The 56,801-nt window shown below is 58.5% G+C and carries 52 protein-coding genes, 1 tRNA gene and 3 pseudogenes (2 of these 56 cut by a window edge); 24 read left to right on the top strand and 32 right to left on the bottom strand.

Annotated elements, in window-relative coordinates; all coding sequences use genetic code 11:
* Together ACDZ94_RS06955 and ACDZ94_RS06960 are read left to right on the top strand one after the other, a co-directional pair.
* On the top strand, nt 1-83 hold the 3' portion of the coding sequence (locus ACDZ94_RS06955) for an ABC transporter permease (protein WP_026013808.1). The gene continues 607 nt to the left of window position 1, outside the view; the window shows 83 of its 690 coding nt (coding positions 608-690); the start codon falls outside the window, past its left edge; the stop codon is at nt 81-83.
* Entirely contained in the window at nt 64-1,251 is a 1,188-nt protein-coding gene (locus tag ACDZ94_RS06960; RefSeq protein WP_432751230.1) for a methyltransferase, read from the top strand. Before ACDZ94_RS06955 ends, ACDZ94_RS06960 begins: the two co-directional genes overlap by 20 nt.
* 241 nt (nt 1,252-1,492) lie before the next feature.
* Here the strand turns inward: ACDZ94_RS06960 and bcsQ are convergent, their stop codons facing one another.
* Together bcsQ and ACDZ94_RS06970 are read right to left on the bottom strand one after the other, a co-directional pair.
* Nucleotides 1,493-2,398, bottom strand: a complete 906-nt coding sequence (gene bcsQ / locus ACDZ94_RS06965; protein ID WP_064450229.1) for a cellulose biosynthesis protein BcsQ — start codon at nt 2,396-2,398, stop codon at nt 1,493-1,495.
* A gap of 169 nt (nt 2,399-2,567) precedes the next feature.
* On the bottom strand, nt 2,568-3,476 hold the full coding sequence (locus tag ACDZ94_RS06970; protein WP_432751231.1) for a cellulose synthase operon protein YhjQ/BcsQ: 909 nt from the start codon (nt 3,474-3,476) through the stop codon (nt 2,568-2,570).
* 662 nt (nt 3,477-4,138) lie between these two features.
* Here ACDZ94_RS06970 and ACDZ94_RS06975 point away from each other — a divergent pair.
* Nucleotides 4,139-4,214 (top strand) — tRNA-Thr (locus tag ACDZ94_RS06975).
* Between the two features lie 312 nt (nt 4,215-4,526).
* Here ACDZ94_RS06975 and ACDZ94_RS06980 read toward each other — a convergent pair.
* Complete coding sequence (locus tag ACDZ94_RS06980) at nt 4,527-4,727, bottom strand: hypothetical protein (RefSeq protein ID WP_102624492.1); 201 nt, start codon at nt 4,725-4,727, stop codon at nt 4,527-4,529.
* A 750-nt stretch (nt 4,728-5,477) separates the two neighbouring features.
* Nucleotides 5,478-5,702 (bottom strand): hypothetical protein, encoded by a 225-nt coding sequence (locus ACDZ94_RS06985; protein WP_248131910.1) that lies wholly within the window; start codon nt 5,700-5,702, stop codon nt 5,478-5,480.
* Between the two features lie 720 nt (nt 5,703-6,422).
* Here ACDZ94_RS06985 and ACDZ94_RS06990 point away from each other — a divergent pair.
* The 3 genes from ACDZ94_RS06990 to ACDZ94_RS07000 all read left to right on the top strand — a co-directional run bounded on the left by ACDZ94_RS06990 (nt 6,423) and on the right by ACDZ94_RS07000 (nt 11,798).
* The gene (locus ACDZ94_RS06990) at nt 6,423-7,427 is read left to right on the top strand and encodes a hypothetical protein (protein WP_432751232.1); all 1,005 of its coding nucleotides are present in this window, start codon (nt 6,423-6,425) and stop codon (nt 7,425-7,427) included.
* A 259-nt stretch (nt 7,428-7,686) separates the two neighbouring features.
* Complete coding sequence (locus ACDZ94_RS06995) at nt 7,687-8,211, top strand: hypothetical protein (protein ID WP_271043736.1); 525 nt, start codon at nt 7,687-7,689, stop codon at nt 8,209-8,211.
* Between the two features lie 605 nt (nt 8,212-8,816).
* Nucleotides 8,817-11,798: a metallophosphoesterase gene (locus tag ACDZ94_RS07000; RefSeq protein WP_432751233.1), complete on the top strand. Its 2,982-nt coding sequence runs from the start codon at nt 8,817-8,819 to the stop codon at nt 11,796-11,798.
* A 256-nt stretch (nt 11,799-12,054) separates the two neighbouring features.
* Here the strand turns inward: ACDZ94_RS07000 and ACDZ94_RS07005 are convergent, their stop codons facing one another.
* From ACDZ94_RS07005 to ACDZ94_RS07065, 13 genes are all read right to left on the bottom strand, one after another.
* A complete protein-coding gene (locus tag ACDZ94_RS07005; protein WP_218819898.1) occupies nt 12,055-12,489 on the bottom strand; it encodes a hypothetical protein in 435 nt (144 codons plus the stop codon).
* Between the two features lie 43 nt (nt 12,490-12,532).
* Nucleotides 12,533-13,111, bottom strand: coding sequence for a tail assembly protein (locus ACDZ94_RS07010; protein ID WP_432751234.1), 579 nt, complete (start codon nt 13,109-13,111; stop codon nt 12,533-12,535).
* 8 nt (nt 13,112-13,119) lie between these two features.
* Nucleotides 13,120-13,500 (bottom strand): hypothetical protein, encoded by a 381-nt coding sequence (locus tag ACDZ94_RS07015; RefSeq protein ID WP_432751235.1) that lies wholly within the window; start codon nt 13,498-13,500, stop codon nt 13,120-13,122.
* A 116-nt stretch (nt 13,501-13,616) separates the two neighbouring features.
* A complete protein-coding gene (locus tag ACDZ94_RS07020) occupies nt 13,617-14,225 on the bottom strand; it encodes a hypothetical protein (protein ID WP_218819895.1) in 609 nt (202 codons plus the stop codon).
* Nucleotides 14,226-14,532: 307 nt separating this feature from the next.
* Nucleotides 14,533-14,895: a hypothetical protein gene (locus tag ACDZ94_RS07025; protein ID WP_218819894.1), complete on the bottom strand. Its 363-nt coding sequence runs from the start codon at nt 14,893-14,895 to the stop codon at nt 14,533-14,535.
* On the bottom strand, nt 14,892-16,685 hold the full coding sequence (locus tag ACDZ94_RS07030; protein WP_432751236.1) for a DUF927 domain-containing protein: 1,794 nt from the start codon (nt 16,683-16,685) through the stop codon (nt 14,892-14,894). The genes ACDZ94_RS07025 and ACDZ94_RS07030 overlap by 4 nt, the downstream gene beginning before the upstream one ends.
* Entirely contained in the window at nt 16,672-17,553 is an 882-nt protein-coding gene (locus tag ACDZ94_RS07035) for a toprim domain-containing protein (protein WP_432751237.1), read from the bottom strand. Before ACDZ94_RS07035 ends, ACDZ94_RS07030 begins: the two co-directional genes overlap by 14 nt.
* Nucleotides 17,550-17,777, bottom strand: coding sequence for a hypothetical protein (locus ACDZ94_RS07040; protein ID WP_432751238.1), 228 nt, complete (start codon nt 17,775-17,777; stop codon nt 17,550-17,552). Before ACDZ94_RS07040 ends, ACDZ94_RS07035 begins: the two co-directional genes overlap by 4 nt.
* Nucleotides 17,770-18,057 carry a hypothetical protein gene (locus ACDZ94_RS07045; protein ID WP_432751239.1) on the bottom strand — a complete coding sequence of 96 codons (288 nt, stop codon included), beginning with the start codon at nt 18,055-18,057 and terminating at the stop codon, nt 17,770-17,772. The genes ACDZ94_RS07040 and ACDZ94_RS07045 overlap by 8 nt, the downstream gene beginning before the upstream one ends.
* 106 nt (nt 18,058-18,163) lie before the next feature.
* The gene (locus ACDZ94_RS07050) at nt 18,164-18,481 is read right to left on the bottom strand and encodes a hypothetical protein (protein WP_432751240.1); all 318 of its coding nucleotides are present in this window, start codon (nt 18,479-18,481) and stop codon (nt 18,164-18,166) included.
* A 472-nt stretch (nt 18,482-18,953) separates the two neighbouring features.
* A complete protein-coding gene (locus tag ACDZ94_RS07055) occupies nt 18,954-19,472 on the bottom strand; it encodes a Rha family transcriptional regulator (RefSeq protein ID WP_432751241.1) in 519 nt (172 codons plus the stop codon).
* Entirely contained in the window at nt 19,469-19,768 is a 300-nt protein-coding gene (locus ACDZ94_RS07060) for a helix-turn-helix domain-containing protein (protein ID WP_218819888.1), read from the bottom strand. The genes ACDZ94_RS07055 and ACDZ94_RS07060 overlap by 4 nt, the downstream gene beginning before the upstream one ends.
* Nucleotides 19,769-21,287: 1,519 nt before the next feature.
* Nucleotides 21,288-22,712, bottom strand: coding sequence for a tyrosine-type recombinase/integrase (locus ACDZ94_RS07065; RefSeq protein WP_432751242.1), 1,425 nt, complete (start codon nt 22,710-22,712; stop codon nt 21,288-21,290).
* A gap of 410 nt (nt 22,713-23,122) precedes the next feature.
* Here ACDZ94_RS07065 and ACDZ94_RS07070 point away from each other — a divergent pair.
* Nucleotides 23,123-23,329 (top strand): annotated as a pseudogene (locus tag ACDZ94_RS07070) (IS66 family transposase); the annotation flags it as partial.
* 101 nt (nt 23,330-23,430) lie between these two features.
* Here the strand turns inward: ACDZ94_RS07070 and ACDZ94_RS07075 are convergent.
* The 5 genes and pseudogenes from ACDZ94_RS07075 to ACDZ94_RS07095 all read right to left on the bottom strand — a co-directional run bounded on the left by ACDZ94_RS07075 (nt 23,431) and on the right by ACDZ94_RS07095 (nt 27,860).
* Entirely contained in the window at nt 23,431-24,120 is a 690-nt protein-coding gene (locus ACDZ94_RS07075; RefSeq protein WP_221293665.1) for a potassium channel family protein, read from the bottom strand.
* Entirely contained in the window at nt 24,110-25,438 is a 1,329-nt protein-coding gene (locus ACDZ94_RS07080) for a TrkH family potassium uptake protein (protein WP_407015944.1), read from the bottom strand. Before ACDZ94_RS07080 ends, ACDZ94_RS07075 begins: the two co-directional genes overlap by 11 nt.
* Before the next feature lie 204 nt (nt 25,439-25,642).
* Nucleotides 25,643-25,741 (bottom strand): annotated as a pseudogene (locus ACDZ94_RS07085) (IS5/IS1182 family transposase); the annotation flags it as partial.
* A 540-nt stretch (nt 25,742-26,281) separates the two neighbouring features.
* Nucleotides 26,282-26,368: pseudogene (locus tag ACDZ94_RS07090) on the bottom strand (4-oxalocrotonate tautomerase); the annotation flags it as partial.
* A 205-nt stretch (nt 26,369-26,573) separates the two neighbouring features.
* Entirely contained in the window at nt 26,574-27,860 is a 1,287-nt protein-coding gene (locus ACDZ94_RS07095) for an OprD family porin (protein WP_432751243.1), read from the bottom strand.
* A 409-nt stretch (nt 27,861-28,269) separates the two neighbouring features.
* Between ACDZ94_RS07095 and ACDZ94_RS07100 the strand changes: the two genes are divergently transcribed.
* Entirely contained in the window at nt 28,270-30,357 is a 2,088-nt protein-coding gene (locus tag ACDZ94_RS07100; protein WP_432751244.1) for a TonB-dependent receptor, read from the top strand.
* Nucleotides 30,358-30,478: 121 nt separating this feature from the next.
* Here ACDZ94_RS07100 and ACDZ94_RS07105 read toward each other — a convergent pair whose 3' ends face one another.
* The 3 genes from ACDZ94_RS07105 to ACDZ94_RS07115 all read right to left on the bottom strand — a co-directional run bounded on the left by ACDZ94_RS07105 (nt 30,479) and on the right by ACDZ94_RS07115 (nt 35,063).
* On the bottom strand, nt 30,479-30,691 hold the full coding sequence (locus ACDZ94_RS07105) for a hypothetical protein (protein ID WP_064450221.1): 213 nt from the start codon (nt 30,689-30,691) through the stop codon (nt 30,479-30,481).
* A 234-nt stretch (nt 30,692-30,925) separates the two neighbouring features.
* On the bottom strand, nt 30,926-32,032 hold the full coding sequence (aguA, locus tag ACDZ94_RS07110) for an agmatine deiminase (protein WP_262666786.1): 1,107 nt from the start codon (nt 32,030-32,032) through the stop codon (nt 30,926-30,928).
* Nucleotides 32,033-32,153: 121 nt separating this feature from the next.
* Nucleotides 32,154-35,063 (bottom strand): aminotransferase, encoded by a 2,910-nt coding sequence (locus ACDZ94_RS07115; RefSeq protein WP_432751245.1) that lies wholly within the window; start codon nt 35,061-35,063, stop codon nt 32,154-32,156.
* Between the two features lie 148 nt (nt 35,064-35,211).
* Between ACDZ94_RS07115 and rfbB the strand changes: the two genes are divergently transcribed.
* From rfbB to ACDZ94_RS07140, 5 genes are all read left to right on the top strand, one after another.
* Nucleotides 35,212-36,294, top strand: coding sequence for a dTDP-glucose 4,6-dehydratase (rfbB, locus tag ACDZ94_RS07120; protein WP_432751246.1), 1,083 nt, complete (start codon nt 35,212-35,214; stop codon nt 36,292-36,294).
* Nucleotides 36,295-36,337: 43 nt separating this feature from the next.
* A complete protein-coding gene (gene rfbC, locus ACDZ94_RS07125; RefSeq protein ID WP_221293660.1) occupies nt 36,338-36,883 on the top strand; it encodes a dTDP-4-dehydrorhamnose 3,5-epimerase in 546 nt (181 codons plus the stop codon).
* Between the two features lie 65 nt (nt 36,884-36,948).
* A complete protein-coding gene (locus ACDZ94_RS07130) occupies nt 36,949-38,757 on the top strand; it encodes a sensor histidine kinase (RefSeq protein ID WP_064450216.1) in 1,809 nt (602 codons plus the stop codon).
* Nucleotides 38,754-40,139, top strand: coding sequence for a sigma-54-dependent transcriptional regulator (locus ACDZ94_RS07135; RefSeq protein WP_064450215.1), 1,386 nt, complete (start codon nt 38,754-38,756; stop codon nt 40,137-40,139). Before ACDZ94_RS07130 ends, ACDZ94_RS07135 begins: the two co-directional genes overlap by 4 nt.
* A gap of 26 nt (nt 40,140-40,165) precedes the next feature.
* Entirely contained in the window at nt 40,166-40,621 is a 456-nt protein-coding gene (locus ACDZ94_RS07140; RefSeq protein WP_432751247.1) for a thioesterase domain-containing protein, read from the top strand.
* A gap of 127 nt (nt 40,622-40,748) precedes the next feature.
* Here ACDZ94_RS07140 and cysQ read toward each other — a convergent pair whose 3' ends face one another.
* Together cysQ and nudE are read right to left on the bottom strand one after the other, a co-directional pair.
* Complete coding sequence (gene cysQ / locus ACDZ94_RS07145) at nt 40,749-41,585, bottom strand: 3'(2'),5'-bisphosphate nucleotidase CysQ (RefSeq protein WP_432751248.1); 837 nt, start codon at nt 41,583-41,585, stop codon at nt 40,749-40,751.
* A complete protein-coding gene (gene nudE, locus ACDZ94_RS07150; RefSeq protein WP_064450212.1) occupies nt 41,582-42,148 on the bottom strand; it encodes an ADP compounds hydrolase NudE in 567 nt (188 codons plus the stop codon). The genes cysQ and nudE overlap by 4 nt, the downstream gene beginning before the upstream one ends.
* A gap of 87 nt (nt 42,149-42,235) precedes the next feature.
* On the opposite strand from nudE, the gene yrfG reads away from it, so the two are divergent.
* On the top strand, nt 42,236-42,898 hold the full coding sequence (gene yrfG / locus ACDZ94_RS07155; protein ID WP_064450211.1) for a GMP/IMP nucleotidase: 663 nt from the start codon (nt 42,236-42,238) through the stop codon (nt 42,896-42,898).
* A 92-nt stretch (nt 42,899-42,990) separates the two neighbouring features.
* Here yrfG and lysM read toward each other — a convergent pair whose 3' ends face one another.
* Nucleotides 42,991-43,431: a peptidoglycan-binding protein LysM gene (gene lysM, locus ACDZ94_RS07160; RefSeq protein ID WP_053253809.1), complete on the bottom strand. Its 441-nt coding sequence runs from the start codon at nt 43,429-43,431 to the stop codon at nt 42,991-42,993.
* Between the two features lie 128 nt (nt 43,432-43,559).
* Here lysM and ACDZ94_RS07165 point away from each other — a divergent pair, with 128 nt between their 5' ends.
* The 4 genes from ACDZ94_RS07165 to ACDZ94_RS07180 all read left to right on the top strand — a co-directional run bounded on the left by ACDZ94_RS07165 (nt 43,560) and on the right by ACDZ94_RS07180 (nt 48,483).
* Nucleotides 43,560-44,447: a LysR family transcriptional regulator gene (locus tag ACDZ94_RS07165; RefSeq protein WP_432751249.1), complete on the top strand. Its 888-nt coding sequence runs from the start codon at nt 43,560-43,562 to the stop codon at nt 44,445-44,447.
* A gap of 97 nt (nt 44,448-44,544) precedes the next feature.
* Entirely contained in the window at nt 44,545-45,384 is an 840-nt protein-coding gene (gene fdhD / locus ACDZ94_RS07170) for a formate dehydrogenase accessory sulfurtransferase FdhD (RefSeq protein WP_432751250.1), read from the top strand.
* A complete protein-coding gene (locus ACDZ94_RS07175; RefSeq protein WP_432751251.1) occupies nt 45,381-47,729 on the top strand; it encodes an FdhF/YdeP family oxidoreductase in 2,349 nt (782 codons plus the stop codon). The genes fdhD and ACDZ94_RS07175 overlap by 4 nt, the downstream gene beginning before the upstream one ends.
* A 274-nt stretch (nt 47,730-48,003) precedes the next feature.
* Nucleotides 48,004-48,483, top strand: coding sequence for a glycine zipper domain-containing protein (locus tag ACDZ94_RS07180; protein ID WP_064450207.1), 480 nt, complete (start codon nt 48,004-48,006; stop codon nt 48,481-48,483).
* 148 nt (nt 48,484-48,631) lie between these two features.
* On the opposite strand, the gene ACDZ94_RS07185 is transcribed toward ACDZ94_RS07180, so the two are convergent.
* The 3 genes from ACDZ94_RS07185 to ACDZ94_RS07195 all read right to left on the bottom strand — a co-directional run bounded on the left by ACDZ94_RS07185 (nt 48,632) and on the right by ACDZ94_RS07195 (nt 52,485).
* Nucleotides 48,632-49,063 carry an acyl-CoA thioesterase gene (locus ACDZ94_RS07185; protein WP_064450206.1) on the bottom strand — a complete coding sequence of 144 codons (432 nt, stop codon included), beginning with the start codon at nt 49,061-49,063 and terminating at the stop codon, nt 48,632-48,634.
* Between the two features lie 23 nt (nt 49,064-49,086).
* Nucleotides 49,087-51,024 (bottom strand): RecQ family ATP-dependent DNA helicase, encoded by a 1,938-nt coding sequence (locus ACDZ94_RS07190; RefSeq protein WP_407015948.1) that lies wholly within the window; start codon nt 51,022-51,024, stop codon nt 49,087-49,089.
* 285 nt (nt 51,025-51,309) lie between these two features.
* On the bottom strand, nt 51,310-52,485 hold the full coding sequence (locus ACDZ94_RS07195) for a tetratricopeptide repeat protein (RefSeq protein WP_432751252.1): 1,176 nt from the start codon (nt 52,483-52,485) through the stop codon (nt 51,310-51,312).
* A gap of 175 nt (nt 52,486-52,660) precedes the next feature.
* On the opposite strand from ACDZ94_RS07195, the gene ACDZ94_RS07200 reads away from it, so the two are divergent.
* The 6 genes from ACDZ94_RS07200 (at nt 52,661) to ACDZ94_RS07225 (ending at nt 56,410) form a co-directional block, all read left to right on the top strand.
* Nucleotides 52,661-52,831: a YhfG family protein gene (locus ACDZ94_RS07200; RefSeq protein ID WP_096236773.1), complete on the top strand. Its 171-nt coding sequence runs from the start codon at nt 52,661-52,663 to the stop codon at nt 52,829-52,831.
* Nucleotides 52,831-53,430: a putative adenosine monophosphate-protein transferase Fic gene (locus ACDZ94_RS07205; protein ID WP_432751253.1), complete on the top strand. Its 600-nt coding sequence runs from the start codon at nt 52,831-52,833 to the stop codon at nt 53,428-53,430. The genes ACDZ94_RS07200 and ACDZ94_RS07205 overlap by 1 nt, the downstream gene beginning before the upstream one ends.
* 300 nt (nt 53,431-53,730) lie before the next feature.
* Nucleotides 53,731-54,051, top strand: coding sequence for a hypothetical protein (locus ACDZ94_RS07210; RefSeq protein WP_064450202.1), 321 nt, complete (start codon nt 53,731-53,733; stop codon nt 54,049-54,051).
* 274 nt (nt 54,052-54,325) lie between these two features.
* On the top strand, nt 54,326-54,778 hold the full coding sequence (locus ACDZ94_RS07215; RefSeq protein WP_432751254.1) for a hypothetical protein: 453 nt from the start codon (nt 54,326-54,328) through the stop codon (nt 54,776-54,778).
* Nucleotides 54,779-55,045: 267 nt separating this feature from the next.
* Nucleotides 55,046-55,402, top strand: coding sequence for a DUF1493 family protein (locus ACDZ94_RS07220; protein ID WP_432751255.1), 357 nt, complete (start codon nt 55,046-55,048; stop codon nt 55,400-55,402).
* 144 nt (nt 55,403-55,546) lie between these two features.
* Entirely contained in the window at nt 55,547-56,410 is an 864-nt protein-coding gene (locus tag ACDZ94_RS07225) for an EamA family transporter (RefSeq protein ID WP_432751256.1), read from the top strand.
* A gap of 56 nt (nt 56,411-56,466) precedes the next feature.
* On the opposite strand, the gene ACDZ94_RS07230 is transcribed toward ACDZ94_RS07225, so the two are convergent.
* A protein-coding gene (locus tag ACDZ94_RS07230) for a phosphoenolpyruvate carboxykinase (protein WP_259763210.1) crosses the window boundary here: on the bottom strand, nt 56,467-56,801 show its 3' end. 1,207 nt of this gene lie beyond the right edge of the window; the window shows 335 of its 1,542 coding nt (coding positions 1,208-1,542); its start codon lies beyond the right edge, outside the window; the stop codon is at nt 56,467-56,469.

Genomic DNA, 56,801 nt, shown 5'->3' on the forward strand with positions numbered 1-56,801 from the left:
ATCTGCTGATGGCCTACATCCTGGTGCGCGGCTTCAAACTGCTCGAACGCTGGCTGCGCGTCGATGCCTGCCAGGGACGCTGAAGCGCGCTTTGAAGCGCTGGATGCGTTTCTGATCGAGCACCAAGGGCTGTGGCGACCACGGCCCTTTACGCACCTGCAGTTACCCTGGGAAACCCAACATCCCGAGCTGGCCCAGTGGCTGCGCCAGCGCTCGTTGGCCGAGGCTGAAAGCTGTCACAACCACCCCCATGACCTGCCGGCGCCCGCCCCCTTTGCACAATTGGCTGCGCAGGCGTTGCAACTCAGTGCTGTGGACAGGTTACCGACACACGCGCTTGCGCCCGCTCGCCATCGCCTGAACGTCGACGTACCTGGCCGCAAGTGGCAGCAAATTGAAGCCTTCGGCACCGCACTTAATTTCGCCGAAACACCCACCCATTGGCTGGACTGGTGCGCCGGCAAAGGCCACCTCGGCCGCCGCTTGCTGCAAGCCGGCCAACACCTGACCTGCCTCGAATACGACCCGGCCCTGATCGCCTCGGGCCAGGCCTTGAGCGACCATCACGGCCTGCCCGCTACCCATCGCCTGCAAGACGTGATGGCGCCTGTGTCAATCAGCGCTGACCACACCCCCGTCGCCCTGCATGCCTGCGGCGACCTGCACGTGCGCCTGCTGCAACTGGCCAGCGCAGCGGGCTGCAAGCAACTGGCGCTGGCGCCTTGCTGTTACAACCGCATCAGCGCTGACCACTATCAAGCGTTATCGAGGGTTGGGCGCGAGTCACGGCTGCAACTATCGGTCGATGATCTGGGGCTGCCGCTGAGCGAAACCGTCACCGCCGGCAACCGTGTACGCCAGCAACGCGACACCTCCATGGCCCGGCGCCTGGGCTTTGATCAGTTGCAAAGGCAGTTACGCGGCCGTGACGAATACCTGGCCACGCCCTCCCTGCCCGCCCACTGGCTGGACAAACCCTTTGCCGACTATTGCCGGGAGCTGGCAGGCCTCAAGGGTTTTGCCACAGGCGAACAGGATTGGGTAACGCTTGAGGCGCACGGCTGGCGCCGCTTGGCGCAAGTGCGAAACCTGGAGTTGGTACGGGCGCTGTTTCGGCGGCCCCTGGAAATGTGGCTGGTGCTGGACCGGGCACTTTTCCTGGCGGACCAAGGCTATAAAGTCGAGGTAGGCAGCTTCTGCGAACCCACACTGACCCCGCGCAACTTGATGGTGCTGGCTGAGCGCGATTAGGGAGCAATTTTTCCTGCACGCGCCCTGTGGATAACTCTGTTGATAGTTTATTCACAGAGGCTGTAGCTATCAGTGCTACAGACCAAAAGCCACCCTGGTCATTTTTTGTTCACAAAATAAAACGCACACAAAACAGGCAGTTGCAGCGCATTGAGAACAGCGCCACAAAATCGCTGTTTCGTGGCAGCAGCAACCAACCGATTGTGCATAAGCATTTAGCGTCAAGCGAATAAACAGCACTTTAGGCCGTTTTTTTCGGGGCCTTCAACAACCGGCAAATCTCATTCAGATCGTCAGTGAACAGCCTTTTTGCCACGGTATCCAACGGGTCAGTTGCAAACGCCAAGGCTTCATTGATGGCCATGTCGCGATGAATCTCCAGCGGCGCTTTCCCCAACCGCTGCTTGAACGCTTCAACCATATCCAGACTGAATGCACTGCTCTCATCCACTTGGTTGACCACCACATGCACAACTGGCGGGCGCTCACCCTCAAGGTGCGGCGCGAGCAGTACGTCGAAATGGTCGAGCGTACCGAGGCATGCGGCGTCGGCTTGCGTGATCACCAACACCACATCGGCAACGTTCAGCGCTTGATGGAAGTAGACGTTATTGCCGGCGGGCGTATCGATAATCACCGTCTGCCGCTCGCTCAGGCCCAGCGACGCGAGCCGCTGCGCCAGCCAGGCAGGCTCGTGCTTGAGCCAACGTTCGAGGTTTTCCTGCTGCTCAATGTCGATATCGCCAAAGGTAATCACCTGGCAACCGGCGAAGCCAATCTGCTGTAACGGGCGCCATTGCCCATGCTCCAGGCTGGTGCGGCCGATACCGGGCAATGTGGCACTGACGCCGAAGTGATGGTGCAAGGCGTTTTGCGGGTCAAGATCAAGCGCCACCACCGACTCGCCGTGGCGCTGTAAACCACTGCTCAAGGCCGTGGCCAGGGTGCTACGGCCGACACCGCCATTCATCGACACCAACGCCACCACTTTGGGGCGCAGCGCTGCGATATCAGTCAATTGGGATTGGGCAGGGGTGGTTTCATTAGCAGGCACGCTGCCAAAAAAGTGCATGCGCGCATTAATGCCTTGGGCATCATGGGTCACGTTTTTGCCGAACAATGCCAACAGTTCTTCGCTAAGGCTCATAGCCTGCTCCTCACGACGCAGCTTAAAGACGTGAAAGGTCGGCAAGCAGCACTTACCGCAGGTCTTCTTGTAGGCGTCCCAGTTGTCGCATTCTGTGACAGGAGCAACAAAGTGTCATTATTTTGATGTTTTCACTGATTGTTTTTTAGACAGACGGTAAATAGTCAATTTAATGGCCGGCACTTGCTAACTGCATGCGCGCACTCAAGGCACGGCACAACGCATTTACATCCTGGCAACCGACGCTGTTGATCGCAGGGTCGAGCGGGTCTCGCCCATAGGCCTGCGCCTCACTGAACGCTAAGTCACGCCGCACGGTTCCCAACACGGCGTCATCCAGGTGTAACGTGAAGACACCTGCCATGTCCTGGCTGAAAGCATGGCCGCAATCGACCTGGTTGATCACGTAAAACCGTTGAGGTGACGATGCGTTCGCAAGATACGGCGCGAGCACCTCGTCCATCCTGGCCAAACCACGAAACGAAACCGCATCCGGCTGAACCACCACCAGCACCGTATCCGCCACGGACATCGCCTGGGTCAGATACACCGTGTTGCCAGCAGGGACGTCGATGACCACCGTGTCCTCGCCATTCAGCCCAAGCCCAGCCAGGCGCTTGCCAAGAAATTCGAGGTCCTGCCCCAGCCAGCGGTTCAGGCTCTGTTGCTGCACAGCATTGGTCTTCCCGAAGGTCACCAGACGGCACCCGGCAAAACCTCGTTTGGGCAAGGCTTGCCAGGTCTGGTTAAGCAGGCTGGTTGCGCCAAGGCCCGGCAGATCAAACCCTGGGCACAAGTGATGAAGCAGCGCGTTCTGCGGGTCCAGATCCAACGCCAGCGCCGGGTGCCCCTGGCGTTGCAGACCATTGGCAAGTGCAGCAGCCAGCGTGCTGCGGCCCACGCCGCCTGTAGCAGAAACCACCACCACCACCTTCGGCGCAGACCCATCTGAATAAACAGCGGCAGGTGAACCGTCCAACACCTCAGGCGGGTGAAGAGACTCTGCTCCTCCTCGGTTCAAGTGATCCAGCAAACGCTGCAGGGGCTCAGCCACCCGCGGCTCGCGCAAATCGGGCACAGCGGGCGCGGTGTATGGTTTTGATAGGTGATCTGCACGCCCCACTGACTGCTCCCCTTTTGAACTGCTGATCAAACAAGGGCGGCATTGTGTGATATCACAATGATAGTGTCAGTGTTTTGGTGCTTGTATCAGAATCCTTTCAGATAAGCGGCATGGCGTCATTTTTATGGCTTGTCGTTTTTTTTGAATATTCACTTCTACAACAATGCGCTAGCCGACTCATAAGCCTTTTTTAGACAAACCTTGCTGATTTTTTCGTGATTGAGAGACAGGTGGGTATCGCTCAAACCGACTTCGTATCAGCACACACATATATCTACACGCCTACACAACAAGCCAAAACACCCAGCTCACGACACAAACCCTGCGGGCGTAAGCCACAAGCCGGATACGCAACGCGTATTCTCCAACCCTGTGGACCCCGCCGGGATGCGGCGTGGTGAATGCGCCGTGACGTATCCGGACTCGAAAGGCCCGACGCAGGCGTTGGGGTACATGGAATTTGCCGACCGTTACGGGGGGGGGGAATTGAAGCTGATTTGCAGCTCCAGAGACGACGAAAACGCAGCCATCGCAAAAAAACCTTGGTTTCTGCAAAAATAGTCAGAATTCAGGGGTTTACAGAAGCTTGCCAATCGCTATAATCGTCGCCCTAACACGCCGGTATAGCTCAGTTGGTAGAGCAACTGACTTGTAATCAGTAGGTCCCGGGTTCGACTCCTGGTGCCGGCACCATATAGAACAACGACTTAGGCTCACCTTGCGGTGGGCCTTTTTCGTTTTGGGCTTCTTCTAGTAGAAATTTTCCCCGTTCGTTCCCCGTTTCTTTAAAAGACTGGTGATTCCACCCTCATCAGTCATCCGTGCAGCAAGCCATCTCAATTACCTATGCCTCCTACCATCACCACCCCGGATCAGGGTAGTGGTCATTCATGGGGTATTTCGCGATTGGGTGTTGTCCGGGATTCTCCCTAATTAGCCTGGGTTCCCATTCCGGTATGGCAGGTACTGGAAAAACTACCGAGGCCCCGGCAGTTCTTTTTCGGCCTACAAGCGCATTTCCCTGATTACGCGCCTTGGCTCAGTTCCCCGCGAAAGGGCGCGCCGGGCGTCCTTTGTGAGCTGGTCGAGAGCTTGCTCCTCGAATGCCGCCGCCATTGCGCTGGCCTTCCTGACGATCAGCAGCGCCAGCTCCGGCGGAAACACCACCTTGTCGGCGGGTAGGTAATCACAGTCAATAACGGACACGGCTCTATCCTCTGCGCGGGTGATGCTGGCGCCGGAATGAAGCGGGGCCAACAGATGACCTGCAGATGTTACCAGCGGAACGAGAGCAGCTACCTGGAATCCGGGGGTTGGCCAAGCTGGCAAGCAGAAGGTTTCCGCTCCAGGGTGAACGACTCGTTCACCACCTGCTCCGACCTGCTGTCAGTTCGCTGGAAGCCACGGCAAATACTTGACGAGCATCAAGCACCAGCACGCCACCTTTAACGCTGGAAGCTTTGCATTGCTTGGGCTGCGGACAATTTCCCCGTGGTCTGTCGGCGAAAATCCGTCTAGAGCCTGTCTAGTATTGCCTGGCGCGCTAAGGATTTGTCTGGCCCGATATTTCACCACCCCATCCGGCCGGCGTGGGTCTAGATATTGGTCGGGCAGTTACCTTGACGGGCACTTCTAGAATTCTTGACGAGGCTGGTGCTGGCCAACCTAAGCGAATGGCCACAAAGCATGGTCCTGCGTGGCTTTCAGCGTTCCTGCCGCTGGTGGCGCCGGAGAAATCCGTCAAGACCTGTCTAAAATCTCGTCAAGGTTCCGTCAAGGCTGGTCAAGGATTTCCTGTCAGTGAATGTCGCGGCTCGCCCCTGTTTCTGGACGAGGTAGCTATCCGGCCGCACGCCCGATCTGCCATCAGCCCTAGCTGGCTTTGGCCTGCGGGCCGGGCCGGAAGAACTGCGGCCTCTCCAGCCGTCCAGAGTCTGTCCAGAATCCTATCCCGCGTCAGGACTGCCCCAGACTGCCCACGACGGTTAGCTCTGCAATGCCCTGGCGAATGAACACTAGGTTCTCGTCGAGCGTTTCCAGTGCGCCGCGCACGTTGTTGGCAATGTCTGCCGATCCGCGCTGTTCGACCCAGTTGGAAAGCTCCTCCACTGCGGCGCCCAGTGCGAGCTGGTTTTGATTGAGGCGGTCGAACAGGCTGGCGATCAGTTTGGTTTCCGTCATGGTGGCTCTCCGTGTTTCGAGAGAGCGTAGCACCGGCGCCGTGAATGCTTGGAATCACCTTTACGTGGTTTGCGTCTGCCGGCGGCAAAGTGGCCTGGTGATGTGATACGGGATTTCCCCGAATCTAATGCGTGAGCCCCGCCCGCATTGGCCGCTGCGCGTTCTCAGGCGTCGAATCCGTCTCATGCCTGTCTCACATTTGCCAGCGATTCGGTAAAGGCCGGGTAAAAGTAGGTGGGCCGAATGCGCCGTATCCGTCTGGGGTCTGTCAGGGGTATCAGCGGCCGCGGTGCGCTTGTTTGACGGGCTGGCCACGCGAACAGTCTCAGACGCCCACCCGGCGTGGTTTTTGTCTGATGCCTGTCTCGCATTCCGTCAAAGTGTGGTCAAAGTAAATGCTGGCGCCAGCGTGTTGCGATCTACACGGTGAGTTGAATTCAACGCTCAATGCTGGCGCGGATCGTGCGCGCCGGCCAGTCGACCCCGCGCCGTGGGTTTGGTCTGGGCCCGGCCAGGTTGCCAGTGGAAACCACTGCAAAACCCTGGAAACCACAGTGGAAACCAGCGCCTGGCAACTTAACAACCCTAAGAGTGTAATTACCGTCAGATAGCTACAGAAAGCAACATTACGAGCCGGCAGTGCGCTCTGGGCATGATCTGGATGCGCACCAACGTCTCTCGCATGAACTAGAGTCTGAGCACATTGAGCGAGGACAAAGCATGGATCAGACGATAGACATTGAGGCTCGCATGATCAGTTTCCTGGAGACACAGGATCATGTGCGTCCATTGGATGGGCACGTCGACCAGCCGATGAATGTGAAAATGGCTGATTACCTATTCTTTAACGGTCGAGCTGTAACTGAGCTGAAGACACTCAAGATTGACCCAAAAGATAAGATTTTCAGCCACGCTAAAGCAGCGATGGATTCAGACGACTTTCCGCTTATCTTTGGCGACTACGATCTGGAAGCTGCTATCAAGGCAATGCCTGAAGGCCAAGCGACCATAGATAGGATTTTCGCTAAGGCCACAACGGTAGTTGAAGGCGTTTGTCGCAAAGCACGAGATCAGATCGAGTCAACAAAGAAGCATCTTGGTCTGAACCCAGAGACGCCAGGCATTTTACTCGTGCTGAACGACACAGTTGAAAGCATTCCGGTCGCCCAGCTAGTAGATCGCTTTAACTTCTGGCTCGAAGGGGGCAGCGAGAAACGATCGGACCGGTTTTCGCACATCGATTTCGTTGTGCTCATCCAGACGACTTATCGAGTCAAGAATCTCAAAGACCGAATGGTTCCCGCATTCATTATTTACAATGAGTGCAATGCCCATCGCCATCATCTAGTAGAAAAAGACATACACGAGTTTCTTGAATCGTGGGCTCAGTCGCAGGGGCACCGGTATGCCACAGCACAAAATATCCATTCCCTAAAGTTCGAGCCTGACCAGCCTTCAGCGCCTCCCCCGAAAACTAGGCAAGAGCATATTGAGCAACGGTACCAGCAGAACCGGTACCTTGAAGTGCTGCCGGAGGAGGAGTTTATAAAGTACGGCTGTGAAGTCATGAGCCGGATGATGTCGGTCGTTCTGAAGGCTGGCCCCAGACCGTCAGATGCAACAGCAATGTCGTACATGGATCAGTTCGCGGAGTTTCTCGAAGAGTGCCGAATAAGGAGTTTCGATCTAAAGAAGGTCACGAACCGGATGCGGACAGGCCCTTAAGCTGGCAGCCATTACTAAGGTGCTAGGTTCGCGCCTTGATGGTTGCGAACCAGAAGTGCGAACCTCAGTGCGAACCTGCTGCAGGTACGCACCCGAATGCGTACCAACCGTGCGTACCGAGCTGCGTACTTGCTGTGCGCAATTTGCGCAGTTACTGCGCATTCCGTTGGCGAGCCGTCGCTGGTGCGGGGTAGCCTACATGCCAGCCTGGGCATCACTCCCATTGTAAGAACAAGCCAGCTCATACGAGAGCAGACCTATGCATAGTTTTGATGAGCTTGCCGACCGTTGCGCAGCCTTTACCCTGGAGGCGTTGCGGAGCGCAAACGAAAGAACGGTTGAAGCTCTACAAACGAGTGCGGCTACCCCTCTGGTGAAAGCTCTCCAGATGATACAGCTGCAGAAAGTGATCTTTTCGGTTGGGATGTTCTCGATCTTCGAGGCCAGCTTACAAGACCGTCTGAATTGCAGGGATGGATTCCGAGAAGCGGAAGCCATATTGGACCAGCAAGGCGAAGCTGAACTGAAGGATCGTTTTCAGGACCTAGTAGCAGCCATCAATGTGCTTAAACACGGAAGAGGTCGCAGCTATGACGCGCTTGTTGCCAAAGCGCAGTGCCTACCATTCCGGATGAAACTCCCGGATGAAGCGTTTTTCTTTGAAGGTGACGTTTCTGAGGTAGCGACACTTGTCGAAGTGGACGATGCGTTCGTACAGCTTTGCGGTCACGTAATCCGTGAGGTGTCTGAAGTGCTGCGCAAGGTACGGCAGGACTTTATTTAACGTTCGTCTACCTACCGTATGCCCGAAAGAGAAAGACGATTTTTTGCCATTTGTGGTGTGGATACCGCCCGATCGAGTCAGCGCCAGCGACTTAACAAAACTTAACCTTTTTTCAGGGCAAGAACCTGTCAAAACCTGTCATCGAGCGCGCACCAGAACCTGACAAAACCTGACATTGGATCGAGTGCGGGGCCAGGCTCGATGTTGACAAATGTTGACATCAGATCGGCCTGGAGCCGATGGCAACGCTCGCGGCCTGTTAGCAAAGGTTAGTCCCTAGGGAGGTTGGCAATCCCGTCACTTAGGCCACCGTTGGCGAGGTTTAGGTGGTGTTTGACAAGACCGCCATGGAATCTGTGTCAGCCGAAAAATGATATGGGAACTGCTTATGTCTTAGCTGCTTCGCAGAAGATCCTGAAAGCTTGATTTCGATCAACACCTTGAGAATAAACTCGGGATGCTTTGGAGACAAAGGGCCACAATCGTAGGTTGTTTGCGGTGGGAGCGGCGGCGACGATGACTTTCATCGATGCTTCATATTAGATATGGGGATATCCTCCCCGCTAGCACTAACTTCGTAAAATACATCAAGGAAGACCTAAACAATGACCCCCACACTGGGCTGGCTTCACATCTCTGATCTGCACTTCCTTGACGAGCATGCTTGGCGGGACGACCGGCCGCTTAAAAAGCTGATAGAGGACTTGGAAACCTTGATGAGAAGCGGATTACGAGTCGATCTGGTGCTCTGCACCGGCGATATCGGCTTCGGAGAAACCAAGGCTGAGCCTTTGGTCAAGCAATATTTAGAAGCTAAGGCATTCTTCGATAAGGTGCTAGCGACCTGCAACCTAGAGAGTGACCGGCTATTCTTGGTACCGGGAAATCATGATATTGACCGAAGCAAAGTACGCCGATCTCAAACTGAGTGGTTCCGCTCAAGCGAGCGCAATCTGACCCAAATAAACCAAGACTTTCGGAATAGCGACGCCGAAATTAGGCAGTCCATGGAGCGTCTTGCCGCTTACCGACAGTTTGTTGTAGATCACTATCCCCATATCAGCCTTGATCACAACGCCACCTTCGGCGCCAAGGTCGAGATTGATGGAATTACCGTATCTCTCTCTGGACTGAACTCCGCATGGACCTGCGTAGATAATTACGACAAAGATCGTATCTGGCTTGCAGGAGACGCCCAACTGCATGCCTGTAGCAAAGCCATTGACACCGTAGGCAGTTCTGTCCCCCATCTGCGTCTTGCATTGATTCACCATCCGCAGGATTGGCTTCAGCCAGCAGAAGTCCTGCAACTACGCGGACGGCTGGAACAGGATTTCGATTTTTTACTCCATGGACACGCCCACGATCAATGGGTGAGGGAGATCACGACACCTCAACACGTTGTTATCGCCGCCGGAGCTACTACCGGGGAAAGCCAGAAGGAATTTGGCTACAACCTGGTTCAATTCGCGCCCGGTAAGACCGAGGTGCATTTGCGTAGTTACGATTCGAAGGGTGGGGGTGGGTGGATAGAGGAAAACGTCAGTGGCCGTACCAAGCATGGGATCTGGCCTTTGACGGCCCATGCTAATCTGCCCGCCCTGCCCGCCACAGCCACAGCATCCACCCCCGTTCCCTCCGCCCCTTTGGAGGCCTCGCCAACCAGTCGCGGCCACTACGGCTTAGATACCGCAATGGTGGACTGCGCCACCCATCTGAAAAGGGACCGGCTGCTGGTCATATTCGGCATGGCCGGAGTTGGTAAGAGCACCCTGGTGGAGGAGCTACGCCTGCGGTCGGAGTGGAAGAATCTTCGTCTAGTGCAAGTTACGGCGCGGGAGGAAGGTGGCATGCCAGATTTCTTCGGCCAGATCGCCCCCTTGTTGGGCATTCACGACGAGCGGCCTCGCCCCCCGGTAGGAGAGACAGTCGCGAAAATTGCTGAAGGTTTGAATCTGTTGGCGTCGAATGCACAACCCTTCTTCCTCCATGTCCAGCGAGCTCATCTTTGGTTGCGCAATGGAATTTGGCGGGATGCAAATCTTGGTCTACTGCTGGAAGGCTTATCTCGCGCTTATCCTGAAAGTACAATTGTCTTGGAGGCCCGGGAAAAGCCTGATGTCGGCCTGAACAGCTACGAGGTCACCGGACTGCCCAAACAAGCTCTGGCTGATTATCTTTCCCACCCGCCCGGCCTGAGCAAGGGCTGGGCGTTAAGCGGCGACCAACGCAGCTACGTTTTTTCCCGCCTGGGCGGTGGTCACGGACGCGGCGCACACGCTTACGGCTTGAGCCTGCTTGTGCGCCTTGCAGAAGATAAGGGAGGCTCGCCCTACGATATTCTGAGGCAATACCCAGAAGACTACGCCCAAACGCTATACGACAAACTGTTTCGCGATCTATACGAGAATGTCTTGACGAGAGGAGAGCGACGCCTGTTGTTTGTCTGCTCCCTATACCGTGACGGCGTACATTACAGCCATCTGTCTCTTCTGGAGGAGATCGCATCCGCCCAAGAGGCTGGTGGCGCGTTGATACGACGCCGTTTACTCGCGGAGAACGGCGACTGGCTCTACCTACACGACCTAGCAGCAGAGCAGGCCCGTAATCTGGAGACCGACAAAAACCATACTCAAAAAATGCACGAATTCATTGCTGGACTTTGGCTGGATGAGTTAAAGGGTCAAAGAGCCTTGATGGAGGCCAACATCCGCCGTGCTTTGGAGGCGATTTACCACTTAGAACAAGGCGGCCAGTATGAGCGGGTGGCGGAGATAGCCCCTAATTTGTTTGGCCGTAGCCAGGAAATGATCGTACAAGCCTTATGGCGTATGGAAGAAAAACTAATTGCTCAAAGGCAAGATAAAAAAGTTCTCATCGTTTTGGAGTATTTGCTGAAGGTTAGCCCTAATGACCACCAATGCATGCGCTTTCTGGGCGAGTGCAGAAGAAGGCTCTTCGGCACCGAAGACCGTGAAGCGTTGGAGCTGTTTCGGCAGGCCACCCTAGTAGACCCAGGCTTTTTCCGGTACTGGGCCAATTATGGCCATGCTGTTATAGCCAGTAAAGATGAAGAACTGATCGAAACGTTTCTGACTGAAGTGGCAGAGGCGCCGGAAAGAGCGAGAGATGATTATGTTGTAGCCATTCAGGCAAATGCTCTGGAGGCAGTCAAACGCGACGGTGATGCCGCAGACCTGCGCAAAGAAAAGATTGCCGCTGGCAGCACATGTTCAGTGTTCTACAGTAACCATGCGCAATGGCTGCTGGACAAAAAAGCCGATCCCAAAGCAGCGATAGAAGTATTGGAACTTGCCCGGACTGGTGGATTTGCCGACGACATTGCCGAAGCCATCTACGCCTCTGCTCTGGAGGCGGATGGGCGCGATGGCGATGCGGCAGCTCTGCGCGAGGAAAAGATCGCCGCAGGCAGTACAAATGGGGCTTTCTACGCGGATCACGCAATTTGGCTATTAGACAAGAAGGGCGATCCTAGCAGCGCATTGGAAGTGCTGAAACTCGCTCCATCGGCATCTGGGGAGGTCATATCGACGATTCGCTCCCGTGTCATTGCCTTTTCAAAATGACTGCTGATAGCTGATAGCTGCAGTTCAAACCGCGCCTATTGATTCGTTGAGGTCATGGCGATCGCTTGAAATCTCTTGAATGTGATGTTCGAGAGATTTAGGACGCTTTGTGATGGAGATGTCCCTGATGGTGGTAGCCGCTCTTAACTGATTACTCTTGCTGTTACCGGAGTCGTTACCAGCGGCTAGGCAAAGCGATCAGCGAGACAGACGATTTGGTCTGAGTGAGACCATATCGTCTGTTTCGATTAGTCAGTTAAATAGAGCTTGGGCGTATGTCCGTTCCATTCTGAGTACCCGAAATCCTGAATTTTTGGGTTTCTCCTGAGCTGACCTCGGCTGCCGTTTCCTTCACGGGCTGACCGATCTGCATTGCACAGAGGCCGCTGCCTTCGTCATCGCCGGCAATGCCAACGATATGCCGACCTGGCTTGACCTTGAATTTCACAATTTCGCCGGTGTCGATGCGGGCGACCTTTTTTCCGTCGATGAGCACGGTGGCCATGCAGCCGCCAGACGCCCAAAAGCCGTTGTCTCGACTAACTGCCAGTGTCGCACCACCAGGAATGTCTGACTGATAGGCGTAGACCCTGTCGGAGGGCACCCGCTTTGCAGAGCCAGGCGCTACTGGTGTGCTTGAACATCCAGCCAGTAGTGCGAAGGTGACGGTGGCGAGCAAAATCCTGTGCATATTTCTTCCTCCGGGGTTGATGGATCACTTTACACCAGCACCCCTACATCTGGTCTTCGGCGTAAATAGCAGCGCTGATGATCGCGCCACCCCAGCGGCGATGGCCGATGCAAAGAGGTACGGGCAAGCCTGATGCAACGGTGTTTTTTGCACTACCAAAGGCATAGCCAGGAGTGTTCTCGGGCGCGGCGCTAGACTTCAAGCCCTGTGCTTGCGGGCTCAACATCTGAATTACGCCGCCGGCGGCCAGTGCGATACCGGGCGCAAGTGTTGCGCCATTTGTGAAAGGGCTCATAACGATCAGTACGGCCCCTATGATCGTTTGCAAGATACCTGCCCGCTTACTGCCGACGATCACGGGGGCGATAATGATGTCGCCATGGCCTTGATAATTGAGCTCACCCTCCCCGATATTTTTCTTTCCACGGAAAACAGCAAACACAAGTCCGCGCGACCTGGCGTTTGAGATGAATCGCTCAAGGCCTGGAATCTGCACGCACAGAGCTTTCAAGGCTTCCGCTGGCGTGCGCACGGCAAGGTCGTATGACCTGCCGAACTGCCGGAGTTGTCCGTAGAGTTTGATGGTGGTCATAGGGGAGTTATCGAATGCGGTAGCGGCCATGTGGCCTCCTATACGGTGATCGAAGAGGCAGGTAGCCCAAGGCGAATGGCGAGCACTGCGCGCGACATATGCGCATGGGCGATGGTCAGTTGTTCCTGGCGTTGGTCGTAGTTCCACACCCGGTTGTAGATCGTTTCGCTTGCCCTGGCGCCGCGGAATGTTCCCCGCATCAGGTCCGCAGAGACCCGGGCTTCTTCCTCGGTGAAGTAGGGGCCGTCGATGGTCACTTGCTGGCCATTGCGGACGTGCTGGACCTCCCACACCAAGTAGCCTGCGTCCGGCCCCTGAATCAGTTCGTAGGGTTTGAATTTAAGTGTGTTGCATGCGTCGGTGAATCGCTCCTGATAGGTGGGCGTGTGGCTCGCGGTGTTGCTGTCTTGGTCTGTCATGGTCTGTCATGGTTTCCTCTGTGCGCCGCTGGCGCTGGTCGTGGGCTGGTGCTCGGTGGTGTTGCTCGGTGTCGCGCCACGTTTTCGTGATTCGCAAAACGTGGCGCGGAAAATGGTCATTTGCCGACGATGCTCAGGGCGGGCGGTAGCTTTGGGCCGAACGGCGCGCCAGGGGCGAATGGGTCGGGCAACTGGTCTTCTGGGCATTCCCGGATGAACCGGATCATGGCGGCGTGGCAGGCTTGATAAAGCGGGCCACCGGCGCCCCATTCGTCGCTCTTGCGGTCGGCGCTGTCCTCCAGTCGGGATAGGTAGGCCATTCCGCGAAGGCTGGTGTCACCGTCTGCGCTGGCCTGCTGGCGATGTACTGGGTTGACGCCCAGCAGATCGCACATCTGGTCGAAGCCCAGCGCCTGCGCCAACCCCTCATGGTCGAACATCAGGGATTGGCCAAACCCAGCAAGTGCGCTCCACGCTCCACTGCGGGTGGCCTCTTGGTGTTCCTGGGCTCGCTCCTCCAATTCAGCAATGGCCTGCCGGGTGAAGGGGAGGAATGCTTTCAACTTGCCCGCCTGCCGGAGAAGGGCTCGCCGCTCACTGCGGATAACGTCGAGCTGGTCAGCAATGGCGCGACAGATTCGCCGGGTAGTGATGAGCTGCGTGGCGGCGCTGATGCCGGGTTTCATACCGATGTTGCACAGGCGGGTGATAAGGCTGGGCGTCATTGGTGCGCCTCCATAGGTGTGTTGTCGTAGCTGGTGCGCAGGTGAGCACCAGCCGCGCAATGGCGGCTGGTGGGCGCGTAGCAGCTCCGACAAACCATGATGTGGTTGAGGTACTGGTCACGGGCGTGTCGCCATTCGGTCGTGGCAGTGGCGGCGCTTGCGTGTGGGCTGGTACTGGGGCGGGGAGCACGCTCTAGGGGGATGGCCAACACCGGTCGCGGGCGGGGTTCAGGCCGTCTCCTCAATTCTGAGGAGTCGGTACCGGTAATGGCTGGCGACATGTGATCAAGCAGGCTGGAAAGGAGACTCAAACCGTCACCTCAACCGGATCACTGCTAATCCAATGTTCCTGTGAGTTCAAAAACACCGGCAACAGCGGCAACAATGGCAACAGCCCCGTAAACCGTGGCCTCCAGGTGTTGCCGATGCTGCCAAACTGTTGCCACCGTTTTTTCACCGGCAACAGTGATAACCAAATGAAAGGAGAGAGCGGATCTCTTATGTTGGAAATGAGGTGTGCGTTGCCAGTTGTTGCCACTTTTTTTATAGGGTGGCAACGGCTGTATGCCACGCCACACAAGGCCGTTGCCGGTGTTGCCACTGTTGCCAGTGATTCTAGGTTCCTGTGAACTTGGGCAATCTGGATTGCTGGTCTTTGAGTGACGTTCATGCGCCACCGCCTTCACGATCCATGATGTCTGGGTCGATCACATAGAGACGCGCCTGGCCACCACCAGGGAGTCGGTAGTTTTTGGTTTTACGCTCGTTGTCACGGCGTGCGAGGACGTTAGCGCTCTCCAGAGCCTTGATGATGCGAGACAGGCCATAGCCGTGCGCCGCCTCGATGAGCGCCGGCTTGTTGAACAGGTACAGGCGATTGGTGCCCACCAGCTCCCAGTAACCGGCTCGGTTGAACACCTTGGTGTCAGGCGTTTGATCGTAGACATCTGAAAAGCGGCTGCTACCGTGGCGGTCGATAAAGTCCAGGATGCCAGCCAGGATCTGTCGGTCTTCTGCGTTGCCGCTGCCCACCCTGCTGAGCCATTCGCCGTACAGCAAGCGGCAGTCAGCTAGGGCGGTACCCGGCACCCATGGCAGCAGGCCGTAGGCGATGGCCATCTCGCCGGCAAGCGCGATCACGGCGAACCGATCAGCCACCCTGCCTGCCTGGGCGTTGTCTTCCACAAAGCTGGCGCGTACCCCGGCGAAGTCTTCCAGTAGGCCGGCCCGGTCGTCGCTCTCGAGCAGCTTCTCGACAAAGGCTGGTCCAAGGTGGCCGTGGTGGGCGCCGACCGCTACGGTGAGCTGCCGGTGAAAGTCCGCTCCCTCAAGCCCGTGCAATTCGTCGAAGGCCCGGTGTGTGCGGGTACCGGCGTTCACGTCGACCATGCGCAACTCGGCGCCAGCGTGGGCGGCATTGCCGGATATGGCCGCGTGTTCAGAGAGTGAGCGCTCGCCGCTGGAGAGTGTCAGCAGGCGCCAGCTCAATTTAGCGCGGCCTTCGCGCTCACGGGTCATGGTGCCCTTACCCTGGCCGTTGGCGAGGGAGTACGCCATTTCCTGTACGCGCTTGGGGTCGGCGCGCTTTATCTCATCCAAGGGCAGGATGGTGTCATTGCGGCTCGATGCTTCGATCTCCAGGCCGCCCTTGGTCATGTCCCAACTGGCGGCGAACACGCCCGGGTCGCCCCATACCGACGAGCCGATCAACTGCGCCAGCGACTTTCCGCTTGAGCTATCGCCCACCAGGTGAACACCACCGCCCAGCACGCCCACCAAACTCAGCAATGGGCCAGCTAGTGAGCAGCCGATCGCCAGCGTCAGCACCGGGTTGCCCGCGCACTTGGCGGCCACCTCCGATTGCCACAGCGCCAGCTCGCCGCGCCGGCTGAAAAGTACCTGAGCCTTGTTGCTGGCCTGGTACCGCACATTGGCGCTGCCGATGGTTCGCCCAGGCAGCACGAATGCGCCCGATTCATGCCAACCCGGCCGGCTGGTGGTGGCAAACACTTCTGCAGGATGCTGGTCGAGCAGGTACTCCATGAACGTGCCGCGCTTCTTGAGGGCAATGATGACGCCCATTCCGAACAATGCGCGCCGGGCGTCCTCGCCGCTGCCGCCGAACACCTCCATGGCGATGATCCATTCTTTGATACCGCCCTCTGTGACCAGGCGCAGCAACCGGCCTTCGCTGCCATCGTCGCTGTTGGTGGTGCGGGCGACGACGGTGACGGGGCTGGAGATCCACTCATCAGTGATAGGCCGGTCGCCGGTATCGCCCTCGGCGTCGTCCTGGTCAGCGGCTGCGCGCTTGAAGCTATGCCAGTAAACGCCCGGGCGCAGCTTTCGGCCCTTCTCGTTGATTACCCAATGCTCATACACAGCCCAGCAGGGGCGATCTGGCGCAACGGTCGCAGCGTCCGGCCGAAGGTTGATCACGTTGGTGTCAGGCTTGGACATGGGCGAGTTTCCAGTTGGCGAGGTCGTTGAAGTCGGTGAGGTCATCGGGGGCGCCTTCGGGCCACTCGGGGAAAGCCACTTGGCCACCCACGGCCGCCGCCGCTGCGTTTGCCGCTGCGCGCCCCGGGTTGCCATCGGTGAGCCGGTCGTCGTCGCCGGCGATGACGATTGGTTGGCCCGGGTATCGAGCGCGAAGTGCCATCGCCGCCGGGATCAAGTTGCCCGCGTTCATGGCAGCGGCAACGACATAGCCGCCGTGCTGGTGGAGGCTGGCGGCCGTCGCCCACCCTTCGCAGATGCAAAGCACAGAACCTGGCTCGATGATGCCAAGCGGTGAATAGGTGCCCTTGATCCGGCCGCCATAGAGGAAGCGCTTGTCGCCGTCCGGGGCAATTCGTTGCAGATTGACCAAGCGCCCATCCAGGTACAGGGGGATCAGCAGGTCAGTGCCACGCTGGCGCAGGCCGTAGGAGCGAACCGCCTTGGCGACCAGATACGCGTGGTCGGGTGAGGCGCGGCGCGCATTGCGCCACCAGTGGTTGGCCTTCTCGGCGGCCTGCTGCTGGCGCTGGTGTTGCTCGGCTTCGCGCTGGCGCCGGGCTAGATCAACCCGCTCGCGGACTTGCGCGGCTTCGCGGGCGTCCACCGGCTCTCGACTACACCAGGTGCTGGCGCCACCGGCTTTCCAACTGCCGAAAGCGCCGGATGCAATGCCGTCCAGGTACAGCACATACCAGCCGTTGAGCGAGCCAGGCTTATCCTCCGGCACACGGAACCGGTGAATTGCACCGTCGGGCTCTGGTACCCAGTCGAGAGGGCCATAGACGGCCTGGAGCGCATCACGGAATAGGATCGTTGCGTCAGTCATGCTGCCCCCTTCGGTGGGGTAAACCGCTTGGCCAAGTTCTCCAGTTTCTGAGTCAGGCGCTCCAGCTCATTGCAGTGCCGGCCTTGGTCGCCTTCCGCGATGCGCAGCTCTAGGAAGCCGATCAGAGTTTCCACCAGTAGCGCATAGCTGGTGCTGTCGATGTGGGCGCCCGTGGTGGGCGGCACGCTGCTGCCCTTGCGCTTGATTGGGGTCACGTTACCCATGGTCGACCTCCCGGTGATCCGCACGAGCAAAGGCTCGGCAGACGTGGCCGTTGTTCACGCCGTGCCAGCGGGTAATGTCGTCGATTGAATCAACCAGGCAGGCCGTCACCTGGGCGTCAGCACTACGCATGACAACGCGCCCGCACTCGGCGTCGGCCTCGCTCAAGAACGGCCCTAGCAAAGCCTTGGGCACCTTCGGGTGGGTGACGAACCAAAGCTCTGTGGCTTTTTTCGGGCAAGCCGATCCCGTCGACGCAGATGCGCCGTTTTGAATTTTCATGCTTAACCTCTTAGGTCAGGGCGTCGGCGCTGCGCGTCAGTACACGGCTGCTGAAAGCAAAAAGTGAGGCTGATAAATAGGATCGAGGATGAGCGCGCTGGCTGGTTCATAGGGCTACCCCGCGGTACGGCTGATCGCCGCCCAGGTCGTCCGATCCGAACAGGGCTTGATTGACGGCTTTCCGCCTCTCAAGCATGCGGTCATGTTCCTGATGCGTGCCGATCTCCGCCGCCACCCAATCAGGAAGCTCCTTGCGCCGGCGCATTTCGTTGAGGTGCGTCCACCAGCGAGTTGCGTGACGTCGCTCAGCGGCGATGAACTCGGCCAGCGAGGCGCTTTGTTCGTCCAGCAGGTAATGGGGCAACGGCAGCGGAGAAGTTGATGCCGGGCTGCTCGTGTTGTGGGCCTCGCTGACGTTGATCATTCCGCACCTCCGGAATGCTCCAGCTTGCGAACGATGGTCATGTGGGCGTTGTAGCGAGCAAGGCGAACTGAAAGTGATGAGTTTGCGCGGAGGGCGCTCAGGGCCATACGGCGGTGAGCAAAGGCGCGAATTGCGGGCGGAATGAGGGCGTGCATAGGTGGAGCTCCCGTATCAATTAGAGAGCTGCCACGTTCGCGACCAAACGAATGGGTGGCAGCCGTGCGCAGGTTGGTCGACCGGAGATACAGAAATCCGGCACGCCCGAAGGCGTCCTGCGCACAGCCGCCATAAAACGAAACTGCGGGCGTAAAAAAAGCGCCTGCAATCGTAATAGGGGCGCTGTTGCGCCTGTATCTACTCGGGCGACCAAACCCGGTCGCTGAATATGCAGCGACGGGCAAACCATACCGACGACCACGACTGCTTGCAACAAAAGTTATCGACCGTTTATCGCTGATCATGAGCATAGCTGTCATGGGCGGAAGTCCTCAGAATCGATTGGCAGCTTCAGTTGCTCCCTCAAATGAGCAACGTGCGCGTACACACCCGGCTTGTCATAGCGCCAGTGAGCCAGCCGGCGACCACTGTTGCTGGCTTCCTTCTTGCGGTCCTCCAATGTGTGGCAGGCGTGCCCATACCGTGCTTCGCGGAACGCCATGATTAGGCTCGCTTTCAGCTCCACAACGCGGTCGGTATTGCGGGACAACGACAGCAGGAAGAACGCTTGATCTTCGTTCAGCAGGGCGAAGCGCTCCGGCCTACCACCAGCGGTTCCGGCCAAGGGTTTCTCCGTTTGAAACGGAACAACCCCGAACTCTTCGAACTTCGCCAGGTAGCGCTCGATCAGCGCCATTGGGTTTTTGTGCTTGGTTCCCAGCTGCTTCGCGAGCTGGCGGCTATCCACGCGAGGTTCGCCCTGGTAATCAGTCACGGCAATGTGAGGATCTCCCGGATCACCCTCACCCATCGGCTCAATGATCTTGGTTGTCATGAGGCCACCTTCTGCACTGGGCCAGTACTCAGGTAGTAGGTCGCAACCTTCTGGTGATCGCGGCCTTGATCATCCTTCAGCGTACCCAGGTGGGTAACGATGCCGTGCCCCTGCGCACGCAGCTCAGATATTCGCGCACCAGGGCGCAGGATGTTCAGAAACATGATGGCTTGGAAGGTGTTGATCGAACCATGCAGATGCAGGTAAGCCAAAAGGCGCATGCGCTGGGCACTACCACTGGTGTCGCTAATGCTTTGCGCCGAGCAACTCTTCTCGGAATGCAGGATCTTTTCCATGTCAGGCCACCCCACTATCAGAGTCAGCTTCGGGATGGACGAATTGATGGCGGCAAACTAAACGACGATTAAGCACCAAAGCGTTTAAGGGTACAGGAAGGGGTAAAGCCGCTTTTTTCAGACAAAGCGATCCTGTCCCCGCATCAGCGCAGAGTTGATTGGTCATCATTGGTTATGCCTCCTGACTGATCAGGAAGGATTCCACAGACTCGGGCTCCCAACGGACGGAACGACCGAAGCGAATAGGAGCGGGAAAGCCGGGAGTCTTGGACCAGCGCCACCAAGTAGCGCGGCTTACTTGGTACTTGGCGCAGAGCTGCGCGGCGGTAGCGCGCGTGCCAGGGATCGGCAGGTTGGGTACATCGGTAATGCGGGTGGCGGTTTGTGCCATTTGCGGTATCTCCAAAGACTGGAAAAACCGAGAGGATCGATCTGTAGACCACCAGTACCTGCGAACAGGTCAGAAGATGGCAAGTCATCGGAAACAGTACCACTGGTTAAGAAACCAGTAGCGTATTATTCCCTCCGGTACTACAGTCCGCCCGAGCTTTACCTTTTACGGTAAACCGTAAAATGGTAGAGCCATTGAAGCCGTCTCAAACGCTTCTCCCCTCGGGGTTGTGTGCTGGCCTAGCTGGTATGCAGAGGACGCTGGAACGTCCTTTCTCGAGCAGCCCCTGGAGGTCGAAGACCAGGGGCTTTTCTTTGTCTGCAAATTCAACTTTCAGCAATTCTGTCAGCAAACACCAGCCAATCAACTATCAAGGTGTTTCATACATCGACAGAACGCTGTAGACGTGTTCGCATGGTAACGGCGCTTTTCAAAAAAAAGAACCTGTTTTTTTTGGATCTTCTTTGCATACTTTGCATAACTTGCTATCCCCGGACATTTTCTCGTCGAAACTTACTGTACCACTGCGTCCCACCAGCACTCATGAGAACCCATGAGCACTCATGAGAAGGCAAGCACTGACCTGCATACCGTTCGTCGGAATAGGGCGTAACGCCCTAATGGCGGGGCTCTCAGGGACACCAATGAGGCCCTCTTCAGCCCCTAACACGAATCGTCTGTCGTTCGTAGCTGAGAATTTTCAAACATAGATTTGCTAACGTTAAGCCATGTCGCGCCACGTTTTGCGAATCACGAAAACGTGGCGCGGATTTGATTAGTGTGACGTGAGGCAGTGACAAATGGACTTCCACTTAAAGTGTAAATCCATCCACTTAAAGAGTTGTTAAACACCGTTAAGCACTGTTATTAACAGTTGTTCTATTTATTTGCCCTTATTCGCTGTTATTCCCACTTATTCGTGGTTTCAAGGTGTTTTCAGCAAGGTTTGCGGAACTGGAATAGGCTGCAAGCCACGCTATTCGGGGGTTCTGCAACGGACTGGCGGTGGTGCCCTGCGAGCACCCGTCCGTAGCCAGATTGGAGCATGGGGATTTTGAGCCGGAATCTTTCCTTCTTTGGCAGCGACCAAACGACTGGCCGATAAAGCAGTAATCAGCCAAGAAGAGACTAGGATATGGAGCTGTTAACTTTTTTCCGTCGGGAGATCAGTAGCACATTGCCAGTTTCAGTGGCCTTCCCCAATGCCTTAGCCAAAGCTCCGTCAAATAGCTCGATAGCTCGACGTTTCTCTGGCAGCGCAGCTTCAGGATTGTTTCGGTAGTGCCGAGAAACGACACCTGTCTGGCCATGAGCCTGAAGGAGATCGGATAAACGGTCATCAACTCCGTGCTTCTGCATAAGCTGCGTGCAGGTCCGGCGCAGATCTCTCGGGGAGAACGTAGGGATCTTCAGGCCAGCGATTAAAGCGTGCTTGGAATCCAGCCAGTCTGCAACGGCATGGGTCGGACTACTGATCACAAAAGGCTGTTTACCGTGTGTAGTCCAGGGCCAAGGATGATCACCATTGATTTCCCGCACTTGCCGCATTATGGCAATGGCCCGATCAGAGAGAGGTACTAGGTGCGGCCGGCTCAGGGTCTGGCCTCCTCTACCTTTACGGTGGATCAATAGCACCGTACCCGCGTCCAGATCGTAGTCCGCCCAAGTGGTTTCGATTAGGTTCTTGATCCGCTGGCCGCCCGTTGATATGACGAACTTGAATAACAGTGCCATAACCGGACCGATACCGTCAGTATCCTCAACCGTCTCCCAGAATTGCTTCAGTTCTGCATCAGACAAGGCTCGTTCGACAGGGGCAGAGACTTTATCAACCTTCACCATTGCTGCAGGGTTAATCTCAAGGCTATAGGTCTTCGCATTGGAGCGGCCGACCACACTCTCAGCCGTGAGCCCATGGTTGAATGCCGCCACCAGAAACGAACGCATACGATCCGCCTGCACTTTGGAGCCGCGCGCCCAGATCGGATTGAGAATGGTGAGGATGTGGTCAGCCCTAATATCTCGGGCCTTCATCCTCATTACCTCTGGATGGGGCTCTTGCATGTTCGTCTTGAGCAGCCGTTCCAACTCCTTCACGACGCCTGGTGTCGCCTTCACGCGGCGAGACTCAATGTAATCCAGGAACAAATCGTGAAAGCTTCCGCGGGACGCTTCAATTTCGGCGAGGCGGAAACGTTCTAGCCGTTCCGCTTCTTCCAATGCGGCTGTGGCTGCACGACTAGCCGCGGCCGCTACTTGTTGCACCGAGATGAGCTCCAAGTACTTGGCAATACCGCCAGCGGCAGCGGCCTCAACTGAAATTCGCAAAGCCTCACCACGGATACCATCCAAGCTCTGCTCGTCTGTACCCACACGCGGCTTCTTCGCAAGCGTCCCGAGAGGCAGCCGCTTGTCGCTGTCCGATGTGCGTTCCCGGTAGTAGGCCTGAATAGCTCCGGAAGCTTTACGTTCGAGCAGCAAAGTCCCCTTTCCGCGAGAGCCGACCGGCTCCGACTGACGAGTCTTTACCGCATAGGCTTCCATCTCGGTCATTCGCGTACGCTTAGCCATTCTTTCCCCGTTTTCCCCATCCGTTCCCCGTTTCTCATGCAAAGGTACGCTAACAGGTGAAACATAGAAAGACACCGAATTGACTACAGACCAAGTAAAACCTGGGCCAAGCAAAACAGGTGATACTCGATGAAGCGGGGTGAAGCCTCAGAGCAAACGGCTTGTAATCAGTAGCTCCCGGGTTCGACTCCTGGTGCCGGCACCATATAAGACGAAGCCCTCACAGCAATGTGAGGGCTTTGTTGTTTCTGGGCGCCTGTAATCTTCTGCAGCGCTTCGACACATCCCTCCCGCGTCCCCTATCCGCTATTGACCCCTCTCCCTCTGGAGCCTGACGGCTGCAGATCTTGTACACAGCGTATACCGTGGAAATAGTGGTATGAGCCCGATTTCATTCTCATAACTTCCCGCAAGGCTGGAAAGGTAAGTTGGTCTGCGACGATTTTAGCGGTTACAAGGCCAGCTTCGAACTCGGCGCGACCGAGCTTGGCTGCCTGGCCCAGGCACGGCGCAAATTCTTCGAATTGCACGCTACTAATAAGAGCCAGCTCGCCGAGCAGGCCCTGCGCTGCATCCAGTGGCTGTACGAAATTGAGAGTGTTGGGGGCAGTTTTCAATCAGCGCCAACAGCCTGAACCCAAGCCCACTGAGAATCCGACTTTTTCAGCAGAATCGGCCAATTGTTGCTCACTGGCTATGTCTAGCCTCCCGCAAATTTCTGGATCAGATGGGTCGGCCCGGACACGATTAGCAGATCACCAGGCCGGATCAGGGTGCTAGGGGTGGCATGCTGGAAGTCTTGATTGGTGCGCTTCAACCCCACGACGGTCACCCCGAATTTTTCGCGGATTTGCCCGTCGGCCAGCGTGCTGTTGTGGCACGACAGTGGAGAATGAATCTTGGCGATGGCAAAACCGTCGTCGAACTCAATAAAATCAATCATCCGCCCGGTTATGAGGTGAGCGACACGTTCGCCCATTTCCTTCTCCGGATAGACGACGTGATGGGCGCCGATGCGCTGGGCTATCTGCCCGTGCTCGCCTGTCCGGGCCTTTATCCAGATATCCGGGATCCCCAGTTCGGTCAGCGTCATGATCGTCAGCAAACTCGCGGCCAAGTCGGTGCCGATTCCCACAATGGCGTGGGCGAAGTCAGCAACTCCCAATTGGCGCAACACCTGCAGGTTCGTGGAATCTGCCTGCACCGCATGAGTCAGGAGGTCGGCCCACTCATGGACAGGTGCGGCGTCACGGTCGATGCCCATCACGTCGTGGCCCAACCGCATCAGCGATTGGGCCACCGAGCCGCCGAAGCGACCCAGGCCGATCACCACCACGCTGTCGCCCTTGGCAAATGAAAACTTCTCTGAAAATAGAAAATTAGCCAACAATTGGATGTTCCTCCGGGTAACGATAAGGCATGCGGTGCTCGCCCAAGGCCAGTGAAGCCGCCAACGTGATAGTGCCCACCCGTCCGGCGTACATCAGCAGCGTCAACACCAGTTGGCCCGATGTGGGCAAGTCGGCGGTGATACCGGTGGACAGGCCAACGGTGCCGAACGCCGAGATGACTTCGAATATGACCTTGTCGGTGGGCAACGTTGTTTCACGCAGGATAAAGAGAGTCGCCAGTACGATCATGGCGCTGCTCAGAACGAGCACGGTGATGGCTTGACGCTGGGCCGGGGCGCCGACTCGCCGGCCAAATGCCTCGCAGTCACTGTGCCCACGAATTTCGGCAATCACCAGTAAGGCGAGGATCGCGACAGTACCGACTTTAACCCCGCCCGCAGTGCCTGCACTGCCGCCGCCGACGAACATCAGAAAGTAATGCACAGCCCAGCTTTCGGGGGTCAGAGCCCCAATATCGATCGAATTGAACCCGGCGGTACGCGCGGAAACTGAAGCAAATGCCGCCGACAAGACTTTATCGGTCATGGCCATTGGGCCGAGTGTGGTGGAATTGTCCCACTCGAACAGCAGCAGCGTGAAAAAACCGACCACTAACAGGATCGCCGTACCAGACAACGTAAGCTTGGTATGCAGCGACCAACGACGGGGATGGTTGAACCTGCTGCGTAGGTCATACAGAACGGGGAAGCCAATGCCACCGATAATGATCGCAGCCATGATGGGCGACAGAATCCAGGCATCCGTGGCGAAGTGCATCAGGCTGTCGGGATAAATCGAGAAACCTGCGTTATTGAATGCCGATACAGCATGAAATAGACCACTCCACGCAGCATCGGCCCAGGGCTGGCCATAGGCGCCATGCAATCTGAGGGTGAGCCACAAGGCGATGATGAGCTCCAGGGTAAACGTCACCACCAGCACCAACTTGGCCACGCTGGCAATGTCACCTACTCCCAATGAGCGCGACTCCAACTGTGCAGCCATTTTGGTACGCAGGCGCAATCGACTGTTAACCATCAAGCCGAGCAAGGTCGCCACCGTCATGATGCCGAAGCCGCCGAGCTGGAACAGAAGCAGAATCACCGACTGGCCGAAGGTCGACCAGTACGTGCCGGTATCCACCACCACCAATCCGGTCACGCAGACGGCCGATACCGCCGTAAAGAAGGCCGTCACCCAAGGGGCGGCGACCCCCTCGGCCTGGGAGATCGGCTGCATCAGAATGAAGGTTCCGGCGAATATCGCTGCTAGGAACACCAGGGCGACAGCTCTGGCGGGATGAAGCAGTAATTTCATTTGGCATCAAAGCTCATATTGTAAAACGGAAATTCACAGCACTCGGGAAACACGCCAGAGGTTTTTCGACTCTAGCGACGGGATATTTTCAATGCTGCCGTAACCGAATAGATAGGGTAGCCAGGGTTGCTTTTCTTGTCTCGCCATAGCTTTGAAGCAAAGAGTAGAGGCCGCTTCAATACTAGGCTCTGTACGCAATGAATGTCGCAAATACAGCATGACACAGGCCAATAAGACCATCGCCGCAAAACTTTTCTCGAGCTTGTCGAAGCGCGTAACGATACGGCGGTTTTCCTTCAGCCACCTGCGCTCATGAAATGCCCGCAGACACCGGCGTCGGCACCTGCAAGATAACGAATGGCACAGCTCTGAAAATGAAGTTTGAATAACACGTATCGCTTGAGAAAGTGGTTACTGATTCCAGTCGAAGGATACGTCCCCACCCCATCCCGCGATCTTTCGACTGAGCACAAAGCAAATCCCCGAAAGCGTATGTGCCCAGGCATTACTCCTTGCATGATTAGGCCGGTTGCCACCTATGCGGCAGAATCTGCTCGAAGATCCCCCGATTGCGCCAATCACGAAACCGCGGATAGGTGACTTCGCTGGACGGTTACTGTGCACCCACGTCACCTTATGAAATAGACGGCAGCAGCCCCCTCAGCTGACTCCTTCCACCAGCACCTCAGCTTTTATGCAAAATTATGGCTGGCCAATAATTATGGCGCGTCCATAAAAATAATAATTTCAACAGCAGCCTATCTGTACCGCTTGATCGGGCTAAAAAACAACCAATCCATTTTCCTGACTCCTCCCCTCGGGACGTTTGTTGAGGACCCGTTAGAGGGTTTCGGTGAATTCGGCGATGACCTGAGCTTTTTGTTCCGGGGTAACGCCGTCACGGGTGATGCGCAGGCTGACAAAGGGCATGGCAGTGGCTCCAGTGGTCGGCCATCGGGATGATGGGCTGGCGAGTGGGGCTAATTTAGGCGTGCGACTGAAGGAGATAGAGGTGGCACGGAGTAATTCATTAATACTGCGATGTCACACGTTAGAGGCCTGCAGGCGCGCATAAAAAAACCCCGAACCAGTCGGGGTTTTTTATCGCCTGGCATCAGGCGCGACGTGCGATCAATTAGAAAACGTTGATCGGGTAGTCGGCGAACAGACGGATTTCGTTACCGCCTACGTTGTAGTTGCTGGCGTTGCTGGAGACGCGCAACCAGGACGCACGAGCGCGCAGGCTCAGGTCTTTGGCCGGGCCGCTCTGAACGACGTATTTGAACTGGTTGAAGATCTCACGCTCGGTGCCACTGCCGCGGTTGGAACCGTCGTCAATGTTGGTGCCGCGCACGTAAGCGATGTTGTAGGTCAGACCCGGTACGCCGAAGGCACTGAAGTCCAGGCCGTAACCTGCTTGCCAGGAGCGCTCGTCCTTACCGTTGAAGTCGGACCAGTAGGAGTTGGCCAGCAGGATGGTGTTGCCGCCGTCGCCAATGCCGCCAGCGTTGCGGTAGCCGCCGTACAGGTAGCCGGTGTCGCCGGTGCTGCGCTGGTGAGCGACGGTGAAGCTGTGCGGGCCAACAGCCCAGATAGCGCCCAGGCTCCAGATTTTGTTGTCGCGAGCGTCCGCGTCACCTTGGTTTTCCAGGGCGAAGCTGCGGTCCAGCTTGGTTTTGTAGCCGTTGAAGTCAAAGGTCAACGATTGCTTCTCTGGCAGGGCCAGCACGTAGTTAACGTTGACGTATTGCTTCTTCAGCACGTCTTGCATGTCGGACGCATACAGCGCGGCGGACAGGCTTTCGGTGAATTTGTAGCTACCACCGATGTAGTCGATGCTTTTCAGGCGGCCGCTGTCGCCGCCTTCGGCGCTCTTGCGAGCTTCCTTGGTGAAGTGACCCGCGTCCAGTTGCAGACCGGCAATTTCTTTGGACACGATCGAGGTGCCCTCGAAGGTTTCCGACAGCAAACGCGAGTTGTCGTATTCCAGGACCGGAACAGCTGGCATCTGCTGACCGTATTTGATCACGGTGTTGGAGATGCGCGCCTTGACGGCTGCGCCGCCCTTGGCCAGGTCGTTGGCGGCTTCGCCGCTGTCACCTTGCTTGAAGAAGTCGATACCGCCCGCGCCGCTGCGGCCTTTGCCACCGTCCAGGCGCAGCGCGTATTGGCCGATCACGTCCACACCCACACCGACAGTGCCTTGGGTGAAGCCGGACTCGAACTTGCCGATGAAGCCCTGGCCCCATTCGGCTTTGTCTTGCTTGCCGTTTTTGTAGTCACGGCTGATGTAAGCATTGCGTACTGCGATGTTCAGGTGGCTGTCGTCTACAAAACCCTTGGATTGCTCCTGGTCGTTAGCCATTGCCTGAGATGCGCTCAAAATCCCCAGAGCGATCAGACCCATCCGTTGCTTCAACATTTCTTATATTCCTTATTACTGGTTGAGTACGCGCTGAGACACCAGGCTCCGTGTTGCTTTTCTGGTGTCGACTTTCTCCAGAAAAAAGAAGGCCCGCGGACGACTGAACTGCCGCGGGCCTTTTTTTATTGGATGAGTTATGGCGGTTAGCCACAGGCGTTGGGCGCAATCGTATGCGCGCGTTGAACTATGTGTCAATTTCGTGAATCGTCTGTATTTAGGCGAAAAAAGTCTAAGCGGCGCATTCCAGAGCCTTCACCCAAGCCCGAAAAACCATCCAATTCGTCAACAAAACATATCATGTAACACTTTTAGCAGCCTGAATCTTTGGGAATACATAACGCGCGCAAATGCAAAGCATTACCATTTGCGCACATTTTTCTCCCGCCCTTTTTGGATGCATTTCTCCATGCCTGCCTCTCGCCTGACGCCCATCACCCTTGGGCTCTCTGTCCTGCTGTCTGCCGGTTTTGCCTGTGCTGCCACCGTCTTGCCCGAAACTTCGGTCAGCGCCGAAGCTGACGAAGACGACCCACGCGTCAAGGAAACCAACACCGCTACCCGCACCGCCACCTCGGTGCGCTACGTGCCCCAGGCAATCGATTCGGTCAAAACCGAAAGCCTGCGCGCCTACGGCACCAACGACCTGGGCCAGGCATTGAGCGGCATTCCCAACGTGAGCAGCGGTGCCGACACACGGTTCGACAGCCTGCGTATCCGCGGTTTCGACGCGAGCAATGACTTCTACCTGGACGGCATACTCGACGACAGCCAGTACGTGCGCGACCTGCATAACATCGAGCGCATCGAAGTGCTCAAAGGCCCGGCAGCCGTGCTTTATGGGCGAGGCGGCCAGGGCGGGATCGTCAACCGCGTGAGCAAACTGCCCCAAGCCGGGCAGAAGTCCAGCATCGAAGCTCAAGGCGGCAGCCATGATTTGCGCAGCCTGTACGCCGACCTCAGCACCGACCCTAGCGACGACATCAGCCTGCGCCTGAACATGGGCAACCAGGACAACAACAGCTTCCGCGACGGCGTGAGTGGCAACCGCCAGCTGTTTGCGCCGTCCATGAGCTGGCAACTGACGCCTGACTTGAATTGGTTGGTGCAATACGAATACAGCCGCTACAACCGTACGCCGGATCGCGGCATTCCAGGGGTTGGCGGTCGCCCGGCGCAGGTGAGCCGCAGCACCACTTACTTTGACAGCCGCGACTACATCGACGACAAATCCCAGTCCCTGCGCTCCAAGCTGGCCTACGAACTCAACAGCAACTGGCAACTGCGCCATACCCTCGGCGTGTTCAAGCTCGACAGCGATTTCGACAACACCTACCAGACCGGCTATGACGCCAAGACCAACAAAGTCACGCGCCAGCGCTGGCAGCAGGACCTGACCACCCGCAACGTTTTCAATAACCTTGAGCTGGAAGGCGGTTTCGACACCTTCGGCCTGGAACATCGCCTGCTCACCGGCCTTGAACTGGGCAGCCAGCGCCGCGACCCGAAGTTGTACAGCGCCACTGCCGTCAACCGCGGCGGCCAGGCCGTACCCAGCCTGGACCTCAACCAGCCCGACCGCCACCTCAGCCACACCGGGCGGATGAGTCTTTCAAGTAACAACCACACCGAAGTCGAAAGTCGCGCGCTCTACGTGCAGGATCAACTGCGCCTCAACGATCAATGGCAAGTGCTGGCCGGCCTGCGTTACGACTACTTCGAAGTGGACACTACCAATAAGCTGCTCAACATCCGGCAAGACGTCGAGAGCCACAGCACCAGCCCGCGAATCGGTCTGGTGTGGACGCCACTGGAACATCACTCGTTCTACGCCTCGTGGAGCAAGACCTTCTCGCCGGCGGGTGGCGGCTTGATCGGCATCACCCCGAATGCCGCAGGCAGCGTCAACGACCTGAGCCCCGAGCTGACCAAGCAAAAGGAAATCGGCGTAAAAAGCGACTGGCTCGACGACCGCCTGAGCACCACTCTGGCCCTGTACGAACTGGAGCTCTACAACCGCCGTACCAGCGACCCGCTGGACCGCACTATCACCCTGCTCTCCGGCGAGCAACGTTCACGCGGCGTGGAGTTGACGGCCACCGGCAAGGTCGTCGGCAATTGGTATGTGCGCGGTGGCGTGGGCTTGCAGGACGCCAAGGTCGAGAAGGACAACAACGGCTTTGAAGGCAAGCGCATCAGCGATGTGGCCAAGCGCAATGCCAGCCTGTTTATCACCTGGAAACCGGAAATGGGCTGGTACGCAGAAACCGGTCTGACCCTCGTAGGCGACCGTTATGCCGACAACCTCAACACCGTGGTGCTGCCCGGCTATGGCCGGTGGGACGCGTTGGCCGGGTTCCGTCAGAAGGAATGGGATGTGCGGGCGGCGCTGAACAACATTGCCGACAAAAACTACTACGCCTCGGCCACCAGTGCGGCGCAGATTCAACCGGGCGAGCCGCGTAGCCTGGTAGTAACAGGCACCTATAACTTCTAAGGTTCATGCGGTCATTGTGGGAGCTGGCTTGCCTGCGAAAGCGGGTTCTCTGCTGGAAAATAATGCACTGAAAGACTGCAATCGCAGGCAAGCCAGCTCCCACAATTGATCTCTGTTTTCTTCAGTTTTGCATCAGCTCGCATAACGCGCGCACTTCATCCTCACTGAACAACCCCACCGGGTAACGTTCACTCATCACGCTGCGCAAGTCAGGTTGCCTCACCTGTCGCGAGCCGTTTGCCTTCAACCAGAGCGCCAACGCATGGATCGCCTTACCGTCGACCCGCGTGGGGTGGAACGGGCGCGTGTAGATCAGGTTCATATCGGCATTCATTTCAGCGCTCTCTCCTACTGCGTGAGCGGCTAACTTACTCAAGGTTTATGACAGAACTGTGCAGTCATCACCTTGGTTCACTGTGGCAACACCGATACAAGAGCTATGCCAATGTCCCGTGTTTATAGGCATTCGGAAACAAAAAAGCCCGCGACCTAACGGGGCCGCGGGCTTGCTGTGAGCGCTTTAAACAGGTAGCGCCGTGTTATCACTCAGACACTGTTACAACTGCACTCAGTTTTTGTGCGGCGCTGGCTGTTGTTGGGTCAGGCAATGAATATTTCCGCCGCCCAGTAACAGTTCGCGGCCCGGCACCATCACCACTTCGTGCTGCGGGAACAGGTTTTGCAGAATGTCCTTGGCCTGGCTGTCCAGCGGGTCGTCGAAGCTCGGCGCGATGATGCCGCCGTTGACGATCAGGAAGTTCACGTAGGAACCTGCCAACCGCACGGTCGGATTTCGTTCCTGGCTGCCGTCCACCGGGTCCACACCCGCGCATTCTTCCTCGGTGGCATACAGCGGCCCCGGAATCGGCATTTTATGCACTGTGAACGCGCGGCCCTGGGCGTCGGTGCTGCTTTGCAGCACGTCCATCGCTGCGTGGCAGCGCGCGTAGTTCGGGTCTTGCGGGTCATCGGTCCAGGCCAGCAGCACTTCGCCCGGGCGTACGTAGCAGCAGAAGTTATCCACATGGCCGTCGGTTTCGTCGTTGAACAGGCCGTCCGGCAACCAGATGATCTTATCCACAGCCAGGTTGTCGCTGAGCACCGCTTCGATCGCCGCACGATCCAAGTGTGGGTTGCGATTGCGGTTCAACAGGCATTCTTCGGTGGTGATCAGCGTGCCTTCACCGTCGACATGGATCGAACCACCTTCCAGCACGAAACCTTCGGTGCGGTAACGCGGCGCGCGCTCGATCTCGAGGATCTTGCCGCCCACCTGCGCGTCGCGATTCCACGGCGCATACAGGCCGCCGTCGAAGCCGCCCCAAGCATTGAAATCCCAATTCACACCGCGCACTTCGCCGCTGTGGTTGATGACGAACGTAGGGCCGGTGTCGCGTACCCACGCATCGTCGTTGGACATTTCCACCACGCGGATATTGGGCACATCCAAGCGCGCACGAGCGTTTTCATACTGGTCGGCAGAAACGGCGACCGTCACCGGCTCAAAGCGCGCGATAGCCTTGGCCACCGCCACATGAGCTGCCTGCGCCGGCTTGCCACCCAGGCGCCAGTTGTCCGGACGCTGCGGCCAAATCATCCAGGTTTGGGTTTGCGGCGCCCATTCGGCGGGCATGTAGAAGCCGTCGGCGCGAGGTGTGCTGTGCAGGGTGGTCATGGCGATCAGGACTCCGAATGGGGTGAAGGCCGACTTTATAACGGATAAAAATCGGCTTTAGAAGCAACAAAAAATCATAGACGACAAACATTACAATAATTAGCCGATAACAATCGATTAATTACAATTGCTCGTCCAGCGTCTTCGACAGCATGTCGACAAAGAAGTCCACGCTGCGTTTAGAAGTCACCATCGGCGGCTTGATCTTCAGAATGTTGAGATAATCGCCCGTCGGCTGCATGAAAATACCCAACACGCGCAGACGCTCACACAACAACGCGGTTTCTTCTGTGGCGGGTTCCAGGGTGTGCCGATCACGCACCAACTCCAGGCCCAGGTAAAAGCCGGAGCCGTGAACGGCCCCCACCAAAGGATGACGATCGATCAAGGCTTGCAGGCGCGCCTTGAAATGCCCACCTACCACTTGGGCGTTTTCCCACAGTTTTTCCTCCTCCATCACGTCCAACACGGCCATGCCGATCCGGCAACTGACCGGGCTGCCGCCCGACGATGAGAAGAAATACCCTTCTGCCTCCAGCGCCTCGGCGATGTCCCGCCGGGTAATCACCGCGCCCAGCGGCTGGCCGTTGCCCATGCCCTTGGCCATGGTGATGATATCCGGCACCACGCCTTGCTCTTCAAAGCCCCAGAAGAAATGCCCCATGCGGCCGTAGCCCACCTGCACTTCATCGGCGATGCACACGCCGCCTTGGGCACGCACCAACGCGTACACCTGCTGCAGATAGCCCGGCGGCAACGAGATGCCACCGGCGTTGCCATACACCGGCTCGCAGATAAAGCCTGCCAATTGGCGTTTGCTCGCGGCGATTTTCGCCAAGTTGTGTTCCACACTTCTTACGTAATCCGGCGCACTGTCCTGCCCACGGAACTCGCCGCGATAGGTATTGGGTGCGGTCACCGGGTGCACCCAGTCAGGACGGCTACTGAGTGCCTGAGGGTTATCGGCAATCGACGTGGACACCGCGTCCGCCGCCACCGACCAACCGTGGTAGGCCTCCAGCACGCTGAGCATGTCGCGCCCGCCGCTGTAGGCCCAGGCCAGGCGTATCGCCAGGTCATTGGCCTCGGTGCCGCTGTTGACCAGAAACACCCGGTCCATGCCCTCCGGCGCCAACGCCAGCAACCGTTCGGAAAACTCGGCAATCGCCGCATAGTGGAAACGCGAGTTGGTGTTGAGCAATGACCATTGCCGCGCCGCCTCCGCCGCCATGCGCGGGTGGCCATGGCCCAACACCGCGACGTTGTTGAGCATGTCCAGGTAAGAGCGGCCCTGCATGTCGATCAGATGGTTGCGCCAGCCACGTTCGATGCGCGGCGGGTCAACGTAATAGTGCTTCTGCGAGCGGGCGAAACTGGCGTCACGTCGAGCCAGCAAGGCCTCGGCGTCCAACTCGGGTTCAGCATCACAGGCCAGCCCCAGCAGCGTGGCCGGCGACGGGCAGATTGCCTGCCAAGCCAGGGCTCGGGACGGCGTGCAGAACAACGGCGGCTCAAGGTCGGCGCGGCATAACTGCACGGTGAGCGGCGCGTGGACCTCGCCGAGGATTTGCCCTTTTACCACTGCCGAACCCGGTTTCAAGGCCGTCTCCACACCCCCTAAGCGCAAGCTCAACGGAGCGCTATGCAAACACAGCACACCGTCATCGCCCTGGCGCAACGTCCCACCAAAGGGCGCTTCCAACACGCAACCATGGGGAAGGTGCAGCTCTACGTGAAGGGGGAAAGTGTCCGGTTCGACGGCACTGTCGGCACGGGTACGTGACAGCCGATATTGCCCGTACCGACTGGCGGCCAACCCGTGCACCGCCGCCGCTTCATCCAACAGCCGTCGGTCGACGCCGGGCAATTCCCAATTGCCGGCCTCGAAATGCGGGCTGAGCACGCCCAGGTCGATCAGCGCGAACTCACGCCCCACGAGGCCCGGCAATAACGGTGCGAAGTCCTGACTGGCCAACGGCGTCAACGCCTCACCGACGCAACGCAGAATGGCGGCTTCCATCAACTCAAACGGCACCGACGTCGCCACATGGAAGATTTCCCACTCGTGTTCGGCGTTTTTCAATAAGTACGTGTTGCCCGGGTCCAGACGCTGCTGTTGTTCGCTGCTGAGCACCAGCACCGCCGCGCGGGCGACAATCAACGGCCACAACGCCTGCAATTCCTCACGCTGCAACGGCGTCACCGCGTGATAAGCCTGGATCGCCGGCAGGATGGCAAAAGGATCGCCTTCGGCATGGTGCAGCAGGGCCGCGCAGGTCACGGACAGGTCGGCTATGCGCCAGGTGTGCACCAGATCGCCGAAATCAATGACCCCCTGGACCTGCCACTGCCGCTGGGCATCGCGCTGCCAGACGACATTGTCATCGGTGATGTCCATGTGCACCGCTTGCCATGGCAAATGATCCACCAAGGGCAGCATGCGGTGTTCTACCTCCACGGCCACCTGTTCCAACGTCATGCGGTGGGGCAGGTTTTCCAGTGTGGCCAGCAGGTGGGCGATCAGCCCCCGTGCGTGGCGTGGGTCCCATTGCAGGGTGCGATCAAGGCCCGGATGTGTGAACGGGGCCAGCGCCAGGCTCATCCGCCCGCACAGGGCGCCGAAGCCTGCGATCACCTCGCGCCCCAGATGAGGCAGATGGGTCAAGGGTTGGCCGTCGATGTAATCCAACAGCCGCACGTGCAGGGTTTGCCCCGCTATCGCCAGGGTGAGCAACTCATCACCGGTGAGCGCCTTGATAACGTTGGGCACCTGCACGTACGCATTGGCCTGCAGCTCATTGAGCGCCGCGTGCTGTGCCTGCAACTCAACCGCAGCGTAATCGCCCCGGCAGATCTTGAGCACAAATCGGCCGCGATCACTGTCGACCCTGTAGTTGAGGTCTTGCTGGCTGCCCAGTGCGTGCAACGTGCCGGTCAGGCCGTAATGGTGCTCGAGCAACTGTGCTGCTTGATCAGGACCCACTTGCGGGCAGGGCAAATTGGCGCGATGGATCAACGTGGCGAGCAACATGTGACGACCTCGGTTTTTTTGAGCGTCTATATCGCCATTAACCCGGTCAGTATGGCAACCCCCAGCACACACCACGCTTGCACCGCCCGGCCTCACAACTCAAGCTATGCTCTCGCTTAATGACCGTCTAAGGAAAAGGCTCTCTGACATGCGCATTCTCATCACCGGCGGTGCCGGGTTTATCGGTTCTGCACTGATTCGCCACCTGATTCAACACACCGAGCACGAAGTGCTCAACCTGGACAAACTCACCTATGCCGGCAACCTGGAGTCGCTGACCAGCATCGCGTCCAACAGCCGCTATGAGTTCGTGCAAGCCGATATCATCGACCAGGCCACCGTCAGCGCCGTGCTGGCACGCTTTGAGCCCCAGGCGATCATGCACCTGGCAGCCGAGTCGCACGTCGACCGTTCCATTGACGGCCCGTCGGACTTTATCCAGACCAACATCGTCGGCACCTACAGCCTGCTGGAAGCCACGCGCGCCTATTGGCAAACGCTGGCCGAACCGGCCAAGAGCGCGTTCCGCTTTCACCACATTTCCACCGACGAAGTGTATGGCGACCTCCACGGTGTGGACGACCTGTTCACCGAAACCACTCCTTACGCGCCAAGCTCGCCGTATTCGGCCAGCAAAGCGGCCTCCGACCACCTGGTCCGCGCCTGGCAGCGCACTTATGGCCTGCCGGTGCTGCTGACCAACTGCTCGAACAACTACGGGCCGTTCCACTTCCCCGAGAAGTTGATCCCGCTGGTAATCCTCAATGCCCTCGCAGGCAAGCCACTGCCGGTCTATGGCGACGGTTTGCAGGTGCGCGACTGGCTGTTCGTCGAAGATCACGCGCGTGCGCTGCTCAAAGTCGTGACCGAGGGTGAAGTCGGCGAAACCTACAACATCGGCGGTCACAACGAGCAGAAGAACATCGACGTGGTACGCGGCATCTGTGGCCTGCTGGAAGAACTGGCGCCACACCGCCCCGCCGGCGTAGAAAAATTCACCGACCTGATCACCTTCGTCAAGGACCGTCCTGGCCACGACCAGCGCTACGCGATCGATGCGAGCAAGATCGAAGCCGACTTGGGCTGGGTCCCTGAAGAAACCTTTGAAACCGGCCTGCGCAAGACCGTGCAGTGGTATCTCGATAACCTCGACTGGTGCCGCAGGGTCCAGGACGGTAGTTATCAAGGTGAGCGACTCGGCAATACCGACGTAAAAGATCTGATCGCATAAGGATCTGATCACACGACCTGTTCACCTCGGCGAGGCAAACCCAATGAATGTAATCGCGACTGAGCTGCCCGATGTGTTGATCCTCGAACCGAAGGTGTTTGGCGATGAGCGCGGCTTTTTTTATGAGAGCTTCAACGCCAAGGCTTTTGCTCAAGCCACAGGCCTGCAGTTGGAGTTTGTGCAGGACAACCACTCCCGTTCGCAAAAGGGCGTGCTGCGCGGCTTGCACTACCAGATCGAAAATACGCAGGGGAAACTGGTACGTGTGACTGCCGGTGAGGTCCTGGATGTGGCGGTGGATATCCGCCGCAGCTCGCCTGATTTCGGCAAATGGACCAGCGTGCGCTTGTCCGCCGAAAACAACCGCCAGTTGTGGATTCCACCCGGGTTTGCCCACGGTTTTGTAGTGCTCAGCGACCACGCCGAGTTCCTCTACAAAACCACGGACTACTACACTCCTTCCGCAGAGCGTTGTATCCGTTGGGACGACCCGCAGCTCAATATTGACTGGCTGCTGGACGGGGCTCCGACCTTGTCGGCCAAGGATCAAAACGGCAAGTTCCTGGCAGAGGCCGACGTGTTTCCTTGACCGGCGAGTGTCTTGCACGACAGCCCTAGGCATAATGCGCCTGTACCCACAGGCGCATGACTCCCATGACACCACCCCTTCCGCGAAGACCCCGCTGGCGCAGCCTTGCGTTGTTGGCGTTGTGCCTCGCGCCGCTGCTGTGGCCGCTGGAACATCTGGCCGAGCGGTATTACCGCAGTGAACTGGCCGGGCAAAACCGCCAGACCCTCGATCTGTACGTCGCCAACCTGCTCGGCACCCTGCACCGCTATGAGGTGCTGCCGCAAATCCTCGGCGACCTGCCCGCCCTGCGTACCGTGCTGGATGCGCCCCACGTCAGCACCAACCTGACCAACGCCAACCGGCTGCTCAAGGACGTCGCCGCCCAGGCCGGTGTGGAAGTGATGTACCTGATGGACACCACCGGCAAAACCCTCGCCGCCTCCAACTGGGATAAACAGGACAGCTTTGTCGGCCGCAACTTCTCGTTTCGTCCCTATTTCAGCGAAGCCATGGCCGGGCACCTGGGGCGGTTTTTCGGCCTGGGCACCACCTCGGCCAAGCGCGGCTACTTCTTCGCTGCCGCCGTTCACGATGGCGATAAAATCATCGGCGTGCTGGTGGTCAAGGTTGACCTGGACCACACCGAAAGCCTGTGGGGCAACACGCCAGAACAACTGCTGGTGACCGACCACAACGGCGTGGTGATCCTCACTTCGCGCCCGCAATGGCGATTCCGCGCCACCCGTCCGCTGACCGCCGAGGAACGCCAGGCGATCATCGCGATCCAGCCCTACCCGACGCGCGACCCGCAGCCGCTGGCGCTGAGTCCCACAGCGTGGCTGCGCCAATCCACGGCCATCGCCGAAACCGGATGGACCGTGGAAATTCTCGCGCCGCGCTCATTGATCAATCGCCCGGTGCGCACCGTGGTGGCCGTCGGTGGCGCCGCGTTACTGGTGCTAATGCTGTTGCTGGGCTTGATGATGCAGCGCCGTCGGCATTACCTGGAGCGCATCGCGTTCGAAGCCAAGGCCCGACGCGAGTTGGAAGCTCGTGTGGTGGAGCGCACCAGCGACCTGGAAGGTCTGAACCGGCGCCTCAAACAAGAAGTGCTCGAGCGTGAACACGCCCAACAGGAACTGGTTCGCGCCCAGGATGACCTGGTGCAGGCCGGTAAACTGTCGGCGCTGGGGACCATGTCGGCGAGTATCAGCCACGAACTCAATCAGCCCCTCGCGGCGATTCGCAGCTACGCGGAAAACGCCGAGATCCTGCTCGACCATGAACGCACCAACGACGCACGGGGCAACCTCAAGCTGATCAGTGAACTGACGGGGCGCATGGCCTCGATTATTGCTCACCTGCGCGCGTTCGCCCGACGCGACCGCCACGCCCCGGAAAGCGTGGCCTTGCAACCGGCACTGGATGACGCGCTGGCGTTACTGGCCAAGCGGCGGCGGTCGATGGAGGTCGAGCTGATCCGTGACTTGCCGGAAGCCACCCTATGGGTGCAAGCCGGGGAAACGCGTCTGCGTCAGGTACTCGGCAACCTGCTGGCCAACGCCCTTGACGCCCTGACCGAAAAAGGCCCGCCGCGCAAACTCTGGTTGAGTGCCCAAACCACCGAACAGGGCGTCAACCTGTACATTCGCGACAATGGCCCGGGCTTTTGCATGGAAGCCCTGGGCCGGGCCAGTGAACCGTTCTACACCACCAAGACCCGCACCCAGGGCCTGGGGTTGGGCCTGGCGATCTGTGACACCTTGATGCGTGCCTTTGGCGGTGAACTGCTGTTCGCCAACCACAAGGAAGGCGGCGCACTGTTAACCTTGAAATTGCGTGCCGGCTCGCCGGGCGTCAGTCTGCAACCGTCCGAGGACCGCAGTGTATGAGTATCGATAACCAGATTCAGGTGGTGCTGATCGACGACGATCCCCACCTGCGTCAGGCCCTGTGCCAGACCCTGGACCTGGCCGGGCTGAAGGTCCTGACCCTGGGCGAAGCCACCGGCCTCACTGCGCGCCTGTCTCGCGACTGGCCGGGCGTGGTGGTCAGCGATATCCGCATGCCCGGCATGGACGGCCTGGAGCTGCTCGCCGAACTGCATGGCCAGGACCCTGAACTGCCGGTGCTGCTGATTACCGGCCACGGTGATGTGCCGCTGGCGGTGCAAGCCATGCGCGCCGGCGCCTATGACTTTCTCGAAAAACCGTTCGCCAGCGACGCCCTGCTCGACAGCGTCCGCCGCGCCCTGGCCCTGCGCCGTCTGGTGCTGGACAACCGCAGCCTGCGCCTGGCTCTCAGTGATCGCCAGCAACTGAGTACGCGCCTGGTCGGGCACTCCCCGCAGATGCTGCGTCTGCGCGAGCAGATCGGCGCCCTCGCAGCGACCCGCGCCGACGTGCTTATCCTCGGCGAAACCGGGGCCGGCAAAGAAGTAGTGGCCCGCGCGCTGCACGACCTGTCGAGCCGGCGTAGCGGACCGTTTGTGGCGATCAACGCCGGAGCCCTGGCCGAGTCAGTGGTCGAAAGCGAGCTGTTCGGCCATGAGCCCGGCGCTTTTACGGGCGCGCAGAAACGCCGTATCGGCAAGTTTGAATTCGCCAACGGCGGCACACTGTTCCTCGATGAAATCGAAAGCATGAGCCTGGATGTACAGGTCAAACTGCTGCGCCTGTTGCAGGAGCGCGTGGTTGAGCGCCTGGGTGGCAATCAGCTGATCCCGCTGGATATCCGCATTATTGCGGCCACCAAGGAAGACCTGCGCCAGGCCGCCGACCAGGGCCGCTTCCGGGCCGACTTGTATTACCGCCTCAACGTCGCGCCGCTGCGCATTCCGCCGCTGCGCGAACGTGGTGAAGATGCGCTGATGTTGTTCCAGCACTTTGCCGACGAAGCCAGCAGCCGCCACGGCCTGCCGCTGCACGAGCTGCAACCGGGCCAACGGGCGCTGCTGTTGCGTCACAGCTGGCCGGGCAATGTGCGCGAACTGCAAAATGCGGCGGAGCGCTTTGCCTTGGGGCTGGAGTTGGCACTCGATGCCACGGCGGACAATCCCGCCACCGGCGTCCTGACGTCCACACCCGGCGGCTTGAGCGAACAGGTCGAACAGTTCGAAAAAAGCCTGATCGCCGCCGAACTGACCCGCCCCCACAGTTCGGTCCGCAGCCTCGCCGAAGCCCTCGGCGTGCCGCGCAAGACCCTGCACGACAAACTGCGCAAACACGGCCTGAACTTCGCCGACAGCGCCAGCCACAACGCTGACGACGAATAAACCTGCCCACTCGCCAAGAGGCCATCATGAGCCGCGACAGCCGTTACCTGGAATCCATCCTTCATCACGACATCCCCCTCACCCGGGAGATGGGCCTCAAGGTGCTCGATTGGCAACACGACCAACTGCAGCTGCACCTGCCCTTGCAGGCCAATATCAACCACAAGAGCACGATGTTCGGCGGCAGCCTCTATTGCGGCGCCGTGCTGGCGGGTTGGGGCTGGCTGCACTTGAAACTGCGCGAAGAAGGCATTGAAGACGGGCATATCGTGATTCAGGAAGGGCAGATCAGTTACCCGCTGCCGGTCACGCGGGATGCAACGGTGGTGTGCCCGGCACCGGAAGAAACGGTGTGGAAGCGGTTTTGGGCGACGTACAAGCGCTATGGCCGGGCGCGGTTGACGCTGGAGACGTGGATCGTCAACGAAGGCAGTGCAGAACAGGCCGTGTCCTTCACCGGCCAATACGTCCTGCACCGCTAGAAGCCACAACACAAAACAACTGTGGGAGCTGGCTTGCCTGCGATAGCGGTAGATCAGTCACTGAAGCGGTGACTGTCAGAACCTTATCGCAGGCAAGCCAGCTCCCACATTTTGATTTTTTGAGGCCTTAGGAACGAGCCAGGGTCAGCAATCGCTCGCGCCACGCAGCCTTCGCCGGCAACGCCAAAAAGAACGGGTTCAACAACGAGGCCCGTGCCGGATAGCTGAACGGCTCGCCGCTCAATTCCAGCACCTCGCCCCCTGCGCCTTCCAGTACGCCCTGGGCCGCAGCGGTGTCCCATTGCGATGTTGGCGCCAGGCGCGGGTAGCAATCGGCGCTGCCCTCGGCCAGCAGACAGAACTTCAGCGAGCTGCCGATATTCGCCAGTTTCAATGCCCCAAGCCCTTCACTCAAACCGTCGAGCAGGCGTTCCTGTTCAGGGCTGGAATGGCGCCGGCTGGCGACCACGGTAAAGGACTCGCCCGCCGCCGGTGCCTCACGCACCTGAATCTGCTTGGGCGCGTCATTCACATCGGAGCGCCACGCCCCCAGCCCGGCACCACCGAAGTAGCAACGGCCACTGGTCGGCATCGACACCACACCGAACACCACACGGCCTTGCTCGATCAACGCAATATTGACGGTGAACTCTTCGCTGCCGGAAATAAATTCCTTGGTGCCATCCAACGGGTCCACCAACCACCAGCGCTGCCAGCCGGCACGCACGCTCAGATCGATATCAGCATCTTCTTCGGACAGCACCGGAATGCTCGGGTCGAGCGCGGTAAGGCCCGCCAGGATCAGGTGGTGAGCCGCCAGGTCCGCCGCCGTCACCGGCGAATCATCCGACTTGGCGGTAACGGCCACATCGGCGCGCCAAAACGGCAGAATCACTTCACCCGCCTGGCGAGCCAGCTCAATCACAGGGGCAATATACGGGTGGCCTAAAAACAGTTCGCTCATGCGGTAAACGCTCCACGCTGGGTCAACAGGTCTCGTACCAGATACAGTGCGGCCAGGGCGCGGCCTTCGCTGAACTGCTCGTTTTGCGCCAGTTGCGACAACTCGCGCAGGTTGACCCTGTCCACACGCATCGGCTCAGGCTCATCGCCTTCGAGGCGCTCTTCGTACAGTTCAGTGGCCAGCACCACCTGGATTTTCTGGCTCATATAGCCAGGCGACAACGACAGCTCGGTAATGTGCTCCAACTGTCGCGCGCCATAGCCGGCTTCTTCCTTGAGTTCACGGTCGGCTGCCGCCAGCACGTCTTCGCCGGGTTCGATCAACCCTTTGGGTAACGACAACTCATATTCGTCGGTGCCACCGCAGTATTCTTCCACCAGTAACGCATGGTCCTCGTCGATCATCGCCACGATCATCACCGCGCCGTAGCCGGCACCGCGGCCTACCAGGCGCTCGTAGGTTCGTTCAACGCCATTGGAAAAGCGCAGTTGCACTTCCTCCACGCGGAACAAACGGCTACTGGCGACTATTTCGCGGGCGAGTACGGTGGGTTTCTGGCGCATAAGCGGCTCCTTGGCGTGATCGGGTTACTATACCGTGGCTTTTCCGATTGTCTGTGTCGGATATCTTTACTTACATGAGAACGCCCCATGCCCTCTTTGCCCTGGCACGCCATCGACACCGTCCTGCTGGACATGGACGGCACCTTGCTTGACCTGCATTACGACAACCACTTCTGGATGGAGCACCTGCCCCAGCGCTATGCCGAGCTGCACGGCGTGACCCGGGCCATGGCCGAGATGGAATTGCAGCCACTGTTCGAGCGTAACGCCGGACAGTTGCAATGGTATTGCCTGGATTTCTGGAGCACGGAGCTGAAGATCCCGGTGCGCGAGCTCAAGCTGGAAACCGCCCACCTGATCGCCCTGCGCGCGGATGCGGATACGTTTCTGGCAGCGGTCAAACGGGCCGGCAAACGCGTCATCCTGATCACCAATGCACATCGTGATTCGCTGTCATTGAAACTGGAACGCATTGAGCTGGCGCCGTATTTCGAGCGGTTGATCAGCTCTCACGACTACGGTTTCCCCAAGGAAAACCTGCAGTTCTGGGATGCCCTGCAAGCCGATATCCACTTTGACCCGGCCCGCAGCCTGTTTATCGATGACACCTTGCCGATCCTGCGCAGTGCCCGGGATTTTGGCGTGGGGCATCTGCTGGCGGTGAAAGAGCCGGACAGTCAGAAAGGGCCGAAGGATACTGCGGAGTTTGCGGCGGTAGACGATTACCGGGACCTGATCGTCGGCCTTTAGATCGCATCGCGGGCAAGCCCGCTCCCACATTTGGAATGCACTCTCCTGTGGGAGCGGGCTTGCCCGCGATTGCCGTTACTCGGAGTGAGGCCTTACTCAGGAATACGCAGCGTCTGCCCTGGGTAAATTTTGTTCACATCTTTGAGCAGCGGCTTGTTGGCCTCGAAGATTTTGTTGTACTGGTTGGCGTTGCCATACACCGCCAGGGAAATCGCACTCAGGGTGTCGCCCTTTTTCACCACCACAAAACGGGCGGCGGCGACGACAGGGCCGGAGACGGTAATCTGGTCATCTACAGTGGCTACACCGGCAATATTGCCCGCCGCCAGAAGGATTTTTTCTTTCTCTTCCTGGCTGGCAACTTCACCCGTGATCGTCACCTTGTCACCGTCCACGGTGGCGTGAACGTTAGGGTTACCCAGCCCTACTGCTTCGATATGTTTTTTCAACTCATCGCTGGCGTTAGCGTTACCCGGCGTCAACAGATCGATCAGCTTTTCGCCTGCTTCTTTCACGAAACTAAAAAGACTCATGGTGTGCTCTCCTTGGGTTTGATTTCCAGATGCCAAAGACTAGACCAATCCCGCAGACTTGGGTTCCAGCCGACCAAAGACCCAAACGCGCTAGAATCCCACGCCATTAGTATAAGCCCGGAGCGAAGATGGACATCAAACAGTTGAAATTCCTCATCGCCCTCGACGAGACCCGGCACTTTGGCCAGGCGGCCGCGCGTTGCCATATCACCCAGCCGACCCTGTCGATGCGCCTGCGCAACCTCGAAGAAGAACTGGACTTGCAACTGGTCAACCGTGGCCAGCGCTTCGAAGGCTTCACCGCGCCGGGCGAGCGCGTCCTGGCATGGGCACGCACCGTACTGGCGGCCTACGACGGCTTGCAGGCCGAAGCGGCGGCCTGTCGCGGCAATCTCGTGGGTACGTTGCGCCTGGGTGTGGTGCCGCTGTCGAGCTTCGATCCCCTGGCGTTGATGCAGCAACTGCACAAAGAACACCCGAACCTGCGCTTTGAGCTCTCGGCATTAAGCTCTGAACAAATCCTCGAACAGCTGGCGAGCAATCGCCTGGACCTCGGTGTGTCGTATCTGGAGCGCCTCGACAACGAGCGCTTCGACTCGCTGGCGCTGGGCGAAACCCGCATGGGGCTGCTCTACGACCAACGGTTTTTCAGCTTCGGCGACAGGCCGTTGAGTTGGGAAGCACTGATTGAATTGCCGTTGGGCATGCTCACCAGCGGTATGCACTTTCGTCAGTCAATCGACCACAACTTCCACAGCCGTGGGCTCAACCCGCAGCCTTTGTTACAAACCGATGCGGTGCATCAATTGTTACAAGCCGTGCACGGCGGCCTATGTTGCGCCGTGATGCCGCTGGACGGTGGCCTCGACGCCCTGACCGAACACCTGCGTCTGCAACCGATTGAAGATGCTCACACCCTGGCGCGACTGGGGCTGATCATGCGCCGTAGCGCACCCCGCTCCGCACTGGCCGAAGCCTGTTTCGCGCTGTTTCAAAAATCGCAAATCGAACCTTGATCGACGCCATCTATCGGTAGATCAGTACTGGCAATTAGACGCGACCCTTTGTCGCGCCTAGTCTAAACACTGATCAATCCCCCGGTGGTACTGCCCCATGGAAGCCAAGCGCCCAGTCTGCGCGGCGCCCGCCCCTGAAACGCCCGCGCCCGCCGCCAGTCAGAGCTACCAGTTTTGCAACCTGGAACACACTGAAGTCGCCAGCACTGCATTGGCGGAAGAAGTGGCGTTAGCGATTGCCTATAACGACATCAGCCAAGCCGTGATGCTGGTGACGCCGACGGATCTGGAAGACTTCATCGTCGGTTTCAGTATCGGTAGTGGCATTATTGCCGACGTTAGCGACATTTATGACCTGAAACTCAGCGGTTCGGGTTCTGCCCAATACGCCCAGATTCAGATCTCCAGCCGTGCCTTCTGGAACCTCAAGCAGCAACGCCGCCAGTTGGCAGGCACCAGTGGCTGTGGTTTGTGCGGTGTGGTGGCGGTGGAACAAGCGTTGCCAGACCTTCAGGTGCTGCCCGGCGCACCGTTGCCGCCCGCCGAATGGCTCGACGGCCTGCGCCAGCGCATCAGCGCGTTCCAGCCCTTGGGCCAGTACAGCGGCGCGGTGCATGCGGCGGTATTTATGAACAACCAGGGCGAGTTGCTGATGGGCCGTGAAGACATCGGCCGGCATAACGCCCTCGACAAGTTGATCGGCGCACTGATCCGCCAAAAAATTCCGACCGACGGCAGCCTGGCAATCGTTACCAGCCGCTGCAGCCTCGAACTGATCCAGAAAGTTTTGCGCGCAGGCATCCAGACTCTGGTCAGCCTGTCGTCGCCTACCGGCCTGGCCGTGCAATGGGCCCGCCGCCACAACCTCAATCTCATCCACCTGCCGCAGAAAAGTGCGCCGCGGGTCTACAGCCCTGCGATGGAGAACCAGCCATGAGCCTGCACCACCAAGCCGACGAAACCCCAAAGCCGCGCTACAAGCCCTACAAAGGCCCGGCCGGCGGCTGGGGCGCACTGATCAGCGTGGCGCAGGCCTGGCTGACCAGCGACAACGCGCTGAAAAACCTGCGCATGATGCTCAAGACCAACCAGAACGGCGGCTTTGACTGCCCGGGCTGCGCGTGGGGCGACTCGCCAGAAAGCGGTGTGGTCAAATTCTGCGAAAACGGCGCCAAGGCGGTCAACTGGGAGGCCACCAAACGCCGTGTGGATGCTGCCTTCTTCGCCAAGCACAGCGTCACTGCGCTGCTGGAGCAGAGCGATTATTGGCTGGAGTACCAGGGCCGCCTGACCGAACCGATGCGCTATGACGCCGGGACCGATCGCTATACGCCGATCAGTTGGGAAGCGGCATTCGACCTGGTCGGCAAACATCTCAACGCCTTGCCAAGCCCGGACATGGCCGAGTTCTACACCTCGGGCCGCGCCAGCAACGAAGCGGCGTACCTGTATCAGCTGTTTGTGCGCGCCTACGGCACCAACAACTTCCCGGATTGTTCGAACATGTGTCACGAGGCCAGCGGCGTGGCCCTGGCGCAAAGCGTGGGCGTCGGCAAAGGCACCGTGACCTTTGATGACTTCGAACATGCCGATGCGATTTTCGTCTGGGGCCAGAACCCCGGGACTAACCACCCGCGCATGCTCGAGCCGCTGCGTGAAGCGGTGAAACGTGGGGCCCAGGTGGTGTGCATCAACCCACTCAAAGAGCGCGGGCTGGAACGCTTCCAACACCCACAACACCCGCTGGAAATGCTCACCAACGGCGACAAGCCGACCAACACCGCTTATTTCCGCCCGGCCCTGGGTGGCGACATGGCCATCCTGCGCGGCATGGCCAAGTTCCTGCTGCTGTGGGAGCGCCAGGCCCAGGCCGAAGGCAAAGAAGCTGTGTTCGACCACGACTTCCTCAACGAACACACGGCCAATGTGCTGGATTACCTCGGCCAGATCGACGACACCTCGTGGGATGAGATCGTCGCGCAGTCCGGCCTGACCCTGGTTGAGCTTGAGCAAGCGGCGCGCATGTACGCCAAAGGCAAGAACGTGATCATGTGCTGGGCGATGGGCATCACCCAGCACCGCCACTCGGTGCCGACCATCCAGGAAATCGCCAACCTGATGCTGCTGCGCGGCAACATCGGCCGCCCAGGCGCAGGCCTGTGCCCGGTGCGCGGCCACAGTAACGTGCAGGGCGACCGCACCATGGGCATCAACGAACGCCCACCGGTGGCATTCCTTGATTCGCTGGAGCGTCGCTTCCAGTTCCAGGTGCCCCGCCACAATGGCCACAACGTGGTGGAAGCGATCCACGCCATGCTCGAAGGCCGCTCCAAGGTGTTTATCGGCCTGGGCGGCAATTTTGCCCAAGCCACGCCGGACAGCCCGCGCACCTTCGAAGCGCTGCGCAGCTGCGACCTGACCGTGCAGATCAGCACCAAGCTCAACCGCAGCCACCTGATGCACGGTAAAGACGCGCTGATCCTGCCGTGCCTGGGCCGTACCGACATTGATATCCAGGCCGATGGCCCGCAAGCCGTCACCGTGGAAGACTCGTTCAGCATGGTTCACGGCTCAAATGGCCAACTGCAACCCCTGTCGAAGCTGATGAAGTCCGAGCCTGCCATCCTCGCGGGCATCGCCGCCGCGACCCTGGGCAGCAAACCGGTGGACTGGAACTGGCTGGTGGCCGACTACGGGCGCATCCGCGACCTGATCGCCGACACCATCCCAGGCTTCAAAGACTTTAACGAGAAGATCAAACACCCGGGCGGCTTCTACCTGGGCAACTCCGCCGGCGCACGCCGCTGGAACACACCTTCGGGCCGCGCCAACTTCCGCCCGAACGTGCTGCCCAAAGACCTGATCCACGAACGCACCCACGCCACGGGCCGGGTGCCGGACCTGATCATGCAATCGATGCGCTCCCACGATCAGTACAACACCACCATCTATGGCCTGGACGACCGCTACCGTGGGGTCAAGGGCCAGCGTGACGTGTTGTTCGTCAACGAGGCCGACATCATCCGCCTCGGCTTCAAGCCGGGGCAGAAGGCCGACATCGTGTCGCTTTGGGAGGACGGCCGTGAGCGCCGCGTGAAAGGCTTCACCTTGCTGGCATTCGATATCCCGGCAGGCCAGGCTGCCGCCTACTATCCGGAAGTGAACCCGCTGGTGCCACTGGAAAGCACCGGGGATGGCAGCCATACACCGACGTCGAAATTTGTGGCGATTCGATTGGAAGCGGCAAGTGCGACCGGTTTGATCATGGCGCGCTCGGCCTGATTGGGATTGTTGTGCTGTGCTGGCTGGTTGTGGCGAGCGGGCTTGCCACAACCAGCAAGCCGTCACACATACTTTTTGCGAGGCACAAAAAAGGCCGCTTTTGCATAAAAGCGGCCGTTCCGAAGTAGTTAAAGACTCGCAAAAACCACTTAAGTTCCCCATAAAAAACAGCAACTTAGCAAATTGTATACAACCTGTACCACTGGTCGGTTTTCGATTGTCAGTGTCTCGATACAACCTCAGGATCGCGCCGTCATCCTCTTGAGGTCTCTCTATGAAGTTCTCCTCGATTCTCTTGTTGTCCCTTGGCCTGGTCAGTGGCGCAGCCATGGCCGGTGGCACCACCGAAGCCGGTGTGGGCGGCGCATTGGGCGGGGTTTTAGGTTCAGTTGTCGGCCAGCAGATGGGTGGTAACACCGGCTCGGCCATAGGCGCAGCCCTGGGTGGCGCGGGTGGCAGTGCGGTGGGTGCCGACAAACGCAGCCGTGGCGAAGCCGCTATCGGTGGCGCATTGGGCGCGGCCGGTGGCAACGTGGTGGGCCGCAGCATGGGCGGCAGCACGGGCAGCCTGATCGGCGCAGCCGCCGGCGGTGGTGCGGGCGGCGCGCTGGGCAACTACATGGGCAACAAGAGCGATGACGAAGACCGTCGTTATCGCGGGCGGGACAACCGTCGTTATGACCGTGACGACCATCGCGGCCGCGGCCATGCTTATGGGCATCGCAAGAACAAACATCATTACCGTGATCGGTAAGCCCGCAGTCTAAAGACAACTGCAGGCCCATGTGGGAGCGGGCGTGCCCGCGATAGCACAGCGTCAGGCGACACATCTCAACCTGACCCGCCGCCATCGCTGGCAAGCCCGCTCCCACATTTAATCTCCATTGAGCACAATGGCGGTGTCAGGCCACCAACCGCTGCAACGCCTCGCGCAACATCCCCGGAATCGCCACCGGCTGGTTCGACGCCCGATCCACAAACACATGCACAAAGCGCCCCGCCGCGCAGGCTTCCTCTTCGCCTGCCTTGAACACCGCCAACTCATACTGCACCGAGCTGTTACCCAGCTTACCCACCCGCAGGCCAATTTCTATGCGGTCTGGAAAGGCGATCGACGCGAAATAATCGCACGCCGAACTCACCACAAATCCCACCACCTCACCGTCATGAATGTCCAACCCACCGTGTTCGATCAAGTAGGTATTCACCGCCGTGTCGAAGAAGCTGTAGTAGGTGACGTTATTCACATGGCCATACACGTCGTTGTCGTGCCAACGCGTGATGATCGGCTGGAAGTGACGGTAATCGGCGCGCAAGGGCATTGAGTCAGGCATGTGCAGGTCTCACGAAAGTGGATTTACAGATCATTCAAATGACACTCAGCCCACTCACGCACCTCGGCGTAGGGGTAGTCTTCCAGCGCAGCAAAACCGGGAATCCCCCGCGCCTTCAGCTTGGTAAACAACGGCACGCTGATACCCCCCAGGAACCGTGTCAGCCGCTCCGCACCCGGCAGTTGCCCGGTGTGTTCATGATGCCTGTGGATAAAGTCACCGCACAGGCCCATGAAGTTTTTATCCACAAGCCGCGGCAAACTCGGCGGTGCAGGCAAGTGGGCTACATGGCCGTGGCACACCGAACAATGCCCACACCGCAAGGGGGCATTTTCATCGCCAAAGTACTTGGCCAAACGCTGTCCGAGGCAATGCTCGGTCGCAAAAAGCTCGAGCATGGCGTGAATTCGCGCCACCTCCGTCACTTCGTGCTGCTTGAAGCCTGTGTATAACTCTTCGCTCAATGCCTGCGGATCGAAGTCGGTATTCAGCAAGCTGTAGACCTCAGTCATCTGCTTGCTTTCCAGCTCGATCAAGCCCTGTTCCTGGAAGTAATCCAGCGCCTTCACTACACGGCTGCGCTCAGCATTGTGCTGCTGATACAGAGCGTCGAAATCCACAGTCGCCCAGGTCCTGGCGCGATTACACACCTGGATAATCGCCGCGACAAACTGCTGCCGCTCACCCGAAAAACGCGCCAACAAGGCCTCGGGCTCGATCAGGTATTTGAAACGGTATTCGGCGTAAAACGCGTAGCGCGGCGCGATCACGCCCTTGAGCTCCAACTGCACCAGCAACGTCTTGAGCGGCAGCTCGCGGATGTTGCTGTGGTCCGACAGCGACCTCAGCAAGAACTCCCATTGCCCATCGCCCCGCGCCGCCTGCAACTCCTCCAGCACACGGCAAATGCCCGACTGCTCCGGCGTGTCGCCGTAGACAAAGTTTTCCAGCACATTGAGGCTGTCGCGGTTGGCCAACACCAGGCAGTCGGACGGCTGCCCATCACGCCCTGCGCGGCCGATCTCCTGGCTGTAGTTCTCGATGGACTTGGGCAGGTCGAAATGCACCACGTTGCGGATGTCACTCTTGTCGATGCCCATGCCAAACGCGATGGTGGCAACGATGCAATTGGAGCGCCCGCCCATAAAGCGTTGCTGGATACCCTCACGTTTATCGTGGGCCAAGCCGGCGTGATAGGCCTCGGCCTGGATGCCATTGCGGTTCAGGTGCTCGGCAATCTGCTCGGCGGTTTTTTGCAGGGTGACGTAAACGATGCTCGGTTGATTGGCTCGCTCGCTCATCCAGGCGACCAGGCGCCGACGCTTATCCACACCGGCAACCGGCTCCACCAGCAAGTTGAGGTTGGGCCGGTAGAAGCCTGTGGTGATGACATCGTCCGGCGCAATGGCGAACTTCGCCTGCATGTCGGCAATCACCTTGGGCGTGGCCGTGGCTGTCAGCAGCAGGGCCTGCGGGATATTGAACTGGCGCTGGTAGTCCGGCAGCTTCAAATAGTCCGGGCGAAAGTTATGACCCCATTCGGAAATACAGTGCGCCTCGTCCACCACCAGCAAGGAGATCTGCACGCTTTGCAGGAAATGACGGAAACGCTCGTTCTTCAAACGCTCCACGGAAATCATCAGGATTTTCAGCTCGCCCGAACGGGCGCGGGCCATCACGTCATTGGCGTCATCGCGGCTCTGGGCCGAATCGATACTGCCAGCTGAAATGCCGTGGCGTTTCAAGAAGCCCAATTGGTCCTGCATCAACGCCAACAGCGGCGACACCACCAACGTCAGGTGCGGCAACAATACCGCCGACAGCTGATAACACAGGGACTTGCCAGAGCCGGTGGGGAAGATCGCCGCCGCTGAACGACCGGCCAGCACCGCACTGACCGCTGCTTCCTGGCCCAAACGAAACTGTGGATAACCAAAGACCTGTTGGAGGGTGTCGTGCATAAGCTGTCACTCCGTTGACCGCTGAACGAGCCCAAACCATAGACCAGCGTGTTCAGCGAATCGAGAAAGGTCGCAAGGAAAAAAGAGACAGGATGATACACAGGCTGAGGCATGGCCTAGGGCCGAAGTGGGAGTGTTAACTCGATATTGTGAGAAGAATACAAACCAAATGTGGGAGCGGGCTTGCCTGCGATGGCGGTGTGGCAGTCGACATAAGTATCAACTGAACCACCGCCATCGCGGGCAAGCCCGCTCCCACACTTTTAGACCTGCGCTATGGCTGAATCAGCGGTTCTGCACGCGCTCAATCGCAGTGTCATACACCGGGTTGGCCTTTTGCTCTTTCGCCAACTGGTAGTGACGCAAGGCATCCGAGAATTGCCCCGCTGCTTCGTAGATCCGCGCAATGTTGTAGTAGGCGCCTGCCCGTACGGTCGCTGCATTCGCGCCGGTCGCCAGGGCGATCGCCTTACGGTTGGCCCAGATCGACTCGGCGGTGTTGCCGGCTTTCTGATACGCCAGGCCGAGGTTGCCGTAGGCCTTCCCGAAACCATTGTCCAGATCGATGGCCTGACGGAACAGGTCAATCGCCTGGTCGAGGTTACCGGCCTGGTAAGCCGCTTCACCTTGCACGTTCAGACGCTTCGCATCGGTCTGTGCGGAAGAGCTGACAGCTACCGCCGTGACCGCCACGCTGTCATCCAGCAACCCCTTCACTTCATTGAGCACGTTCGGGGCATCAACCGTCACACCGCTGAAATTGTTGATGTCCTGGAAATCGCCACTGCCGGTCATGCGGAACACGGTCCACAGGTTACCGCTGCGGTTCTTCGGCACGTAATAAGTGCGCACCAAGGATTGACCCATGTAGACAAACACCTTGGCGTCGCTGTTGGACAGCTGGCGCGAGCCTGGATTGCCGCTGTTGGTGAAGTCATGCACGGCATAGACGTAGCTTTCGCCGTAGTGCTTTTTCTGCAGGGTGATGGTTTCCGGGCCATAGCTGTCGGTGTCATCCACATCCAGCTCGGCGTCGGTGCCTTTCTGGTTGCCGAAGAAGATGTTGTTGCCCGGGAAAATCATGTGGGAGTCGAGGTCTTCCGGGGTTTTACCCCAGGTCAGCACGACGCGCAGGCCGTCGAGGTTTTCCATCACCGGGCTGACGGCGTACGTCATGCCTTTGCAAGGGCACTTCACCACCAGGTTGGAATAGCCGGGCTTTTTGATGATCAGCAGATTGCTGGCATCATCGGCGGCTTCGCTGGTGAGGGTCACCTGGCCTTGAGCGTTGGTGCGGCCCACCACGTTTTGTGCGCCGTTGCGTTGCAGCAGCACTTCGGCGTCGGCGATTTTCTGGTCCTTGACCACCGCACTCAGCACCTCGATCGGCAACTGTTCGGCCTGGATCGAAAAAGCCACCGCACACAATGACATCGCCGAGGCGATACGAAGCAAACCCATGCTTAACTCCCTTTAAGTGGTGGGCGGAATCGCCCGACAAGATTTTGCGGTGCAACATACGCTGAATTCGGTGGGTTGGCGTTTTTTTTGTGCGGAATGTGACGTGGTTTTTATCTCGCCTGCCCCCGCAAGCATTGCGCTACAATTGAACATTGCGACCCAGGAGTACGCTGCAATGAGCGAACCGACGTTTGAGCAAAAACAGGATCACTACCACAAGATCCGCCGTTCCAATTATCTGGCCAGCCTGCGCCTGGAAGGGTTCGACACCCAACCGGCCGACGTCGACAAACCCTTGCCGACCCGCGAAGCCGTTCTTGCCAAGTACCGCAAAACCCCACACTGATGCTCGACAAATACGGGGTGGGCCAGGACCCATACTGCTATCCCGATAGCAGCATCCTGCGCAACCGCCTCGATTTGCGCGACGAATCACTCCTGCATCAAGCCGAGCGCGAATTATCTGAAATCGCCGTAGGCAACCTCCCGCTCTACCCACCGCCCTACGATCTCAGCCGGCTGCAACACATACACCGCACCCTGTTCGGCGATATCTACGACTGGGCTGGTGAGCTGCGCAGCGTCAACATCCAGAAAGGCGACACCCTGTTCTGCACGCCGGAACGCATTCCGCCGGAAGCGACGAAAATCATCCAGTCTATGGAACAGGCCAACTGGTATATCGGTGCGAACCAGGCCGAACTGGTGCAGTTGATTGCCGAGGCTTATGGCGACCTCAATGTCATCCACCCTTTTCGTGAAGGCAACGGCCGGGCGCAGCGGATTTTATTCGAGCAGATCATTGTGAATGCCGGTTTTTCAGTGAACTGGTGGCTGGTGAAACACGCGGCGTGGATACCGGCGAACATTGATGCGGTGGCGTGTGATTATCGGGGGCTGGAGGCGATTTTTGAGCGGTGTATCAGTAAACCAGTCAGTGCTTGATCGAATCACCACCTGTTAAACCATCTGTTTATTGCTCGAAATAACGCTCACTTCTAAGGTTTGGCCCATCGCTGCCAATTCAGCGATCGGGTTTGGTCACTCGAAAACAGCACACATAAGTGCCACTACCTGCCTTGCGAACGTCTATCGTCTCGTAATGCACTGCTATGGCGGCTGTGTGTGGGACGTCTTCGGACGTGTCGGAGTGCTGTTTCCGGCTGGCCAACCCGCGCACAGTCCGCCACCCACCGTTTGGCCACGGTGATGTCGGTTACCTAACAGCAAACCGAGTACCTTCAAATGCAAATACCTGAAACGATGGATCGCTATCGTCAGCTACGCACCAATTTCACCGACACTCACCCTCTCATCATCGACACCGAAGCCACCGCCGAAGACATCCAGTCCGCCGCACACCAGCGCATCCGCGCTGCCTCCGACTTACTGGAAACCTTCACCTGCCTGACCTACGAACACGCTGACCTCAACGATATTTCCCACATCATTAACGCCTTGTACCTGCTCGTGCAGGATGGCTGTGATCTGCTGGAAGCGGCGCAACACGTTCAACTGCAACCGGCAGCCGATAACCCACCACAACCAAGCCAGCCACTGAGCTAAACCTGTGGGAGCTGGCTTGCCTGCGATAGCGGTATATCAGGCTATATTTCTGCACCTGACACACCGCAATCGCGGGCGAGCCCGACTCCCACATTGAATGGGTGTTGACCAAAAAATCACTGTCAAACCGAAAATGTCGGACAGCCCTGTGGGAAGCCGCTAAATACAGCGTAGTCCTCTTCCTAAACTGCTTAAAACACCTGCTCCGCCCTCTACATAACCCCCCTTCGCATGACCGAAACTAGCGCCCTCTCAACTGCCCCGGCAAAAATCCGTGAACCTCGAAAGGACTCAATACATCGGCCACTACGGCGTCACCCTCACAGTGACTCGCCTTAACGTTTTACCCACCCACAAGCACGCTTTGGCAAACCTGTGTTTGTTAGAAGCGGGTACTTCGGCAAACGAAGTGCGCTATCGACTGGTGAATCTCCACGAAAAGATGTTCGCCCGTGATTTGCCTTGCAAGATGACAGTCGCGATCTCCAAACCCCTGAGCCGACAACAAGCTGATCTGCTCAACGAGCGCGGGACCATCGTCACCTTACTGTTGGCTGGGGCCTTCAGCGTTCCCATTCACCCGCTTTCGAAACCTGTAGCACGCGTTGTCGGCGTCACAGTGGATCTAATCATCAAAAACATCATTATTGACATGCTCTACCAAGCCGTCAAAGCCAAACGCTGGAACACACAGGCACTCGAAGCAAGGAGATTTCAAGCGTCATGAATATCGTCCTGCAAATAGCCTGTTTCTTCGGTTTTTACCTTGTACTGCATTACCAAATCACTGACGCTATTCTGAGAAAACGCCTTGCAGTCACATGCCTCGTAACCGGCCCAGCATTGACGTTCTTATTACCCTACGTGGCAGTAATCCTCAGAATGCCCTTCCTCCCTATCTTCGTATTCTTGAGGCTTGGCACTCTTCATCACCCGCAACAAATACCGACTAAAACGCAACCCTCTCCCTCACCCACTCCCGCGTGCGCCCACCATGAACCTGGCCCCCAACTTCCCCGAAGACCCCGCGATGCAGCAGCTTCTGCAATTGCTGCACGAAGAAATCGGCCTGCCGAAACACAAGACCCTTCGCCTCGGCACCTCAATCAACTTCGACCTTGGCTGCGACCGCGCCGAGGCCAAGCAATTCATGGAGGCGTTGGAGCAGGATTTTGCGGTCGACCTGGGCGACTACGACGCTTATCGTTACTTCCAGCCGCCGGTGTTTGATGTGTTCTTGAAGCACCGCGCCAAAGGGCGTGGCGATAAGGTGCCACTGACTATTGGCATGCTCTACCTGGCCATCAAAACTCACAGCTGGGACACGCAAACCCTGGAAAACCTCAGCTGAACCCAAGAACGCTGAGCGTCAAATGTGGGAGCGGGCTTGCTCGCGAAAGCATCACCTAGGTAGGGCTGACACACCGAGTCGCCTGCATCGCGGGCAAGCCCGGCTCCCCCATTGAAGCTGCGGTCATCATAACGAGGACCTTACATGGACGTAATAATGGGCCTGCTGGCCGCCCTGCTCTGGGGCGGCACGGATTTCCTCGTGGGTCTCAATGCCCGCGCCGTGGGCGTTAAACGCGCGGTGTACTTCGGCCAGGCCCTCGGCTTTTTGATCATGACCGTGCTGCTGGTCATCTTCCCGGCGTTCCTTTTCAAATCCCTGAATGCCCCGTTGAGCGTCTGGCTCATGGGCATTACGGCCGCACTGCTCACCGTCTCCGGGGCCCTTGCGCTGTCCAAGGCCTTCGCCCTGGGCAAAGCCGCCATCGTCGCGCCACTGGTGACCTCTTACGGCGTGGTCACCACGCTACTGTCCTGGGCCAGCGGCGAACACATCAGCCTGATCCAGCTCGGTTGCATCGGTCTGTGCGTCATCGGCGTGATCCTCTCCAGCCTTCACAAGGACAACGGCGTGCCCCACAACAACCCGCGCCTGTCCATCGCCTACGCCATGCTTGCAGCAACGCTGTACGGCACCAGTTTCTGGTTGCAAGGCCGCTACACGCTGCCCGCGCTGGGGCCGGTTACCATGTTGTGGCTGGGTTACCTGGTGGGCCTGTGCGTACTGGTGATGATGGTGCTGAAAATAAAGGACGGCCTGAAGATTCCGCCACTGAAAAACTGCGCCACCTTGACCGGTGCGAGTTTGATGAACCTGGGCGGGTTCTCGGCATTTTCGTGGGGGGCGATGGCCGGGTCGGTGTCGGTGGTGACGGTGATCAGCACGCTGTCGGGCGGAATCGCGGCGATGCTGGGGTTTGTGTTTTTCAAGGAGCGGTTGTCAGCGGTGCAAGTCTTGGGCGTAGCGTTAGTGCTGGTCGGTGCAGTGGTTTTGCACATCGCCGACTAACGCTTGCGCACAAAAAAGCCGCCCACGAGGGGCGGCTTTTTTAAAACAACCGAACCTTACAACTTAGGCCCAGCCGCCTTGATCGCATCGCTCACGTCAAACTTCTTGAAGTTCTCGGTGAACAGACCCGCCAGAGCTTTCGCCGCTTCGTCGTAGGCCGCTTTGTCGGCCCAGGTGTTGCGTGGGTTCAACAGGCCAGTCTCAACGCCCGGCACCGTCAATGGCACGTCGAGGTTGATGGTGTCGAGGTGTTCGGTTTCAGCACCGATCAACGCGCCGCTCTGGATCGCTGCGATAACGCCGCGAGTGGTCGGGATGTTGAAGCGCTTGCCGACGCCGTAGCCACCGCCGGTCCAGCCGGTGTTGACCAGGTAGACCTTGGAGCCGAAGC

This window comes from Pseudomonas sp. UBT (genome assembly GCF_050915955.1).
Classification (GTDB): domain Bacteria; phylum Pseudomonadota; class Gammaproteobacteria; order Pseudomonadales; family Pseudomonadaceae; genus Aquipseudomonas; species Aquipseudomonas antarctica_A.

Bases quoted from the DNA above. Each gene is read 5' to 3' on its own strand.
- ACDZ94_RS06960 (WP_432751230.1), top strand. From the start codon at position 64: ATGCCTGCCAGGGACGCTGAAGCGCGCTTTGAAGCGCTGGATGCGTTT.
- bcsQ (WP_064450229.1), bottom strand. From the start codon at position 2,398: ATGAGCCTTAGCGAAGAACTGTTGGCATTGTTCGGCAAAAACGTGACC.
- ACDZ94_RS06985 (WP_248131910.1), bottom strand. From the start codon at position 5,702: ATGACGGAAACCAAACTGATCGCCAGCCTGTTCGACCGCCTCAATCAA.
- ACDZ94_RS06990 (WP_432751232.1), top strand. From the start codon at position 6,423: ATGGATCAGACGATAGACATTGAGGCTCGCATGATCAGTTTCCTGGAG.
- ACDZ94_RS06995 (WP_271043736.1), top strand. From the start codon at position 7,687: ATGCATAGTTTTGATGAGCTTGCCGACCGTTGCGCAGCCTTTACCCTG.
- ACDZ94_RS07000 (WP_432751233.1), top strand. From the start codon at position 8,817: ATGACCCCCACACTGGGCTGGCTTCACATCTCTGATCTGCACTTCCTT.
- ACDZ94_RS07005 (WP_218819898.1), bottom strand. From the start codon at position 12,489: ATGCACAGGATTTTGCTCGCCACCGTCACCTTCGCACTACTGGCTGGA.
- ACDZ94_RS07010 (WP_432751234.1), bottom strand. From the start codon at position 13,111: ATGGCCGCTACCGCATTCGATAACTCCCCTATGACCACCATCAAACTC.
- ACDZ94_RS07015 (WP_432751235.1), bottom strand. From the start codon at position 13,500: ATGACAGACCAAGACAGCAACACCGCGAGCCACACGCCCACCTATCAG.
- ACDZ94_RS07020 (WP_218819895.1), bottom strand. From the start codon at position 14,225: ATGACGCCCAGCCTTATCACCCGCCTGTGCAACATCGGTATGAAACCC.
- ACDZ94_RS07025 (WP_218819894.1), bottom strand. From the start codon at position 14,895: ATGAACGTCACTCAAAGACCAGCAATCCAGATTGCCCAAGTTCACAGG.
- ACDZ94_RS07030 (WP_432751236.1), bottom strand. From the start codon at position 16,685: ATGTCCAAGCCTGACACCAACGTGATCAACCTTCGGCCGGACGCTGCG.
- ACDZ94_RS07035 (WP_432751237.1), bottom strand. From the start codon at position 17,553: ATGACTGACGCAACGATCCTATTCCGTGATGCGCTCCAGGCCGTCTAT.
- ACDZ94_RS07040 (WP_432751238.1), bottom strand. From the start codon at position 17,777: ATGGGTAACGTGACCCCAATCAAGCGCAAGGGCAGCAGCGTGCCGCCC.
- ACDZ94_RS07045 (WP_432751239.1), bottom strand. From the start codon at position 18,057: ATGAAAATTCAAAACGGCGCATCTGCGTCGACGGGATCGGCTTGCCCG.
- ACDZ94_RS07050 (WP_432751240.1), bottom strand. From the start codon at position 18,481: ATGATCAACGTCAGCGAGGCCCACAACACGAGCAGCCCGGCATCAACT.
- ACDZ94_RS07055 (WP_432751241.1), bottom strand. From the start codon at position 19,472: ATGACAACCAAGATCATTGAGCCGATGGGTGAGGGTGATCCGGGAGAT.
- ACDZ94_RS07060 (WP_218819888.1), bottom strand. From the start codon at position 19,768: ATGGAAAAGATCCTGCATTCCGAGAAGAGTTGCTCGGCGCAAAGCATT.
- ACDZ94_RS07065 (WP_432751242.1), bottom strand. From the start codon at position 22,712: ATGACCGAGATGGAAGCCTATGCGGTAAAGACTCGTCAGTCGGAGCCG.
- ACDZ94_RS07080 (WP_407015944.1), bottom strand. From the start codon at position 25,438: ATGAAATTACTGCTTCATCCCGCCAGAGCTGTCGCCCTGGTGTTCCTA.
- ACDZ94_RS07095 (WP_432751243.1), bottom strand. From the start codon at position 27,860: ATGTTGAAGCAACGGATGGGTCTGATCGCTCTGGGGATTTTGAGCGCA.
- ACDZ94_RS07100 (WP_432751244.1), top strand. From the start codon at position 28,270: ATGCCTGCCTCTCGCCTGACGCCCATCACCCTTGGGCTCTCTGTCCTG.
- ACDZ94_RS07105 (WP_064450221.1), bottom strand. From the start codon at position 30,691: ATGAATGCCGATATGAACCTGATCTACACGCGCCCGTTCCACCCCACG.
- aguA (WP_262666786.1), bottom strand. From the start codon at position 32,032: ATGACCACCCTGCACAGCACACCTCGCGCCGACGGCTTCTACATGCCC.
- ACDZ94_RS07115 (WP_432751245.1), bottom strand. From the start codon at position 35,063: ATGTTGCTCGCCACGTTGATCCATCGCGCCAATTTGCCCTGCCCGCAA.
- rfbB (WP_432751246.1), top strand. From the start codon at position 35,212: ATGCGCATTCTCATCACCGGCGGTGCCGGGTTTATCGGTTCTGCACTG.
- rfbC (WP_221293660.1), top strand. From the start codon at position 36,338: ATGAATGTAATCGCGACTGAGCTGCCCGATGTGTTGATCCTCGAACCG.
- ACDZ94_RS07130 (WP_064450216.1), top strand. From the start codon at position 36,949: ATGACACCACCCCTTCCGCGAAGACCCCGCTGGCGCAGCCTTGCGTTG.
- ACDZ94_RS07135 (WP_064450215.1), top strand. From the start codon at position 38,754: ATGAGTATCGATAACCAGATTCAGGTGGTGCTGATCGACGACGATCCC.
- ACDZ94_RS07140 (WP_432751247.1), top strand. From the start codon at position 40,166: ATGAGCCGCGACAGCCGTTACCTGGAATCCATCCTTCATCACGACATC.
- cysQ (WP_432751248.1), bottom strand. From the start codon at position 41,585: ATGAGCGAACTGTTTTTAGGCCACCCGTATATTGCCCCTGTGATTGAG.
- nudE (WP_064450212.1), bottom strand. From the start codon at position 42,148: ATGCGCCAGAAACCCACCGTACTCGCCCGCGAAATAGTCGCCAGTAGC.
- yrfG (WP_064450211.1), top strand. From the start codon at position 42,236: ATGCCCTCTTTGCCCTGGCACGCCATCGACACCGTCCTGCTGGACATG.
- lysM (WP_053253809.1), bottom strand. From the start codon at position 43,431: ATGAGTCTTTTTAGTTTCGTGAAAGAAGCAGGCGAAAAGCTGATCGAT.
- ACDZ94_RS07165 (WP_432751249.1), top strand. From the start codon at position 43,560: ATGGACATCAAACAGTTGAAATTCCTCATCGCCCTCGACGAGACCCGG.
- fdhD (WP_432751250.1), top strand. From the start codon at position 44,545: ATGGAAGCCAAGCGCCCAGTCTGCGCGGCGCCCGCCCCTGAAACGCCC.
- ACDZ94_RS07175 (WP_432751251.1), top strand. From the start codon at position 45,381: ATGAGCCTGCACCACCAAGCCGACGAAACCCCAAAGCCGCGCTACAAG.
- ACDZ94_RS07180 (WP_064450207.1), top strand. From the start codon at position 48,004: ATGAAGTTCTCCTCGATTCTCTTGTTGTCCCTTGGCCTGGTCAGTGGC.
- ACDZ94_RS07185 (WP_064450206.1), bottom strand. From the start codon at position 49,063: ATGCCTGACTCAATGCCCTTGCGCGCCGATTACCGTCACTTCCAGCCG.
- ACDZ94_RS07190 (WP_407015948.1), bottom strand. From the start codon at position 51,024: ATGCACGACACCCTCCAACAGGTCTTTGGTTATCCACAGTTTCGTTTG.
- ACDZ94_RS07195 (WP_432751252.1), bottom strand. From the start codon at position 52,485: ATGGGTTTGCTTCGTATCGCCTCGGCGATGTCATTGTGTGCGGTGGCT.
- ACDZ94_RS07200 (WP_096236773.1), top strand. From the start codon at position 52,661: ATGAGCGAACCGACGTTTGAGCAAAAACAGGATCACTACCACAAGATC.
- ACDZ94_RS07205 (WP_432751253.1), top strand. From the start codon at position 52,831: ATGCTCGACAAATACGGGGTGGGCCAGGACCCATACTGCTATCCCGAT.
- ACDZ94_RS07210 (WP_064450202.1), top strand. From the start codon at position 53,731: ATGCAAATACCTGAAACGATGGATCGCTATCGTCAGCTACGCACCAAT.
- ACDZ94_RS07220 (WP_432751255.1), top strand. From the start codon at position 55,046: ATGAACCTGGCCCCCAACTTCCCCGAAGACCCCGCGATGCAGCAGCTT.
- ACDZ94_RS07225 (WP_432751256.1), top strand. From the start codon at position 55,547: ATGGACGTAATAATGGGCCTGCTGGCCGCCCTGCTCTGGGGCGGCACG.